Raw genomic sequence first — 57,671 nt, 5'->3', positions numbered from 1 at the left:
CGTCCGATGTTGTCAATCGTAAAACACAAACCCCGGTGAGGGCATTTTTTAAAAATAGAATTATGAGCGATTCATTATAATGACCAAATGTCCTAACCATAGGACAATTGGTATAGCGGACGAGGGTCGTTTCTGGTATGGCCGGGTAGCCTGTAAGAGAGCTGAAGCGTGTTGAAAAGGAAAATCGGTTGCATGCGATTATTGAGGGATAAACGCTTATTGCGGTCCCACGCAGGTGGGTGTCTGGTGGGACCATTTCTGCTGTGTGCTTAGCGGGGTGGTGGTGCCTGCAGTTCGTCTTCAGTCAGAACGCCATCACCATTGCTGTCCATCTTGCTAAACATTTCCGACAGCATTGGGTCGTTGCTGGCTTCGTCTTGGGTAATCACCCCGTCGCCATCTGTGTCGAGGCTGTCGAAAGACGGTGGACCGCCACGTCCGCCACCAGGAGGACCACGGTGAGCCGCATTAAACTCGTCTTCGGAAATTGCTCCGTCACCGTCGCTGTCGAGGCGGTCGAACATATCGGCAAGCATCGGGTCATCACTGGCTTCTGCACTGGTGATAACGCCGTCGCCGTCGCTGTCTAGATTGCTGAAAGAGGGTGGCTTGCCACCGGGCTTCGCTGCGCAAGCCATTCCGCTAGCGGAGGCTAGGGCGACTAACGCCAAGACTGATTTTCTCATCATCGCTTTTCTCGCTGTAGATATTGTCTGACTAGGTCAGACGATCAGCGGGAGTGCGGGGTTCCTGTATGGGGCGTTAAGGAGGGTTAATAAATCCTGGGGAAATGACCAAGAATTCCCAGAATAATTGTAGCGGGCGAGTTAAATGTTCGCCTGACCAAAATATTCCGGCGAATTCTTCAATAAACAAGCCATCGGTGAGGCAAAGCTTTCCGACATTGTGTGTTAGGAGTATCGATTAAAGAGTGGATATTTGCTATCCCGTTTTACGCAACCGACAGCGTCGCGATTGACTCATGCCCTTAAGCCAGCATTGCCCACGTTTGGTGGCAAATTCTTTCAGTGATTCAATGGTTCCTACTCCGTCTGAATAAGAGCGACCAAAGTGTTGAATGTGATCTAACCAGCGATCTGGATCGATATTGAGCTGCTGAACTAGACGGGGGATCTTGTTCGAGATAAAACCCATTTTATCATCGCGAATCGCTCGGCCTGTGGCATCCACCAAGTCCATATAGTCGGCAAAGGTAAAGGGTAAGGCTGTTTCAAGTGGTGTATGGGCACTGCCATCAAAGGGTTTTAGGGTGGCTTGAGAAAGATCCGCCAAGCCGATCTCTTTGCGAACAGCCTGCTGGCGTTTCACTGCTTGCTTCACACCCGAATGCTGGCGAGTAGCATTTTTGTGCTCGCGAACATACTCGTAAATCCGCTGCTGAATCGAGGTGTAATCACTCGACTCTAATGAGTCAGCCATACCGGCACGTACTGGATTGAGATCCACGTAGGCCATGCAACTCAGTAACGCGGATTCATCAAGCAATGCCTGGCTTTTATAGCGACCCTCCCAAAAGCGGCCACGACAGTGGTCTTCCTCATTGGCCATGCGGGCAATGGTTTCGTTAACGCCACGCATAAACCACTCGATAGACGATAAGCGTTCACGCCAGCCATCAATGATTTCACAAACAGTGTCGAGTTCACCTCGGCTAAAAGACTCAGGCGACCGTAACCAGCGATCCACCAGCGGATGGCCCTTATAGAGCTGAATCCAACGCTCGACCACCTCGTGATCACTCCAGTCGGCTGCCCGATTCTGATCCACATGCAAAACCACATGATAGTGGTTGCTCATCACCGCATAAGCGCACAAGTCGATGGCGTAGACATACGACAGGAATCGTAAGCGCGAGACAATCCACTGCTTACGGTGATCGTAGTTTTCACCGGTCAGTGCATCATCCCCACAGAGATACGCACGACGCACACATCGCACATAACAGTGATAAAACGGCGTGGCATCAAGATCAATTTGTTGAGATCGGGCTTTGGTCATGCTTTGGGAATTTATCGGATTTGAGGAGAGAAGTCAAATATTTGGGTGTCCTATATTCCGCGGATAAGCATCAGTCTATCCTTTTTTGTGTGATACGGAGAATAGGATCTCATTATCAGGCGCTTGAATAGATTTTCAAATAACAGTGGTAGAACGGCGTTGCATCAAGGTCAATTTGTTCGGAACGGGCTTTGGTCATGGTGGGGGAGTGTCAAATATGTGGGTGTCTTATATATACGCTAAAATAGTCCAAGGAAGAAAATTCTGACAGCGGGCCCGTTCAAGTCCGGCAGTATACGCATTTGCGTGCGTTGGACGGATGTGCACATTGTGCTGACCGCATGTGAACGGATGTACTAGAATCCACTGAACGGCTCGCTGGCACATTTGCGCAAAAAAGGCGCTTTGTGCGCCTTTAATTCTATCTGACACCACTTATTCCACTTATTTTCAGTCGATGTAATTCTCTTTACCTAAAAGTTCGAAAAGTGCTAAACCTACACATACAGCAGCACCAACCCAGTAAAATTGAGCAATGCGCTCAAACTTTAACTCTCCAGTGATCGCATTTACTAACAGTATGATCGCGCATAAAAAAACACCTTTGGAGAAACCTACGGAGAGTTTAAATATAGCGCCCTTGTCTTTAATATCCCATCTTTTGTCTACATAATGCGATACCAAAAAAAACATAAGCAAAGAAATGAATACATTACTCATTTAAACAAATCCTCAAGGGTTAGGTATCGCAAACCCTGCACCACTACTCAAAAAATATTCATTTGATTGCCAAGCAGCGGTAGCCTGCCAAGAACCACCAGACGCCGAAATCAGACGGCTGGTTACTGGCCCAGTAAGCCCTCCTAATAAAGCTCCTTCGAGTGCCGAACCAACACTTGGGTTATTACCTAATGCTAAATCCGTAAGTGTAGCGGTGGCTCCACCAACGGCCATATTGTAACAAATTGCTATTCCTCCAGCACAAAGTAGAGTCGCAGGTGCGCTACCGGCAATGTTGGCTGTATTTGAGAAATTTTGCCAAGAACGTAAGTCTGCAACTCCACGAGAATAATTAGCAATTGCCCGGTTTCTAGCCTGCCCCCGAGCAATGGCTCGATAATATCCAGAAACATCAATTGAATAATCTGGGGTAAAGGTCGAGGCTTGGGCCACCACCTTTATTGCTTCCATATAGATTGGCTCTTGGCTCATAGCCCTAGCTTCGATCTCAGGAAGGGTTTCATCCACATTCATATTGTTGATGGCATCATCACGCAACTTGACATCCGTCTCAATGGAAACTTTGGGATTGGTTAATGCTCCTCCCGTACGGACCGGGCGACTGGCAGCCCAATTAGCGACCGCTGCGAAAGCTGCATACCTTGCCCCATTTGCGAATTGTCCACCGGTTGCTTTTGTTAAAGTCCCACCCACAATAGCCCGGCCTATTACATTCCCCACCAGCTCACTGCCAACAGCGTCACCAATGCTACCACCAAGCGCACCGCCAGCGAGCCCACCAATACCTGCACTAACAAACCCGTGACCAAACTTTCCGCCTTGAAGGGTAGAGGTTATGCCTCCCACCGTTCCCATTGAAACCACAGCAGTTGCGTAATCCCCAAAGGTCGATGCCCCTGGAAGCAATGAGCCTCCCATATATGTTAGAGCGGCTGCTGATATCCCCGATATAAAGGCATCACCAAAACTCCCGCCTTGAGCTAACGTCTGAGCGAAAGATGCGACACCTACTGCAATTGCAACAACCACGATATCTGTGGTAATCGCCGCAGCTATAGCACCTACAACTATAGGTAGAATATGCCCCGACGGATCTGTCATGTTTAACGGATTATTCAGTACATAACTGTAACGGTTATAACCTTGGGTATAGTCAGGGAACTGAATGATTGTGTCAGCCTGCAAAAACCGCCCAAGCCTCGGATCATAAATCCGCCCGTTCATATGAATAATGCCGACGCTATCCAGCATCTCATGGCCGGTAAATCCACGCGTCGTCGGGCGGCTAAACAGATTTAAGAAGGGTGTCAGCTGACTGCCGTCGACCAAATCCGTCAGGTTGGCGGCGTTGATTCTGGCGCCCCAGGGATCAAACGCGTAGCGTTCTGGTTGACTACTGCCGACCAGGTAATCACCCACGACTGAACCCAAGTGGTCTTTGAGTAGAGTCCGTTTTTCCTGCAGTTGGAAGCTGCCATTATAGATCCACAGAGCATTGCCTGGCAGCGTGCGTTTGTAGCGAGTTTGGTTGCTCTCAACGACTTTTTCCACACCGCCCAGATAGAGGGTGGTGGTGACCTTGCCGCTGGTGGTATTGGTATCGACACGCTTCCAGCGCTGGCGATCCGGACCATAGAAAAACTGGATTTTGATGTTGCCTTTGGTGATTTGGATCGGCTTATCAAAACTGCTGTAGGTAATTTTCCGACCCGAGCTGTCGATGATCAAATTACCATTGTTGTCGTAGGTATAGGTGGTGCCACCCGCATTACTGACCGCATGGGGCCGCACATTCAAATTGGTGCTGTATTTGTAGGTGCCAACGCCGGCTTTGGCGGTAATGTTCCCAAAACCATCGTATTGGACATCTTGTTGCGCCGACGTCAGGCTGCAATTACCTGTGGTGTTCTGATGGGTTTTGATCAATCGATTGAGATTGTCGTAGCAGAAACTTTGGTGCTGCTGCTTGAGATGATCAGACCGTGTGGTCAGGTTGCCGACGGTATCCCATTGATAACTGAGATTTAGCAGGTCATTGGTGGTGGTCGCCTGGCTGCTGGCCGTAATGGCTTTGAGCCGCCCGGTGACAGTCTCATAGTTGTATTTCTGCAGCGTGCCGTCCTGCAAATAAGACTCGGTCACCTGGCCCCGGCTGTTTTGAGCGGCAACCGTATACAGTGTTGCTTTGCTGCGACTGTCTTGTACCTTTTGCAGGTAGCCATTGCCATTGTATTGGTTGATGGTGCCACTGAGCAGGTCCAAACCGTCGAACTGGCGAGCGACTCGGCCAATACTGTCAAAGACGGTACTGAAGGTCGTATCTAGGTCGCCCTGGGCGTCAAACACTTCGACCGTGTCGGTGCGGCTACCACTGCCGTAGGCGCCATAGTAGTAGTTGCGGGTCAGGCCGCCACCGACTTCACGGGCGAGTTTACCGATGCCGTTGGTTGCAGTGTCGTAGGTCCAAGTGGTGTTGCCTTCTAAGACATTATTTTGCAGATAGTCTTTGCGAGTCACCATACGACCCAGCGTGTCATAGGTCATAACGGTACGCTGGTAGCGCGCCGGTGTAGACTTCAGAGTTGCGAGGTTACTGCCGTACTGCACCTGATGCGTGACTTTATACTGTTCGTTAAGCTCACCAAAACCATTGTAGGTGTAGAACCAAGTGCCTTTATCCGGGTCTCGCATTTTGATCTTGCGGCCCAGCCCATCGTATTCCAGATAGGTATTAATGGTTGCACCTTCGTGACTTATAACTTGGGTTTGGCGCAATTGATCTGTGGCCGTGTAGAAATAGCGGATTTTATTTTGAGAATGATCGATAACCTGGCTGAGCTGACCGCTGGCGTCGTGAATTTCTGACTTTACCTGGCCTTTGGGGTTGGTGTAGACGGTTTTTAACCCCTGATAAGCAATGGTGGAGGTTCCGATACCATCGACCTGTTGACTGGTTAAACGACCGAGCGCGTCGTAGCCATTGGTAGTCCACGCTAGAGCTTCGCCATCACGATAGGGAATGGATTGACGATAGACTCGTCCGGATTTGTCGTATTGGGTCTTCTGGTGGATGGCTCTGCCATCGAATCCCGTGGTCGAGGTTTGGATGACTCGGCCCAGTTGATCGTAATATTCTGTGGTTTGTCCGCCGCCGGATTGAGAGGTGGCGACCCGATATTTCGCCCAAGAAATAAGACCTTGTTTGGAATATAGGGTTTTAGTCCAGGCGCCGGTGGCGTCTTCTTGATAGGTTTGACGTCCTAAGGAGTCGTATTCAAATCGAGTCCAAAAGCCGTTAAGACCTTCCACAAGGGTGGGCAATCCAAAGGCATTACGTTCTGTGATTCGCTCAGCGACGTGATTTAAGCTATTGGTGGTAGAGGTCAGGTAGCGGCCACTGGCGTAAGTCCAATTGGTTTTGCGGTTTGCCATGCCTGCTGTATTGCTGATCGCGGAGATCTTGTTGCCATAGCTGTCGTAGGTGTAGGTCGTGGTCACTGCTTGAGTGCCCGCGCCGGAAGCATTCACGGTTTCGGTTTTTAGTAAGTTGTTCGCAGCACCGCCAGAATAGTAGGTGAAGCTTGAGGTTTTAACGATGCTGCCGGTACCTTGTCGTCCGTGTTCTACACGGGTATTAGAAAGTCGACCATAGCGCTTGTCATCCTCATCGCTGCCATAGGCGTTTGTCACTAAGGTTGAGGTGAGGGCATTGCTAAAGTTGGCTGCTGTATAGTTAAAGGTGTTGATGGACGTCAGATTGCCCCAGCTATCCGGTTGGGCTGTGGTAACTTTTTGGGCGCTCGTAAAACGACCGGTTAGGTCGAAGGTTTTTTCAAAGCTGTTAGCCGTCCACAATTGGTAGTAGCTGGTGCCATCGTTACCTACGGAGGCTTTATAAAAACGATCTTGGTTGAAGCTCTCTTTAAGGGTTGTCGAGCCTTTTTTCACTGTTGTGATTAGCGGTCGACCGATAAATGGGAAATCCTGACGGTAGCGGGTTGTGGTGACGATTCCACTTTGTTCGTCGGTCGAGGATACTGTGCGGAATCCTAAAAGACCGCGACCGCTCGCTTGAATTTTGGCCTCGCTATAGCTGTAGCTAATATGGCTTTTTGCTCGCGCATTGCTAGCCGTAGGCGCATCACCGGAAACACGAGTGACGACTTGAATAGGTGCGGCGAGTTCCAGCACCGGCGACGTTTTACTGATGTATTGCGGGCTGACTCCGTAGCTGTCGAAATTGGACTTTAAGTCAACATTCCAGTCGGAGTTTAATGCGGTATAAAAGCTGCTGGCGTTCCCGCCAACACGTTCGAGTAATGGTTTATAGTGATTACCGGTATCCGCAAGTCGCTTGTATTGTATATCCGTCGCGCTACCTAGACCGTTGGTAATACGCAAAATGCCGTTGCTGTCGTTGTTTGCCGTACCGTAGTAGCCATCTAGATTTTCACCGTCGGCAACTAAAAGATCGAGCGATGAGTCGCCATTAATGTCTGTCAAAATATAGCTTGTATCGACGCTTCCTGCAGTCTTTCGGATGGTTAACGCCGAGCTATACTGATCGTTTGTCGGGTTCCATGTGCGGACTTTGATAGCTTTATTCGCGTCATCGTGCCAATAGAGGTCAAGATAACCGTCGCGATTCCAGTCTGCGAATTGCGGCTTATAATTTTTATGGATGGTGGCGAGGAAGCCTTTTGAAACATATGTCTTTTTAAGCGAGCCATCAGCATTATTTAAGCTGTAAGACCAACGCTTATAGTCTCCACTGGTGGCGGAATATGCCCAATCGGTGTATCCATCATTATTGATATCTACAGGCGTAATTGAAAAATAGCTGGAGTTTTTATTGACTATTCCAAGATCAATTACAGATAGTTTGTTAGAATTTTGAATTAACTTGACAAATTGTCGTGTGTTTAGCTTCGGATAGTTATCAAGTCGATGAGAAACGGTTAAGTTCAGCGCGAAATCGACAAGTCCATCTCCATCAATATCCGCTGGAGGAACGCTTGATGCTATTGCAATTGATTCAATATCGTGATGATCAGGATATGAGCTATTGTTGAATCCCGTTAAACTATAGCTTTCTACAGCTGAGAAACGATAGAACCGATCAGCTGATGCTAGGTTGCTTGAGCTTCCTTTTTGTAGCTTTCTAACTTTAAGGCTGGATTTGTCAGAATATAGAATATCAACCATGCCATCAGAATTAATGTCTGCAAAAACGGCATCCTTTACTTCTATCCCGGTATCAATTGCGTTCTTTTGTGAGCTTAAAGCCCAGCCATTCGATGTGGGTCTAGAAAGCAGTACTTTCCAGCTAGTGTAATCCCAAACGGCCAGGTCTTGCTTTCCATCACCATTGAAATCAATAACTTCAATAGGCATGGGCTTTTCGTTATCTGACTTTGGGAGGTCTTTTTCAAAAATATTAGTGGGCTTCGCAAAACCTTGTCCCTGGCTTTTCGCATAGATCACGTAAATTTGATTAGTGTGAACATGGCCATCATTGTCGTAGTCACCGACTATCCAAACGATATCTTGTAGACCATCTCCATTAGCATCAATAGGTTTCCAAATCGCTACTCGGTCACGCTGATCTTTCAATACCTCACTAAAGTCACGGCCATTGTCAATATGCGAGTTAGCAGTAACCTGCCATTCAAACCGTGTTGGACTTAAACATTTAGAATCTGCATCGCACTCGTATAAGGCTTCGAGATAACTTCTATTGGCGGTGGTTGGGTTTCGACTGTTGGCGATATCATCAACAATATCTTTATAGCGTAGGTGATAGCTGCGCAGAATTTTTGATGCTTCTTTAACTCGAATGCTGGACAAACGTTGAGTTAATTTATTGAGGGTCGCGTTTAGGTAGCCAGAGGAGACATCTGGTCGAGCTTCATAGCCAAATTCTACTCTAGAAGAGCCGTAGCTAATTGTCTGAATGCGTTGACCATTGCCACCATTGATGTAGGTGAATGTAATCGCATTTCCGGCGCTGTCAGAAAATTTGGAGAGCAACCAATTGTAGGGAACATTTCCAACCAACAATTCAGACTGAGACGAGTTGCCGTATTCAGATCTAGAGCCATCTTTTCGAGTGACGACAAGGTATCCTGCTGAGGTACTGATATTCCCCACAACGGACACTTCTGTGCCGTTGTCGATTTCAGCTCGGTATTTGGATCCGCTAGCGCCGTAATTTCCTGAGGTTAGTATGAGCCGTTGGCCATCCAAACAGAGGCGATCGTTGCTGTTGTAGCTCAGTGCTTCACTCGTTCCATCTTGTGATTCGGTCTTACGACAACGAGTAATGCCTGATAATCCGCCGAGGGACCATCCTTGGCCTGCAATACCACTGCCTGCTTGGCTGTTATAGTTCAGGCTTAATTGCGGCGAGACGCCACCTGGTCCGGTTGGTGTGTACAGTGGTACAGAATAGGTCGCGGCACCTTGCTCGTTGACTCTAAAATTGCCAGCAGTCGTTCCTACTAATGAGGTGTTCAAGCTGGCGTCGGTGGAGCTATAGGAAAATTGACCCGCTCCCAGATTGCGGTAGGTGTATTCTCTGTTGCCCGTGCGCAGAACAATATCCGTTACGCCGTCTCCGGTAACGTCTGCAATGCTGGTAATGGTAGCATTGTTAGAAATTTGCAAATCAGCGTAAAGAGATAAGGAGTTGTTGCGATTGGAGATGATCTTGATATCACTTCCGTTGCGCCAGACCAGATCTGAGAATCCATCATTGTTAAAGTCAGCAGAGTAGAGAGATACGTTGGTATCAGCGGAATAGCTTTGAAGTCTGCTGGCAGCAACGCCGATATTTTCGTTTCTTACCAGAGAGCTAATGTCATTGAGCAAGGCGCTATTGGCAGCTAACTCACTGAAGTTATTTTCGTTGATGGCAATGGATGATTCGAAAATTCTACCATCTTCGGTAAGGATATATGCCGGTAAGTCAGGCATATACGTAATAGGCGTAATGACGCTCGATGAAATCAGAACGATGGAATCTTTAGGAACCAGATAGGTTAATGCGAGCTCTGACGTGTTTAGCGTTGAATGAACAACGTTAGCGTTTACCGAAAAACTTGAGTACTTCGCAGCGTCTATTGACTGAGCAAAGTTATTGCTGCTCCAGAAAAAGAATAGGCATGTACTCAGGAATGCTAAAACGGAACGACATTTCTTGAGTATAGCCGCTTTAGGCTGAGTTGGTGTTGAATTACACATGCCAGGTCCTTCAGGTTCTATTCAATAACCAAGCGAATCATCCATCCGCTGAAGCGCGGGAAAGTTACCATGATGGTGATATTTCACCTATATGAAAAAAGTTCCATTTTTATTCGCGTTTGTAATATGTGACCGAGTTCACAGTTTCTGGCTGTGTTTCAGACGAAGGTTGATCATCGCTTTAGTTTCTATTACTTCCGAAGATAACTATCGAGCAAGCAATATTGGATGGCTAGATTTTCGCGTATGTCGAGAATCAGTTTCCGGGCTAATAAATTTGTATGATTGTTGTTATTTTTCGTATGAGTAATAATGCCGCGCTAATTTTGGATCTACAGTGAAGGCTTCCTTCGCTGCTCAACGGACGAATTGAATGATGTTTTCTAATAACGCCTTAAAGAAAGTGGCGATTTCGTCGGGCGCTGCTTTCGCATTACTTTTTTCTTGTGTTGTCTTTTCAGAAGATACGCCCAAGCTTTCTGTAGTGAGCCTCAATAGCTGGTCGGGTACTACTGTTATCTCGATCGCCTCAGATTATTCCTCTGCTCAAAATTGTTCCTCCAGCTCAAGTCGGAAATTCATCATTAGAAATGCTGATCAACCTGAAAAGCAGACAATGTTAAGTACATTGCTTGCTGCTGGAGTATCTGGAAAGCCACTCAGTTTTAGACTTATTGGTTGTGGCGGCGGCAACTACGACTACCCTTTGGTGGAAAGAGTCCAGATCTTTTTTTAAGCGAAGCTCGGAAAGATAACCCATGAGATCCAAGGGTGGAAAATATGAAGATCGTCATTAAATTAGCTGCTTTTATAGCCATATTTTCATTTGCACAGCAGGGAATTACAGCGAATATTGCTTTTGGAAAGTTGGAACAGATTAAAGTTTACGATCAGTCTAACAGTAAAGTTACGAAATTGATTTTTTCTGCCGATGCAACCCATCAAAATGTCAGTGGCTGTGATTTAACGGCGACAATCACTCACTCGAAACATTCTGATAAAGCCATTGATCAAATGATGAGTATCGCGCTCGCCGCTTATATGGGCGACAGAAAGGTAAGGGCATTTTCTAGTGAAAATGTTTGTGAACTAGATTTTTTGGCGATTCAACAGTAACTATGCTGATAAAATATATTATGCGCTTATTCAAACATGCCAATTTATTGATTTTGTTACCTATCTTTATGGTATCTCCATCCGCCCGGGCAATAGGTACAGCGAACAATTATGAGATCGATTTAGTTCGAGTGGACCGCAGTGGCTTAGGGTATGTTCAATTTAAGAATGACCTATTGGACTTCATGTGTAACGAAAATTATCGTAGAGCTTTGTCTTTTGATACGAATACGGAAGGTGGAAAGGCCGTCCTTAGTTTGGTTTTGGCCGCTAAGTCCGCGAACAAAAAGGTATTCGCGAAAGGTACAGGAAATTGTGCCGATTATTCCGGCGTCATGGAGTCCTGGAATTGGGGCTATATAAGAGATTGAAGTGAAAGCATTCAAACGAATTATTCATGGAGGGAATTGTGTTTAGAATTATTCTATCGTTAATAGCGTTGTTACCTAGTGTGGTCCATGCAGGGATATCAAGAAATAACGAAGTCGACTGGGTTGCTGCGAGTTCAGTATCTTCCTCGAACAGTCATTTTGTTCAATGGGTTAATCCATTGCAGGTATCTTCTGACTGTGTTACTCCAAACGGTAAAGCGAGAACGCGTTTGTCCATCGACGATAAAGAGTTATTCAGCCTTCTACTTGCGGCAAAATCCGCAAAGCTAAAAGTCGGCTTTTATTACAAGACACAAGCAACCAGCGGAGCTGTTCCTGGTCATGGCACTGATTGCCAAATAGTAAATGCTTGGATAGAAAGCAACTAGTTGATAACTGTTGCAATGTATAGGGACTTCACTGCCGTACATCACTGTTAATTTCTTGTCAGGTATTTTATGAAGAAGTATTTTTCTTTTAGTTTGTTATTTTTCTGTTTTTTTAGTCACGCAGCTTTTTCTACCGTTTGCAATGTCAAGGCAAAGATTACGCGTCTTATTCCCTCAACAGGTGATGCAGGTCTTCAACTTAGCGCGACTATTTCAGGGTGTAGCTGTGATCATGAGATGGTTTGGATCGATACTAATACAGATAGCGGAAAGATCTTATTCTCATCAGCATTAGCAGCAAAAACCACTGACGTGACTGTTTTAGCAACGGTTGAAGATGGGAAAGGACAAGGTACCTCTGGAAACAATTCAATTACCTATCGGTAGTGGGCAAGCTGCCAGTTGATGGCTCTTGAGTTGAATTAGGAGCTTGAAAATATCTATCTACAATCGCTGGTGCCCTACCTAACGAGGAAGGGACAGAAATCGTAATTTTTGAAGGGAATAAGATGACAAGAAAAATATTTCTTTTGACCTTGTGCTTGGTCTTTACTTCAGAAGCGTTTGCTTCGTACGGTACTATTGTCGGCACGATAAAGAAAGTGCATGCGGGTAATGACAATTGGTTTGGTATTCGATTTTATTTAAATGAAACATCGAATACCGCTGATGGAATCTGCAACTCTGCTTTCGTATATATGGAACCGAAAGAAGGCACTGGATATGAAGGGAAAGTTTCTGTTTTCTTAGCCGCATATATGGCTGAAAAGAATGTCTCTTTTACCGTAAGGGAAGGTAGAAACGGTTATTGTGAATTGGTTGAAGGTCAGATGGAGTAGCTATACTGAGGCTGTTGTTCGAATTTGCAGCCTCTTCAATCATAATACCATGGCGCTCCGCGAGCGCCTGGCGATCACTGTCGTAACCCCCACCAATAACCGTCGCCAAGGGAATCTCTCGAGTTTTACATTCCTGCAGGATCATTCTGTCCCGCTGGCGAATTCCTTCCAGAGATATGTTCAGTAGTCCTAAAAGAGCGTGTCCGCTCGCTTGAACTTTGGCTCCGTTATAGCGTTGTCGTTTAACGCTATCTAACAATCAGCAGTCTCTAGAGTAAAAACATGGGCAGCGTATCCCAGCTCTCGATGGTCAGCATCGAAGTGGTAGAACTCTCGAAGCTTTGTATAGTCAGAGCTGATTAAATATAAATGACAAGATACTCTATCTTTTGGTGGATTGAGCCCCCCTAAGGTCCAGTTGGCTGCTGTCGGCTAGGTTTGGGTTCACTTTCTCAGTCCTATGTTAGTAATTACCGTTAAAATAAAGTTTAGGGGGAAATCTGTGAAAACCTTCACATATCCTTCCGCTTAAACCAAAGCAAACCATATTAAATATCGAAATAACAACTAGGTCTCATTACTTAACGATCGCTTCATCTAAGTTATTCAGCTGTCTTGTCATAAAACACAAAGTTATGTCATTTAATAGGGAAATTCGCATTATGCAGAATGCATACATTGTAGGATCGATTGGGTTGTGTTTGTTGCTTAGCGCTTGTGGTGACGAGTCTTTTTCAACACAAGTTTCTGCAACTCTACAGAATCAAGAATCCACGGTAGAAAGCACAGAGAATTCGACGGGTACTGCATCAACAGCCAGTACGACGAGTTCGCAAGATGACGTGAGTGCTTCGAATTCTTCTCCCTCACTGTCTTTGGTAGGCTCCTCTACGGTTGTGGTAGCAATCAATTCGCTCTTTACAGATCCTGGAGTATCTGCTGTGGATCTAGAGGATGGCGATTTAACCAATTTTGTTGACGTCCTATCAAATGTCGATACAACGGCGCCTGGAGATTATTCAGTTCGCTACGTCGTTACAGATTCTGATGGCAATACTGTTTCAGTTGAAAGAACGGTTACTGTTTCCGGAAATGTTTACGTTAACTATCCTGTTTCTTGGGAGAGCGAGTTTGATCAGCCTGATCAGGATTCAGAAGGCTGGTCGCAGCTACAACCCTCTGAAGATTCTATTATTCTCTATGTCTCTAGTTCAGAAGGTAACGATACCACTGGTGCTATCTATTCGGCGTCTGATAGCGTTGTTGGAAGCGATCCATTTCATCCTTCGGGCACAATACTTCCTTTTGCAACCATTGAAGCTGCTGTGGAGCATATGCGTAGAGGCTACGCGGATTATGTACTTCTAAAGCGCGGTGATGTGTGGTATCCGACAGCCGATGAAATTGTTATCGACCAGCCAGGGGCTGACGATAACCGTGCGGTGTTAGGCGCTTATGGGGATATATCGAATGACCGCCCTTTGATTGTAAATAAAGGCATTGAAATAGGTGCATCGGGTAATCTCGCGATTGTTGGGCTTCATTTTAACGCAGAGCAGAGAAACCCAAATTCACCCGATTTTGTACCGTTTGATGCTGATGGAAATGCTATTCATACGGCTGGACTGAAGGCTGAGATGCATTCTGGAAAGGGGAATATTTTAATTGAAGATTGTTGGTTCGAATGGTTTTCTGGAACTGTCATTCTGTCTTATAGAGTCGACGCGGAGGGTAATCGTGTTTATCTCAATAACGTCATTGTCCGTCGTAATATTTTTAATAATAACTATGCAACAGACTCTCACTCGATAGGAATATATTCATCTTATACTTCTATTTTGCTAGAAGAGAATATTTTTGATCATAACGGGTGGAATATTCAAGGTGATGGTGCAACTAAGGAGTATGGAAAAGCTACCATGTTTAACCACAACACTTACTTCACAAATTCTGCGAATACGATATTTAGAAATAATATCTTTTTAAGACCATCTAGCATCGGCAATAAATTCACATCAAACTCTAGTGAGACAAATACGATTAGGTCATGGAATATCTTGTTGGACAATAATTTTTATGCAGAGGGCGAAATCGGTGTGAGTTTAGGCGGCAATGCACCTTATGATTTCGATGATGGACCTCGCTGGCAAAATGTTATCGTCGTTAACAATGTTATGACGGCTATTGGAAGATCCCAACCCACCAGTCGTAACCTTGGTTGGGGTATTGCAATCGACGATTGGAATGGAGGCCTCGTGAAAAATAATTATCTATTTTCTTGGGGAAAGACTGGCAGTTATTTAAATACCTATGCAATCGAGAGTATCGGCGACACAACCAATGTAATATTTGATAGCAACACCGTGTATGACATTAAATCGGATAAAGGTGTTGTGATGTTTAATGATGAAGGGTCATCGACAACGGGTGAAGCTAGCCATAACAATGTTGTTTTCTCAAACAATGAAATTAGCCAAACGTCCGATAACTCGGGTAGTCTACTTGGTTATTTCATAAATCCTTTGATTCTTGAGTCATCACATAACCAATTCTATTTTGGGGCAGCAGATAGCTACTGGTTTAGCGTTTCGAGTGATTTGGATTATTCAAATGTGGACATTTCCGACCCTACAGAAGTGACATTTGATCAATATGTTTCCATCACAAATGATACAACCAGCTTGGCAGAACCCCCTCCTTATTACGGTAACTATAGCCGTACAATAAGTTCGTTTTTGGTGGATGTCATGAAGACGGCTGAATATGACGAAGAGAGCGAAATTTCAGAATTGGTCGAATTGCTTAAACAACAGCGTAAGGGTCATTGGGACCAACGACTAACGTCGGCTTCATTGAACGAATATTTTCGTGTTGGTTTTCAGTAGAATACTGCGGCCGCCTCTTCAACCACAATGCCATGGCGCTCCGCAAGCGCCTGGCGATCATTGTCGTAACCCCCACCAATAACCGTCGCCACGGGAATCCCTCGTGTTTTACATTCCTGCAAGATCATTCTGTCCCGCTGGCGAATTCCTTCCAGAGAGATATTCAGAAGTCCTAAGGGATCATCTCGATAGACATCAACGCCGGCATCGTAAAAAATTAGTGCAGGCTTACTTTGATCAATCACCTGTCGGAAACTTTTCAGAACAATATCGAGGTAGGCGTCGTCTTCCAAACCTGTGGGTAGGTCAACATCCAAATCACTTTTTTGTTTGCGAATCGGAAAGTTTTTTTCGCAATGAACCGAGCAAGTAAAGATTCTCGGTTCGTCTTTTAATATGGCGGCGGTGCCGTCACCTTGGTGTACATCGCAATCGAAAATGAGTATGGAGGGGCGCTCAAGAGCGCTCCTTCTCGATGGGTGCAGTAATCCCAGTGCTGCAACGGCCAGGTCATTGATGATGCAAAAACCAGAGGCTCTATCGTAGTGGGCATGGTGTGTTCCGCCAGCCAGGTGGCAGGCGATGCCATCGTTTAAGGCTAGGGTGCCGGTTAAAAAAGTGCCGTTGGGTGAAATCAGCGATCGTTTTAATAAGCCCTCTGACCAGGGTAGGCCCATTTCTCTCAGTTCTTTCGGGGTTTGTTGATTGCTGCAGAATCGATTCAGGTAATCGGTGCCGTGGGCAAGTTGAAGCAGGTCCATCCGTGCCCGACCGGGGCGCAGCACGTTGTGATCTTGCGCGATGCCTAAGCGTTGCAAATGCTCATGGAGCAGACGAAATTTTTCCATGGGAAAACGGTGCTTGCCCGGAAACGGAAAACTGTAAGAGGGATGGGTAACCAGTTTGAGTGTCATTGGCGAAACTTTACATCTGGCTGTCGTATATGTGCGTGAGACAGCCGAGATGTTTCGGAGTTTTAAAAGATTGAACGGGCGTTAGATCTTTACGGCGGCGATGGTCATGGTGGCTTCGTGGGTTTCACCAGGTTGCAGTTCGATCGCATTTTTCGCCGCGTTGCCACGTTCTACGCAAATATAGCCGTTGACATGTTCGGCACCAATGTCAGCAATGGTGGCAGCGGCTTCTTTGCCTGGGTTCCAGACAATGGCGCTGTGGCAATTTTCACCGGATACGCGCAGGTGCGGTTTCGAAAGGATTTCTTGAGTTTTGCCCACATCGATAAAGAGACTGTCGACGGGGCCAGGAAAACCAATGTTACCGGATTGAACTTCAGGCGTTAGGCCATTGAGATTGTCCAGGTAGTGGTATCCATCCAGCCCAGTGACTTGGGCTGTTGCAGAGTCTTCGATCGAGAAGTAACTGTGCAGGGCCCAGGTCAGTGGCATGGGATGTTTATCGAGGTTAGTGACGCTGAGTCGTGCCTGCAGGGCGTCACCGAAAATAAAGGTAAGAGTGGCTGCGAATTGAAAGGGAAAATGCTCGGAAGGCTGCTGTCGATAGGCTTCGAGTGACAGGGTAATGGCGACATCGCCACCATCCAGTGCTTTCGCGTCAGAAAGGACCCAGTCAGTCGTGCGGGCGAAGCCGTGTTGGGGCTTAACGCCTGGCTCCTGAGGGTGGGGGCCAAACCAGGGAAGGCAGACGGGAATGCCGCCTCTGATGGCTTTGCCCGGTTTAAAAATCGCTTGAGGGCTTACCCATAGATGATCACCTTGGTCGGGAGTGGCAAAGGTCAGCAGTTGAGCGCCGTATAAGGCAAGCCGGGCGTGACATTTGTCGGTTTGGACGATCAGCAGCGGATGCGGGGTCTCGCCAGGAATCCCTGGGAATTCGGCAGAGGTATCGCTGAGTGAGAGAAACGGCAATTGGTTTAAGAGGTCAGATAGCAGCAAGGACATAAAAGGCTCAGTTCGCTAGAGTTCAAGGCAATCAAGCGGTGTGATGTTCTTTTGCTGGCCCAAGCAAGGCCAGCTCATCGTTAGCGTGCTAGTGTACCGATAAACCCTACGGCAGCCCAACACCTGTCTGATGTTAAGTGCTTTTCTAAAAAGGCACCTTTTGAATGCTGGCGGTGCCCTTAAGAGCGGTGTTCGATGATTTTACGATGGGCGAGCAGTTGGCACAGTTCCTTCAACGGCAGAGGCTCATTGAGAAGGTAACCTTGAAAGTAGTCGCAGCCCCATTGCGCCAGTAATTCCAGTGTCTTGTCGTTTTCTACACCTTCGGCGGTGGTTTTCATGTTGAGCGACTGCCCGAGAGCCAATACGGCGCGGGTAATGGCGCGGTCATCGGCGTCGCGCAGCAAATCCTGTACAAAGGATTTATCAATTTTGATTTCATCAATCGGGAAGCGTTTCAGGTACGTCAGCGAGCTGGCGCCCGTACCGAAGTCGTCCAGAATGATTTTAACCCCAAGTTCCTTTATGCCTCGCAAGGTCGCTTGTATGGCTTTTGAATCTTCCAGTAGGGTGGATTCGGTGATTTCAACGTTGACAAGTGCACCATTGAGCCCCGCAGTTTTCAGGCTGGATTTGAGTTTATCCAGCAGATAAGCGTCGCGGAGCAGGCGCGGCGACAGATTGATGGACATGGAGCAGGTACTGTTAACCAGGCGTGAGCCACGCATGATTTGCATATCCCGAAAGGACTGCCGCATCACCCAGCGGGTTACGGCGACAATAATGTTGGTCTCTTCAAGAATGGGAATAAACAATTCCGGTTTGAGAAGCCCTCGTCTCGGGTGGTTCCAGCGCAGCAGCGCCTCCAACCCAGTGATCTCTCCCGTTTTCACATTCCCTTGTAATTGATAGTAGATCTCGAATTCATTGCGGTTGAGGGCGTTATGAAGACTGTTGCCGAGGTCCAGCCGCTCTTGTGTGCGGGTGCCCAGTTGTGTCGAGTAGAACTGATAATTGTTGCGCCCTTTGTTTTTGGCGCGATAGAGGGCGATATCAGCGTTCTTGAGGAGCGCCTGGGCGTTGATATCCTCTCGCTTTGTGGCGAACGCGATGCCGATGCTGGTACTAATAAACACCTCTTGCCAGCGGAGGTTAACCGGTTGCTGTAGGGTGCCCAGCACAGCTTCTGCAATTTCGGCAACCCGGGAGCTGTCTTCAAGATCCTGCAGGAGAATCAAGAATTCATCGCCGCCGACTCTCGCTACCGTGTCTTCGTCACGGACGCATTTTCGCAAACGTGCGGCGACTTCAATCAGCAACTCATCGCCAGCATCGTGTCCCAAGGAATCGTTGATGTTTTTGAAACCGTCCAAGTCCAGGGCCAGCAGGGCCAGTGGACCGTGGCGTTTAACGCGTTTGAGGGCGTATTCCAGACGTTGTGTCATCAGGCGTCGATTGGCCAGACCGGTTAAGGCATCTTGTTCAGCGACTTGCCGTAATCGGGCTTCCGATTGGCGCCAGTGGGTTTGATCGGTAAGCGTTGCGACAAAGCCCAAGCCGAGCGCATCGCGGTGAAGCAGAGGTTGAATGTTCAGTTCGGCCCAGCGGGGTGCTCCGGTGCTGTCAATCAATTCGCAGGGGTGAAGGAATGCCTCAGAACTTTCGAGCTTCTGGTGTAGCTCACGCAAAATGTCTGCACAATTTTCACCAAACAGAATCGGGATCCAGTGCATGCCCTGAAGTTCTTCTTCCTGGCGATCACAGATCTGTAGCCATTGGGCATTTACGCTGACGGCTTCCCAGTCCTGATTGACTTCCATAATACCGATGGGGGCAATCCGCATCAGCGCCTGTAAGCGGCTGGTTTGTTCTTCCAGGGTTGATTGAAGTTGGCGCAATTCCGTTAGATCACGAATTAAGAGGCGGTAGGTCGGTAGTCCGTTCACCTGCATCGCCTGAACAATGATTTCCAGTTCGAGTGCGCGCTTGTGCTGGAAATTCATGCCTCTTAAAAAAGACGCGCGATCGGCACCTTCTACAAAGCTCTCCGTAAAAAGTTGAGATCTATGTTCGCCAGGAAAGTTCTCGGGTAAAAGCGTGCTGAGCGGCTTGCCGATCAGTTGCGATTCCTGGATACCAAAAAGTTCTTCGCTGGCGCGACTCATCGCCAGAATCTCAAGTTCCGGGGTAAGATGAACAGTACAAATGGATTCTTCGTGCTCTTGATGCAGCAAATTGGACTCAGCGGATCCGGGTAGCGATGTTGATCGAAACACTTCTGGCAAGTTTAGCAGTTCACTTGCCAAATTCTGCCTATTTTCATCCGGTGTATTATTCGGCCGAGGCGTATCGACTGGTGCGCTGTCGGGGTTTGAATGGGATGCCTGTTGGTTGGAGCTTAATGGGTTTTTTGCTGGTCCGATTGTTTTAGCCATTGCGGAATTGGCGAATCGTCGCATCACAACGTGTTTACATCCTTGTTTTTGAACTCGAACTAACGTTGGCGCCTAATAACTTATTGGTTTACTGCAATCGGCTGCCACAATTTCATATTTATTACATATTTTTCCAAAAATGCAAATTATCGTTTTAAAAACCGGCAGGTGTGCTTGTCGTTAACGTTATTTGTTATAAATCTCTTGGGCGTTTACTGAGCCGATCCGTTGTTCTATTTCCCGCTTTACGTTCAGTAATGCATCACAGATTTCCGACTCTCGTTCCCCAAGCCGTGGGGTAGGCAGTACAACGCCGGTGGCAAAGTTGCCAAGGTAGGTTTTCAAACCGACGGAATAGCCGCAGATCCCGTCGATATAACCGCCATATTGAGAGGCGACGTCTTTTTTGCGGATTTGGTGAATTTCATCGATCACCTCCTGGCGAGAGCGTGTGCACTCGTTGGCACGAAAGAGCTCGGGTGTCAGCGTATCGAGCAACTCCCGGTCAGGCATCAGGGCGAGCAGGGCTTTTCCTGAATCCGTCATAAGTAGCGGGGTATCTGCACCTACGGGAAACACAATTCTAAGCGGGTGCTCAGCAATAACCCGGTCGATCACCTGGGTGGTCTGGCCCGCCATTTTAGCGAGGTAAGTCGATTCCCCAAAGGTGGTACTCAGCTGTTCAAGAAACGGGCGGACTTCAGAAATGATATCCGTCTGGGAATGGTGCAAGAGGCGACCAATGGCAGGCCCAATGCGATAGCCTTTTTCATTGGCGGAAACCTCTACCAGCATCTCCTCGGCTAAGGCGCTTACGATACGGTGTACTGTCGATCTAGGAAGATCCGTCAATTCTGAAATTTCACTCAGGCTCATACCGTGGGGGTGATCCCCCAGCACTCTCAAAATCTGCGCAGAGCGGGCAATGACCTGAATCCCATGGCGGGGTTCACAACCATTTTTCACCGGTGAGGAAGCTTCATTAGACATAATCAACGTGTTACCTAGGGTTCTGGTGATGCCAGAGTGGAAATAAAGTCGCCGAAGAAAAAGCTCTTCTTTTATACGGGGTAGCCGCCCGCCCAACGCCAAAATTAGCGGATTGGCATGGGTGTGCTAAGACTGAAGGGGTGCATTTCGGGCTCATACGCTAGTGTAATTGTTACCTACGGTAACCTTTTTTGTTAATTAGTATTAAAGTGTATCGCAATGTGGGACGGCGTTTTGTAATATAAGACGTATAGAGTTTCATTGTCCAGATAAGTAACGTTTAGCCACGTCAATGTCTCTGGACCTCAAAGGAGTCGATGTTGTGATGTCCATCCAGTCAAAGATCGCTACTGGATTTGTCAGCTTGGCCGCCGGTTTACTGGCGAGCTGCGGCAATGTAGAGCCCCAGGCGCCGCCGCAGGCAAAAGTTGTCGGTGTGTACACCCTGGAAAGTAAGCCAATCAATCTCACGGTGGATCTTCCCGGTCGTACTGTCGCTTATCGGTTAGCGGAAGTGCGCCCCCAAGTCAGCGGTATTATTGAAAAGCGTCTGTTTGTTGAAGGGGCGGAAGTCGAGGCTGGCCAACAGCTTTATCAGATCGAAGATGAGCGCTATCGCGCGACCTATCAACGGGCACTGGCAAATCTGGACAACGCGAAAGCACAGCTGTCTCGCTATGAAGAGCTGTTAGATAGCGGTTCGGTCAGTAAGCAACAATACGACGATGTTGATGCAGCCTACAAATTGGCCGAGGCTGAAGCCGAATTGGCGCGTATTGATTTGGAACATACGGAGGTCGTTGCCCCAGTCACTGGTCGCATCGGTCGTTCCGCCGTTTCTGAAGGTGCGCTGGTTAGCGAGGCCCAGACCGCCCAGCTGTCGACCATCCAGCAAATTGATCCTATATACGTCGACATTACTCAGCCTGTCGTTGAGATGCTGCGCTTACAGGAAGCCATGGACTCAGGTGCGTTGGAAAGCGACAGCGAAAACGGTGCCAAGGTGTCTTTGTTGTTGGACAATGGACGCGTTTTCGATCAAACGGGCAGCCTGAGATTTTCGGAAGTCAGCGTTGATCAAGGCACAGGTTCCGTGACTCTGCGGGCGGTTATCCCCAATCCAGAAGGGCGTTTGCTGCCTGGCATGTTTGTGCATGCTCGTTTGAATCAGGGCCGCAAAAACGATGCTATTTTGTTGCCTCAGCAAGCGGTCCAGAGAGACGCATCTGGTAAGCCTGCGACTTGGGTCATTGGCGATGATAAAAAAGCGGAACTACGCTCAATTCAGGTGCACCGTGCCATTGGCAACATGTGGTTGGTTGAAAACGGTGTAAAAGCCGGAGAGCAGGTTGTTACCGAAGGCATTATGGGTCTGCAGGCCGGTGTCGAAGTTGAGCCAGTGCCCGCCAGCAATGTCAATCCTGTTCTTGATTTCAATGAGGTCGCTTCTAACTAGCGTTAGCGAATCCCCTTAACGAATCTGGTTTTCAGTGCCTGTTACCCTTTCCTAAAAACGGCTTTCGACAGACGTTCGGAGTTGGTAACAGGCTTTTTTTGGTCTGGAATTTATGTCAGCATTCTTTATTAACCGCCCCGTTTTTGCCTGGGTAATCGCGATTGTTATCATGTTGGCGGGCGGCTTGGCGCTCAACAATATGCCTATCAGTCACTATCCCAATGTGGCACCACCGGCTATCTCAATCAGCGTCAGCTATCCCGGAGCCTCGCCTCAAACCGTACAGGATTCCGTTGTCCAGGTCATCGAGCAACAGATGAACGGATTGGATGGCCAGCGCTACATGTCCTCGGTGAGTGAAGCCGATGGCAGTATGACGATCATCGTGACCTTTGATCAGGGCATAGATCCGAACATTGCTCAGGTTCAGGTACAGAACAAGCTACAGCTGGCCACGCCGTTGCTGCCGGAAGAAGTCCAGCGGCAGGGCATTCGGGTGGCTAAATATCAGCGCAACTTCATGCTGGCGATCGCTTTGATCGATGAAAGCGGCAAGTTGGATAACTTTGCGCTCGGCAACTACATTGCCTCCAATCTGCAAGATCCTCTGTCGCGTGTACAAGGGGTGGGCGACTTTACGCTGTTCGGCTCTCAGTATGCGATGCGTATTTGGCTGGATCCTTCGCGACTGCACAGTTATCAGTTAACGCCAACCGATGTCTCAGCGGCGATTACCGCACAAAACGTGCAGGTCTCTGCCGGTCAGCTGGGCGGCTTACCAACGGCAAAGGGCGTTCAGCTTAACGCCACAATTACCAGTAAAACTCGTCTGCAATCTCCAGAGGAATTCGAGCGCATCCTGTTGAAAGTGGATGAGGACGGATCCCAGGTTCGCCTATCCGATGTGGCCAGAGTTGAACTTGGTAGCGAGAACTTTGCGATCTCGGCGTATTACAATGATAAGCCCACCGCAGCGATCGGTTTACGTCTGGCAACTGGCGCCAACATTCTGGAAACCTCCAAGCGGGTTAAGGACCTGATTGCCGAGCAAGAGCCTTATTTTCCTCAGGGTGTTAAGGTCGTTTATCCCTTAGAAACGGCTCCGGTCGTAACGGCATCTATTGAATCCGTTGTACACACACTGATCGAAGCCTTTGTGTTGGTTTTCTGTGTGATGTTCCTGTTCCTGCAAAATTGGCGGGCAACACTGATTCCCACGTTGGCAGTTCCTGTGGTAATCCTCGGAACCTTCGGCGTTCTCTATTCGTTAGGCTTTAACATCAACGTATTAACCATGTACGCCATGGTGCTGGCAATAGGCTTGCTGGTGGATGATGCCATCGTCGTTGTGGAAAACGTCGAACGGGTCATGAATGAAGAGAAGCTGTCGGCGAAAGAAGCGACCCGAAAATCTATGCAGCAGATCCAGGGAGCGCTGGTCGGCATCGGGCTGGTGTTGTCTGCGGTGTTTGTCCCTATGGCGTTTTTCGGGGGCTCTGCTGGTGTGATCTATCGTCAGTTCTCCGTGACCATTGTGTCAGCCATGGCGATCTCTGTGCTGACCGCATTGATCTTCACGCCTGCTCTTTGCGCCATGTTACTTAAGCCTCACGACGGTGATCATGGCACCGAGAAGAAAGGCTTTTTCGGTTGGTTTAACCGAACTTTTGAACGCGGCGCCAACGGTTACGAAAACAGTGTAGGTGCGATGGGTCGAAGCCCCAAGCGCTATCTCTTTTTGTTTGTGTTGGTGTGTGGCGGTCTGGGTTATCTGTTTAACGAATTGCCGGGCGCTTACTTGGCCGATGAGGATCAGGGACGGGTTTATTCTGCTGTTCAGTTGCCTCCCTCTGCCAGTGCAGAGCGTACTCAGCAGTCTATGAATCAGATCCGTGAACACATCTTTAAAGAAGAAGGTGGATTGATTGACGCGGTGTTGGCGATCAATGGGTTTAACTTTTTCGGTCGTGGTCAAAACCAGGGGCTTATCATCATTAAGATGAAACCTTGGAGTGAGCGTGAAGGAAATGGTAAGCCGACCGATGTCTTTAGTTTTGTGAATCGTCTGAATGGCTCAATGGGCGAATTCAGGGATGCTCGGTTAATTAATATGATTCCACCGTCCATTATGGAGATGGGTAACTCGACGGGGGTTAATGTTTATCTTCAGGATATGGCGGGTCTTGGGCATGAAGCCCTGGAGAGCGCAAAAGGTCAGTTCCTCGGTGGGTTAATGAAAGACCCACGGATCCAAGTGGCCTTTCCGATGGGAGTTCCTGATACGCCTCAATACAACATCGAAATCGATGATGAGCGTGCCAGTGCCTATCAGGTCAGTCTTGAGGATGTGAACAACACCATGTCTGCAGCTTGGGGTTCGATGTACGTCAACGACTTCGTCGATCAGGGGCGGGTCAAGCGTGTTTATATTCAAGGCGAACAGAGCTCGCGTCTTGCGCCAACGGATTTTAACAAGTGGTACGTCCGTAATGCCGAGGGCGAGATGGTTCCTTTTGCCGCCTTCAGTAAAGGGCATTGGTCCAATGGTCCTGCTCAGCTGCAGCGTTATAACGGTGTTCTGGCGAATGAAATCATGATCAATCCGGCGGAAGGCTACAGTACTCGTGACGCGATGGCTGCCGTGGAAGAAGTGGCAGCAACGTTACCGAGTGGAATCGGCTTCTCCTATACGGGTATCAGCTATGAGGAGCAGAAAACCGGGTCGCTGGTGATGCTGCTTTACGGTATTTCCCTGCTGGTGGTATTTCTGTGTCTTGCGGCACTGTACGAGAGTTGGACGGTTCCTTTTGCGGTTATTCTGGTCGTTCCTATCGGTGTTCTCGGGGCGGTTGTGGCAACTTTGTTGCGGGACCTGTCAAATGACATCTTTTTCCAAGTAGGGCTGTTGACCACCGTCGGGCTGGTGGCGAAAAACGCCATTTTGATTATCGAGTTTGCCAAAGCAAGATATGAGGCGGGCATTCCGTTGATAGAAGCGGCGAAGGAAGCGGCGCGCTTGCGGCTGCGGCCGATCATCATGACCTCGCTCGCCTTTACCTTCGGGGTGCTGCCAATGGCAATCGCCACCGGGGCGGGGCAAGGCAGTCAGCATGCGATTGGTACAGCGGTTGTTGGTGGGATGTTTACCTCCACCTTCCTGGCCATTTTCTTTATTCCACTCTTCTTTATCGTGGTCGGTATGATTGCTCATAAGCTTTCGGGCAAGAAAGCCGCCGATTCTAAAGCGTTGACCAGCGAGTCCTAGCGCAGAATTTGTTTACTTTAGGGAGGCATTGCCTCCCTTTTTTTGTGCTGACGTTTTGTCTCTGCTTCAGTTCGCTGCCGGTTTGGTGGCACTGGCAAGGCAGCTCGGGCAGTAATCCACGGCATGATAATAGCCCATGGCGTCTTTGTAGGCGGCGATCGGGTTGCCGTAGGAGCCAATGTAGCGTGAGTTATCCGCTGCTGGGGCATCGGCACAGTGAATCAAGTGAATGATGTTGCCTTTTTCTTCGGCTTCGTGATTAACGCAATATTCTGCCATGGGATCGTCTCCATTCTCGGTTTTTTGGAGTCCGTTCTTCAACAGACGGACCTGTCAAACTAAGAGCGAAATACATTCCAGGCAGCGGAGATGGGCCTTTTTTCAGTTATTACAAAGACTTAAATCTCAGCGGTCAGTATTGATCTGTGTCAATTTATTGCGCAATTGTCGGCTCTGCGATCGGGTTGTTTGATTTGGGACAGTAAGGTAATTCGGGGGCGGGAGGAGAGGATGCAGCAACGCAATGACTGCATCCCTTTGATCGATCAGCGGCTGGCGGCCAGATCGCTCAACAACTTTTCCAGGTTACGCTGATCGGTAGCAAAGTTGCGAATGCCCTCTGCCAATTTTTCCGTCGCCATCGCGTCTTCATTTAATGCAAAGCGAAAGTCCGATTCTGCAAAGGACAATCTTGGCTGATTTTCACCCAGATTATCTGGAGTCAGTTGGCGAGTGAGGTCGCCGGAATCCGCAGCAAGTTCGTCCAGAAGGGCGGGGCTGATGGTAAGTCGATCACAGCCGGCCAAACCCTCAATTTCACCGATATTGCGAAAGCTTGCGCCCATCACAATGGTCTTGTAATCGTGTTGTTTGAAGTAGTTGTAAATTCGGGTTACGGAGAGAACCCCAGGATCATTGGCGGCCGTAAACACCGTATCTGCCGGTGCTTTTGCCTTGTACCAGTCGAGAATTCTGCCGACAAAAGGGGAGATTAGTGTAACGCCAGCATCGGCGCAGGCAACGGCTTGAGCAAACCCGAATAGCAGGGTTAGGTTGCAGTTGATGCCTTCCTGTTCCAGTTCGCGAGCAGCTTCGATACCTTCCCAGGTAGCGGCAATTTTGATCAAGATGCGATCCGCACTGATACCCGCATCAGCGTAGAGCCCCATCAACTCGCGGGCTTTTTCTACGGTGGCATCCTTGTCAAAAGACAAATGGGCATCGACTTCCGTAGATATACGGCCGGGGATCAGCTCGAGAATTTCTTTGCCGACGGCAACGGCAAGGTGATCACAAGCGACAGCGATATCTCCTTTGGCATTTTCAATGGCCGACAGCATTAACTCGCGATATTCGGGTTGCTGGGCGGCTTTGTAGAGCAGGGAAGGGTTGGTGGTCGCATCCAGGGGCTGGTATTTGGCAATCGAACCTATGTCACCGGTATCGGCAACGACGTCGGTCATGGTTTTCAATTGCTCAAGTTTATTGGTCATAGTTAGGGTCCGTAGGCAGTGGCATAACGCCGTTCAGTCACGTTCGGGCGACGCGCATTATAAACGGCTTGGGGGACGGCATGGCAAACATTGCGTGCAGACTGAAATGTGTCCTGCTTTTTCGAAGATTAGGGCAAAATCGGACTCTGAGGTAACATATTGGTAATGAAATGATGCAGGTGACTATCCATACACTATCTACATGAGTCGAGATAGGTCTCTATGAGACACCATGGGTTTAGAAACTCGATTGACTTGGATATCCACTTGTTTGGGGAAGGAAGCAAAAACGATGAAAAAGAGGTATACACTGGGGGTGGCGCTGGCCACGACGTTGCTGGGCGCATCCTGCAGCTGGATTACGCCGGCGCCTGGCGCAGAATCGATTGAGGTCAGGATGTCTACCGAGGTTGGCGACTGCAAATACCTGGGACGGGCGACGGCACAAACCCGTGCGACAATCGGTGTAAATCGCAACGAGGAAACCGTGCAGTCTGAATTACTGCTGTTGGCCCGCAACGAAGCCGTGACCATGGACGGAAATACTGTGGTCGCAAACGATAAGCCACTGGCTGGCCGCCAGAGTTTCAGTGTTTACGATTGCCCCTAATACAACGAGTGTGACAAAAAACGTTGCCGGTGAACGTCAGAGAGTGGAGAAAGATGGTATGAGTGAAGACCTGTTGAAAGCGCACATCGCTGAGGTACGCAAGCAGATGCAAACGGCCCTAAACGGTAAGGAGCGAGATCTGCTCGGGGATCTTATGACGGCGATTGCTGAAGGAAAGCACGAACAACCCCAGTCAGAACTCGACGAAAAGGCGGTTGCCTTCGAAAGTGATCATCCAAAATTAGCTCGCGCGCTACGAGAGGTAATGGACGTGCTTAATAAAATGGGTATCTAGACAACAACTCAGGTCTGACTAGCCCTCTTGCTGACTCTCGCCCTCTAACCGCAATAGATCAATGTGCGCGAGCGTCAGTTGCGGCAATAGCCCGTTACTGCCGAAGTAAGGAAGCAGGTGTACTCGACGATGAGGCATCTGCTCCATCACCTCCGCGACTTGCGCCGGAATGTCTTTTTCGACGTGTTTACCCCGATTGAAGAAAAGGGGATAGACATCAATCTCTTTAATATCATCCCGTAGACTCTGGCAGGCTTGCAGTAGTGTTGGCGGTGCCTGTTCCAGCAGTGCTGGCCGGGTTTCCAGGTAGCGATCCGTGGCGCTAGACGCGACGGCGTCGACAAAATCGAAAAATTCGGTATTGGCTGAATCCCGACGACTGCCATGAGCCATGATGATCAGGCCGCGAGGTGGAATAGGAGATGTCATAGCAATGGCTCTGGTATCACTCGGTTGTCGAAGAAGTCGAGGTTTCTGTCAGTCGTTCTAAGGGCTGTCGCAGGCGTTGGAACGCTCGTGGTGCCACATACTGTAGAACGTCTTTACCTTCGCTATTTACGGTGATGTCCAAACCTCGGTTTGGAAACAGATAGTGAGTTTCTGTTTCCGATACCTCGATGATCTCGGCGGGCGCCCCGAAACGAGCGTTGATGATTTCAGCGTCCAGTCGGGCGGCGGGGATAAACGACACGCTACTGATCGGAAGTGAAAAGATTTCCGGTAAATCGTCAGCGGCTGGAACGTATTTACGGTTGCCGCTGCTGGTGTGAGAAAGGTTGGCGGAGCGCTCTTTAAAGTCTGCAATCTGATTTTCACTGGCGCCCAACCCCAAGATCAACTTCCCTTGGAGTGGACCGCTGCGAAAATAGCCATAGTAGATTTCGATTTCCCCTAAAGTGTCTGTCGTCGACATGATGGCCAGGTCATGATCTTCACCCAGCTGAGCGATGGCCTCGCCAGCCTGCGTGGTATCGAGTCGCAGGCCAAATACTTGAGCTGTGCCATCGTCAAAGGTCTCAATATCCCAGGGAAGTTCCAGGCGCTGTCCGCTCGAGGTTTCGGTAGACGGTTTTAGAAGAACATAAAGGAGTACGACGGGCGCGGCGACCAGAGCCAACATCAGCAAGCGACGTAACAGAATGGGCATGGCTTATTCCTTGGGGGCTGGCGAGTTCTTTGTGGGGTGCGAGGACGCCTTGTGCTTGCCTCGTCTGGCGCTTTTGCGGGCTGCTTTTTCCGCCTGCGCCTGAGCGACTTTTTGTTGTTCTACGGCGATCATTTCCGGCGTTTCGAGAGAAATCTTCCCGAGGGCGCCGGAGCGGAATTCCCGCACGAGGATTTCGCAGATACGGTGCAGGTTTGGTCGTCCACCGGCCCCGAGGGCACCGCGACGGGCGGCGGCCAATTCGAGAAACTCCACGGCTTCTGCTGGCAAGCTGTCAAGTTGAAAGCGGGCGCGAAGCAGATCTGGGTATGCCTGTAATAAATATTCCGCCAGATGAAAGCCAACGGACTCGTAATCCATGGCGGTGTCTTTAATGGCCGCGGTGGTGCCAAGGCGCAGACTGCTGTCGGGACTCTCCACTTTTGGCCAGAGAATGCCGGGAGTATCCAGCAAGATAATGCCGTTACCGAGATTGATCTGCTGTTGCTTTTTGGTCACCGCAGGCTCGTTACCGGTTTTTGCAATGACGCGTCCTGACAGGGTGTTGATCAGTGTCGATTTACCCACGTTGGGAATGCCCACCACCAGCGCAATAATCGACTTAGGGCCCTCGGCCTTGCCGGGGATCAATTTTTTGCAGAGATCTTCAATCCGGGACTTGCAAGCCGGTTCGCTGGCGCTGATGGCCAGGGATTTTACGTGGGCCTCCTCTTGCAAGTGCTGCTGCCAATGTGCGGTGAGTGTCGAATCGGCCAGATCAGCTTTGTTCAGTATCTTCAGGCAGGGTTTGTCGCCCCGCAAGGTACGAATGTCCGGGTTTTCGCTGGAATAGGGAATACGTGCATCCAGCAATTCAATCAGCAAATCCACACTGTCTAAACGCTGGGCAATTTCCTTGCGGGCTTTGTGCATGTGCCCTGGGTACCAATGCAAGGCCATAGAGTCATTCTCTGTGATGGGGGCGGATATTGTAGGGATTGTTGGTGCGAATTGCACCGCAGCCCGCGACCCCTGAGTCTCGGAGAAAGCCCCTGCGATGTTTGCCATTGGGGTTGTGTCTCGCCATACTTGCCGCTGCCTGAACGAAGGCTATCTATCTCTGCTTGATTTGGACATGTTTATGGAAATAACTCGGGATTGTGTTGTCACTTTGCATTATCGACTGACGAAAGCCGATGGAGAATTTATCGAAGAATCCCACGGTGGTGATCCAATCTTGTATTTGCAGGGGCGTCGTGGGGTGCTGCCAGCTATTGGTGAAGCGCTTCTTGGTAAACAGCCTGGCGATGAATTTTCAATCACGTTACAACCAGGCCAAGCCTACGGTACGCGACAGCCCAACGCGCAGCAGCGGGTGCCCCGCAAACACATTCTCACAGGGGGCAAACTCAAAGTAGGTCAGCGGGTGAAACTGAACACCGAAAAAGGCCCTCGCGACGTGTGTGTGGCGAAAGTCGGTCTAAAGACGGTAGATATTGACACCAACCATCCTCTCGCCGGAGAGGCGCTGACGTTTGATCTGCAAGTGGTTGCCGTGCGCGAGGCTACTGCGGAAGAGCTTGCCCATGGACACGCTCACGGCGTTGGCGGTCACCAGCACTAGTGGCGGTTATTGACATGATTTTGAGTCGCGGGCTTTTGCGCGGATTCCGATAGTAATGATCAAACATTATTTCCTGGTTGCTCTGGGGTGGACATCGGTCGTTCTGGGCGTGATAGGGATCTTTTTACCCATTCTTCCAACAACGCCGTTTATTCTGCTGGCGGCCTGGTGTTTTTCGCGTAGCAGCGAGCGGTTTCATCAGTGGCTCCGCAATCATAAACGCCTTGGTGGTATTGTCCGTTCCTGGGAAGACGGCGGCGGCATTTCGCGCCGGGTGCGCAATCGCGTTGTCATTTTGCTGTGGATCAGCATGTGCTCTTCGTCGTTTATTATCGGGCGCTGGTGGGTGGCCGGGATACTGTTTGCTATCGGTTTGGGCGTTACGGTCTATCTGTTCCGTTTGCCCACTGTCGAAACACTGTATGTTGAACCAGACAGTGACCAACCGAAGGACCGACATACCCAACCGCCAGGAGAGGATGTGTGAAAAAGGAGGATCTCAAGCCGCGGCGATTTATTCCACTGAGCCGCGCCGATATTGTTCAGCTATGTGGGCATAAACTGGAAACAGCTGGACATTCCGAAGATCGCTTTCAGTCGTTGGCGGCGATGATAACAGACCTTCTGCACGTAGAGTTTCACCAGACGCAGGAAGCGTTCAAGCGCGCCTATGCGGCCTTTGATCCGAATGCAGACACGGTGATTCCCAAACTGTGGGGGGCAGCTGAAAAGCCGCAGACTCCGGAACTTAAAACACTGCTACTGAACGTACTGGAGAAGGGCAACTACGAGCCATTGTCAGAGCAGGATTTATCCCGCGCTCTCGAGAGCAGTTCCATGTTCAAAATCAGTCTGCACATTGAATTTGATGATTTCGATGAGGTGTTGTTGTTCTGCCGAGGTGAAAATGTCGCAACGGAGTCGGTGAAAACGTGGTTTGGTTTGCGTCGGCAAACTGTGAAATTTCTTAATTACGATCGTGTACTTCTCTATATCCGTTTTCGTGAAGAGATCGATAATCCACACCCCAGCTGTCGGCCGGGCAGTATTCTGTTAAAGCTGTTTGAGGATGTCCCCAGGGCTGATCTTGAAATGCTGTTTCCGAATACTCGGATTCGCATGCGTACCCTCGACAAACTGCTCATAGGCGTTCCAGCAGCGGTTGGCGGTGCCGTCGTCATTTCAACCAAGTTGGGAGGGTCGCTGCTCTTACTGGCATCGCTGGCGGGTTATTATATGGGTACCCGTGATGCACCGGTGGCGTTGGATAAGTCGGCATTGATTGCGTTGATGGCTGGTTTGGGAGCTTTGGGGGCGCATTTCTGGAAACAGTTCAGTGCGTTTAAAAATCGAAAACTGCAGTTTTCTCAAACGCTCACCCAAAATTTGTATTTCAAAAACCTCGACAATAACGCCGGGGTTTTTTATCGCCTGCTCAACGACGCGGAAGAAGAGGAGGGCAAAGAGGCTGTATTAGCACTGTGTTTTCTCATGCTTGCAGAACAAGGGCTTGATGCGAAGCGTCTGGATGATGACGTTGAAGCCTTCCTCCAGCCCTTGGTTGGAAAACCCGTGGATTTTGAGGTGAGCGATGCGCTTGCCAAACTTGAGCGCTTGGATTTGCTGGTCTCTGAGCCCGATGGGCGATATCGTCTACGCCCCCTGAACGAGCTGCAATCGAATCTTGTGGCGCGTTGGGAAAGGCTTTTTGGTACAACTCAATCAGTGTAAAAAATACTGGCAGAAAAACGGATTAATTTGAGACAGAGCAGGAGTTCTGTCCGGCTAAGATTCTATTTAAAACATCGATATTACCGACGGAGTAGGTTTAAGGTGCAAACAATGAAAGCAATGCGAATGGTATTTCACTCATTTTTGGTTTTGGGCTGTCTCGGGGGCGCGACAATGGCCGTGGCAGAGCAAGAGCATGAGATTACTGTCAGTGCCCGTGGTGAAGTGTCTGCGATTCCCGATGTGGCCATCATCTCAGGTCGTATTGTGGAGGAGGCAGATGATCCGGATACCGCCGTATCAAACGCGCGCCGGCATCAGGGAGCTTTGGCGTCCTTAATTCAACGTTGGAATCTCGAAGACAGATTTATTCGCATATCCGATGTCTCGGTCGCGCCCGTGTGGGACTATGATCGCCAAGGGGGGCGTACCTTACGAGGCCACGTGGCAGAAGTGTCTGTCATGATTAAGGTGACTGAATTGTCACTGGTTGGCAGCCTGACCGGAGACCTGCTCGACAGCGGAGTGAATGAAATGAATCCTGTTCAGTTCGAATTCAGTCAGCGTCGTCAATTGGAGCTGGATGCGATTCGGGATGCAATGATTTACGCGGGAATGCAGGTCGAGGTTGCTCTGTCGGCTCTCGGTCAGCAGCGGGGGGCACTGTTGAATTCACAGGTCAGCGTTCAAGGTGGTATGCCCCAGTTTGCTGAGGTGAAATCCGCCTCTAGAAGCAGTTATAAAAGTGAAAGCGCCGACCCGGTTGTTGTCAGTCCTGGTGAGCAAAAAATCACCGCGGACGTGACCACCACATTTCGCATCGAGAAATAACATTGCCGTTATTTCTGCGTTTACTCACGGCAGCACATCTGCGAGAGGTGGTGCTGGCGTGACAACAGAGGCGGGCGAGCCTCTGTTGTCAGACTATTTTTAGTATTGAGATTCTGGTAAGTGAACGGTAAACCCATCCATGTCATCGGTTACGATAATCTGGCAGCTCAGGCGACTGTTGTCTTTTGGCTCGTAAGCCGCTTCCAGTAGATCCTTTTCGGTTGCCTCAGCGGGAGGAATCTTGCTGATCCAAGCCGCGTCCACATAACAATGGCAGGTCGCACAGGCACAGGCGCCACCACATTCCGCCAAAATGGCATCGATCATATTGTCGACAGCACCTTGCATAATGGAGTCACCTGAGGCGACTTCAACTTCGTGATGGGTGCCATTGGCTTCGATATAATTGATGAGTGGCATTGGTGTCCTCTTACGGTTACTTCGTTGGTAGACGAGAAAATTGTTATCTAAATAATTTCATAGTGTTGCAGGATATACGCTATAAACTCCCAGAGACACATTCGGGGTGCCTATCCCGGCAGGTTCCGCAATCCGGACTGCCGGTACGCTTGTTCTGCTCCACGGTATTGCCATTCGCTCATGCAGGCCCGCTACACAAGTGTTTGGCGTCCAGATGATCGAAAAAAGTGGTTACAAAGCGGTGCCACTAAACTTGTGTAAACATGCCCTAGGCCAAGCAATTGCCAAAAGGCGTACAATAGCTGACAGTTGTAGACTGCATTCAGGAGACACTGACGTTGACCAAGTCAGACCACGAACTTATCAAACTTGCCAAACCTGGCATCTACCGCCATTTCAGGGGGAGTATATATCAGCTGATTCAGGTGGCAAGGCATAGTGAAACCGAGCAGTGGCATGTATTCTACCGGTGTCTTTACGGTGATTACAGCTATTGGATTCGGCCGTTAGATGAATTTTTTGCCACGGTTGCTCTGGGAAATGAGAGTGTTCGCCGATTCAGTTTTTTGACGTCCAAAGAGCAGTGGGAGCGGGATCATGGCCCTCTGGCAGATCTGTCTGCCGAATAGTTGATCAGCAGGTAAGTGTGTTTTGAATCTCGACGTGCGAGATGAATTCTGGATGCGACAAGCTTTGCAACTGGCGGCGCGTGCCGCTGAGCAAGGCGAGGTGCCTGTCGGCGCGCTGGTCGTTTTGGACGATGAGTGCATAGGCAGTGCCTGGAACCAACCAATCCTTTCCCACGACCCTAGCGCTCATGCCGAGATTGTTGCCCTGCGACGGGCCGGCGAGCAACAGGCGAATTATCGTCTGCCAGGGGCGACTCTATACGTCACTATTGAGCCTTGCACCATGTGTGCAGGTGCCATAATTCATAGCCGTATCCGTCGATTGGTGTATGGCGCACCGGAACCCAAAGCCGGCGTCATCCACAGTCAGGCACACATTTTGGAGCAGCCGTATTTTAATCATCGGGTCGAAGTTACCGCCGGGGTGCTCGAAGAGGACGCAACGGCCCTGATGCAAGAATTTTTTCGCGAACGCAGACGCTCACGGCGCAAGCGACCTACTCAAACTTTGTGAGCATCCCTCGTCCTTTTGGTAATCACGCTATGACCTCTGAACACGATCTCCACGGTGATGTTGAGTTGAAACTCCGCAACCTGACCCCGGAGGATTACGATGATGTAGACCGCATTATGAATGATGTCTACAAAACCCTTGGTGGGGGCTGGCCCCGTACCAAGTACAGCGCCATGCTGAAAGTGTTTGGCGAGGGGCAAATCTGTATCGAAGACAATGGCAAAGTCATTGCCGCCGCTTTCTCTGTCGTGGTCGACTACGACAAATTCGGCGATGAGCATACCTACGATGAGATTACCGGTAACGCCTATCTGACGACACATGACCCCAAAGGGGATGTGCTCTACGGAGTCGACGTCTTCGTTGATCAGGACTATCGCAATTTGCGTTTGGGCCGACGCTTGTACGAGGCGCGCAAAGAGCTGTGTCGAAGCCTGAATTTACGCGCGATCATCGCCGGAGGCCGAATTCCCGGCTACAAGGATTATCGCAGTAAACTGTCACCTCAAGAGTACATCGAAGCGGTCAAACGCAAAGAGATTTACGATCCAATACTGACCTTTCAGCTGTCCAATGATTTTGACGTGCGCCGGGTATTAAAAGCCTACTTGCCGGAAGACAAGGAATCATCCGGCTATGCGACTTTGTTGGAGTGGTTCAATATTTACTTCGAGCCTAAGAAAAAGGCGTTGTTTGGTGCACGTAAAAGTACTGCTCGAATCGGTTGTGTGCAGTGGCAGATGCGGGAGATGGAAAGCGTCGAGGCTCTTTTGCAACAGGTGGAGTATTTTATTGATGCGCTGTCTGACTACCGTTGTGACGTCGCTTTGTTTCCTGAATTTTTTAATGCGCCACTGATGGGGTTGGCCAAGCATAATAATACCAATGACGCCATTCGTTTTCTGGCCAGTCACACGGATGAAATTATCTCGCGGATTTCCTATCTGGCGGTGAGCTACAACATCAATGTGATCGCAGGATCGGTTCCTGTTCTAGAGGATAACGAGCTGTTTAATATTGCCTATCTGTGCCATCGGTCCGGGGCGATTGAATCCCAGGCAAAACTGCATCCTACGCCGCACGAAAAGCGCGATTGGGTCATGCAGGGGGGCAACAGTCTAAAAGTGTTTGAGACGGATTTTGGTCGTATCGGCATTCTCATTTGTTACGATGTAGAGTTTCCAGAGCTGGCGAGAATTCTCAGTGACAAAGAAATGCAGATTTTGCTGGTTCCCTTCTGGACCGATACCAAAAATGGCTATTTGCGCGTGCGTCGGTGTGCACAAGCCCGTGCTATTGAAAATGAATGCTACGTTGCTATTGCCGGCAGCATCGGAAATTTACCAAAAGTCGATGACGTAGATATTCAATACGGCCAGACCGCGGTATTTTCACCGTCGGATTTTTCATTTCCCCACGATGCCATTATGGCGGAAACGACACCCAATACGGAGATGACGTTAATCGTTGATGTGGATCTGGATCAGCTGCAGATACTGCGTAATGACGGATCGGTACGTAACTTTCTCGACCGCCGTCGCGACCTCTACCGAGTCGAGTGGTTGGCCGACGACTAACCAAATATTGGCCGCCGGGTTCTGACGTTCCGGCGGCTCGCTGTCAACGAGGAGGTGTGTATGGATGCATTTATGGCCGCGGCAATTGCAGAGGCTCGCAAAGGGTTGGCTGCCGGTGGAATACCCATTGGGTCGGTATTGGTGATCGATGACAATATTGTTGCGCGTGGGCACAACCAGCGGGTGCAGAAATTGAGTGCCGTACTTCATGCTGAAATGGATTGCTTGGAAAATGCTGGGCGTCTCAAAGCGTCTGATTATCAGCGGGCGGTTCTCTACAGCACCCTGTCACCATGTGATATGTGCAGTGGTACGGTGCTGTTGTATGGGATTCCCAAAGTTGTCATTGGCGAAAACGAGACCTTTCGTGGGCCGGAAGATTATCTGCGTTCCCGGGGGGTGACCTTGGAGTTGGTTGATAGCGATGAGTGTAAGCAGCTGATGAGAGATTTTATCGCCGCCAAGCCGGAACTCTGGAACGAAGATATTGGCGTTTAGAGAGCTCTGATGGTTGCAGGCAATCTTTATTCAGCCGCCCATGGTCATTCGGAGGCAGAGGTTTTTACCGAGTTGCTTCGAGGCAAAGGTTTTTATTTGCAGAGAATTGTCTCGTTGGGGCAGGCGTCACCGGAGCATGCGTGGTACCAACAGCAGGATGACGAATGGGTGATTCTGCTTCGTGGTGCTGCGGAATTAGAATTTTTGGATGGTCGTCGAATGCCAATGACGCCAGGCGATTATGTTTTTATCGCCGCTCATGAGCGCCACCGTGTGGTGTCAACAGCGCAAGAGACCGAAACCGTTTGGCTGGCATTGCATTGTGAGCCAGGCAGTTTGCCGACGCTGGGTTGAGTTCGGATTACAGCAGTGACGTGCCTTTTTCCGACTTCGCCTGCTCGTTGAGTGGCGGCGGGGTAAGGTCTTCCAAATCGTCCCCGCGAGAGGTGGCAAGCCGACTCTGTTGCACCTGTTGATGCCAGGCTATGGTTTTGTGGAAGTTGCGGATGTTGTTGACGTATGCCACGGGTTCCCAGCCGCGGGCGTAACCATGGGGCAGTGTACTGTAGTACTTGCGCTTGGCCAGCAGCGGCAGAACTTTTTCAAGGTCGTCCCAGATGTCTGGATTCAATCCTTCGCGTCGCGCCAACGTCCGGGCATCCCGCAGGTGTCCGAAACCGATGTTATAAGCTGCCAGTGCCATCCACTGACGGTCTTCTAAATTCACACTGGTCGGAATCCGGTCGTAAATTTTGCGAAAATATTTAGCGCCGCCATAAATACTCTGGACTGGATCGCTGCGGTTCGTAATACCCATTTCCCTGGCGGTAATCTGTGTCAACATCATTAGCCCGCGCACACCCGTGCTGGATACTGCTTTCGCGTCCCAGTGGGATTCCTGATAGCTCATGGCCGCCAGCAGCATCCAGTCGATATCGTGCAGCGCTGCGGCCTGCTTGAGATGTTCTTCCCAGAGGGGCAGGCGGTTTTCCAGGCGGCGGGTAAAGGTGACGGCGCTGCCCATATCCATTTTGGCAATCTGGCCGTAGTAGATATCCGTAATCTGATCCAGCAACCCCATGTCCGTCGCGTTTTTCAAAAAGGCGTTGGCTAACTTATACAGACTGTCATCGTCAGATTGGGGAAACGCCCAGGCGAGGTCTTCAGATTCTGTGACGTCAAAAGCCACTTTGGCTCTTGGGTAGATGACGCGATTCAGATCAAAGGCATTGGAATCAACAATCGTATAGTCGATATCGCCATTGTTGACCATTTCAATGAGTTCAATCATGTCCAGATTGGACTGCTCATTCCAGCGCAGGCGAGGATAGTCTTTCTGTAGGTTGCGCAGGGTTTCCACGTGCGAACTGTTAGAGATGACCAGGATGTTTTTGCCATAGAGGTCTTCGATCGTGCGTGGGCGGAAATTGCCTGACCGGTAAAGCAGTTGCTGTCGAACCTGCAAATACGGATAGGTGAACCTGACCTTCTGGCGTCTTTCTTCGGTGACCGTGATGCCTGCCGCAGAGAACTGACCTTCTTCGGTGCCCGCTGCGTCCAGCAGCTCAGACAGGTTACTTTCTTCGCGGATTTCCAGGTCGACACCAAGCGAATCTGCAAAGGCTTTGGCGAGATGATATTCATAGCCATCAAAGCCATTGGGACCTTCGAAGTAGGTGGTTGGTCCGTTGCGCGAGACAATGGTTAGGCGACCCGCTTGCAGAGTTTTTTCCAGTGCAGTTGGTGTATGACTGCCGGTCAGAAACAGCGACAGGCTGATCAAAAGCAGGATCATGCCAACATGCTGTATCAATGTTAAAAGGTTAAGCCTGCGCAAAGCCAGTCAGCGCTCCATATGTTGGCGAATGAATGAGTCCTTATGGGCACAAGTCGCTCTGGGCGACCGTGCATCCAACATCTTCCTGTTTGACGGACTCACGCTCATTAGGTCTGCTCTTGATAAGCATATCGTTGCGTTGTAGCAGCGAAAGGGCACTGTCCGACTGGGGATAACTTTAGAATTTTATCCTACCTAGCAAGATTCAGAATAGCTTGTTTTTGCCATAATGGTGTGATAGCAGTCACAGGCACCGGGATCTTGGCTCCATTTGGCCCGAAGGCAGCGGTCTTTAGAGGCAGACGAGCGGCTGTCTTGGCGGGGGATATCCAGTACAATGGCGCGCTTTCCGGGAGCCGAGCTTGCCAAGGTGCGACTGACGCTTCCAGGTCATATTAAGCCGCCCATGATTGGTGGCTTCACTCGGTACAAAAGGGGAAACTATGCTCACGCTACGCGGTGTGCCTGCACTGTCTGACTTTCGCGCCAAAAAACTGCTGGTCAATTTGCAGGCAATCGATGCGTCCGTCAGTGGAGTGTATGCGGAATACATGCATTTTGCTGCGTTGTCTAACGAGTTAACCGCCGCTGAAGTTAAACGGCTAGAAGAGTTATTACACTATGGCCCGAGCCTGCCGGTGCAGGATCCTCACGGGTTGCTGCTGTTGGTGGTTCCTCGCCCCGGCACCAAATCACCCTGGTCATCTAAGGCAACGGACATTGCCCATAACGCTGGATTAGAAAAGGTTGAGCGTCTGGAGCGTGGCATTGCATATTATGTTGAAGGCGTGAAAGAAGCGGGCGCTCTGTCCGACTTGCTCCACGATCGTATGACAGAAGCTGTCATGGCCTCGCTCGAGGCTGCAGAATCGCTGTTTGAGCAGGAGTCGCCGCGCCCCTTGGCTCATGTGGATATTCTTAATGCAGGCCGCGATGGTCTGGTGAGTGCCAACCAATCCCTGGGCTTGGCGTTGGCCGACGACGAAATTGATTATCTGGTTAAAAGCTTTCTCGATTTAGGTCGAGATCCGACCGATGTTGAGCTCATGATGTTTGCACAAGCGAACTCTGAGCATTGCCGTCATAAAATCTTTAATGCCAGTTGGACTCTGGATGGGGAAGAGATGCCCAATTCCCTGTTTGGCATGATTCGCAATACCTTTAACCTGGGTGGCGAAGGTGTGCTCTCTGCGTACAGTGACAACGCCGCAGTCGTTGAGGGTGCCGTTGCAGGTCGCTTCTACCCAGATCCCGAGACCAAAGAATATGCGGCTCATCAGGAGCCAATCCATATATTGATGAAGGTGGAAACCCACAACCACCCGACGGCGATTGCGCCCTTCCCAGGGGCGGGCACTGGCGCCGGCGGCGAAATTCGCGATGAGGGGGCCGTAGGAAAAGGTTCCAAACCGAAAGTGGGACTCACCGGCTTTACCGTTTCCAACCTGCAGATTCCAGGCTATGAGCAGCCTTGGGAGGCCAACTACGGCAAGCCGGAGCGTATCGTTTCGGCGCTGGATATCATGATCGAAGGGCCCATTGGTGGCGCCGCGTTCAATAATGAATTTGGGCGCCCCAATATTTGTGGTTATTTCCGAACCTTTGAGATGGATTTTGACCGTGAGCGGCGCGGCTATCACAAGCCCATTATGATTGCCGGTGGTTACGGGAATATCAAAACCGAACACATCGCTCAAGAGGCCTTCGCGCCGGGCGCCAAGCTGATAGCGCTTGGTGGCCCAGCCATGTTGATTGGTCTTGGGGGCGGAGCTGCATCATCGATGAGTTCTGGTGCGTCCACGGAAGACCTGGACTTTGCGTCGGTCCAACGGCAGAACCCGGAGATTGAGCGTCGCTGCCAAGAGGTGATCGATCAGTGCTGGCAGTTGGGCGAGTCCAATCCCATCGCCTTTATCCACGATGTGGGTGCCGGCGGCTTTTCCAATGCTTTTCCTGAACTGGCGAAGGATGGCGAGTGTGGTGCGAATTTCGAACTGCGCAATATTCATTCTGACGAGCCGGGTATGAGTCCGCTCGAGATTTGGTGCAATGAGGCCCAGGAACGTTACGTGATGGCGGTCATGCCAGAGCAACTGCCGCGTTTTGAAGCCATCTGCGAGCGCGAGCGCTGCCCCTATGCGGTTGTCGGAGAGGCTATCGCCGAAGACCGTATTCGGCTCAACGACAAAGAATTTAAATCCTCACCCGTCGATCTACCGATGAGCGTGTTGTTTGGCAAGCCGCCCAAAATGCATCGGGAGGCAGAGAGCCGCGAGGTTAAAACCAAAGCCTTCAAAACCGATGCCATCAATATTTATGACGCGGCAGAGCGAGTGATGCAGCATCCCAGTGTCGCCAGCAAGAGTTTTCTCATTACGATTGGTGACCGCTCGGTAACGGGGCAGGTAACACGGGATCAAATGGTCGGTCCCTGGCAGGTTCCTGTGGCCGATTGTGCCGTGACCGCGCAGGCCTACGACACCTATGCCGGTGAGGCCATGAGCATGGGTGAGCGTACCCCGTTGGCGTTGCTCGATGGACCCACCTCTGCGCGCATGGCGGTCGGCGAAAGCATCACCAATATTGCCGCTGCGAGCATTAAGGCTTTGTCCGAGGTTCGCCTCTCGGCCAACTGGATGTGTGCTGCCGGTCATCCCGGTGAAGATGTGAATCTCTACCGCACCGTTGAAGCTCTCGGAATGGAATTGTGTCCGGAGCTCGGGATTACCATTCCTGTCGGTAAAGATTCCATGTCGATGAAAACAGCTTGGCAGGAAAACGGCAAAGACAAAGCCGTGACGGCACCTCTGTCGTTGATTATCTCGGCGTTTGCCCCCGTGGCTGATGTTCGCCGGACGCTGACACCGGAACTTCGCACTGATCAAGGAACTACGGACTTACTTTTAATTGACCTAGGTGGCGGCGCAAACCGCTTGGGGGGCAGTATCCTGGCGCAAGTCTATGAGCAAATGGGTTCTGACGCGGCCGACCTTGACGATGCCAGTCTGCTGAAGCGCTTTTTCGAACAAATTCAGTCACTCAATGCCGATGGCAAGTTGTTGGCCTATCATGACCGCAGCGATGGCGGTCTGTTTGCCACCATTGCTGAAATGGCTTTTGCGGGACACTGTGGTGTCGATATCAATATTGATGGTATAGGGACTGATCCGCTGGCGATTCTGTTTTCCGAAGAGCTGGGCGCGGTGGTTCAAGTGCGTCGAGACGATACCCCTGAAGCTGTTACACAACTGCGGGACGCGGGTCTTAGCGTTGTAGAGCTGGGCTGGTTGAATGGCAGAGATTATCTGCGAGTGGAGTTTGGTGGCGAAGTCATTTATGAAGAGACCCGCGCTGAATTGCAACGACTCTGGAGCCGCACCAGCTACGAAGTTGCCCGACTGAGGGACAACGCCGATTGTGCTGAGTCAGAATATCGCCAAATCGACCAGGTCAACCCAGGCCTGAGTGTCGAATTGAGTTTTGATCCCGCAGAGGACGTTGCCGCGCCCTACATTAAAAAAGGTATTCGGCCCAAGGTCGCCATTTTGCGGGAGCAGGGCGTTAATGGCCATGTGGAGATGGCGGCCGCGTTCGATCGTGCAGGCTTTTCAGCCATTGACGTACACATGAGTGATATTCTCGCTGGTAAGTTGACGCTCGACGAATTCAAGGGGCTGGTGGCTTGCGGTGGCTTTTCTTATGGCGATGTACTTGGCGCTGGCGAGGGTTGGGCTAAAACCATTCTGTTCCACGCCCAGACTAGATACGTATTCGCGAAATATTTCTCGCGCAGCGACACGTTTTCTCTCGGTGTTTGCAATGGTTGTCAGATGTTTTCCAGGCTGAAATCCTTAATTCCCGGAGCTGACCATTGGCCGAGATTTGTGCGCAACGAGTCTGAGCAATTTGAAGCTCGATTCAGTTTGGTTGGGATTGAAAAGTCACCTTCAGTCCTGTTGCAGGATATGGCTGGCAGTGTGCTGCCGGTGGCGGTAGCCCATGGCGAAGGTCGGGTAGAGTTCTCCAGTGAAGAAGCACTACGTGATTGCCACGACAGTGGGCTGGTCAGTTTGCGTTATCTGGATAATTTTAAACGCTATACGACCGACTATCCCGCCAACCCGAACGGTTCTGCGAAAGGCATCACCAGTGTGACCAGTAAAGATGGTCGCGTAACCATAATGATGCCTCACCCTGAACGGGTGGCACGAACGGTTTGTAACTCCTGGCACCCGGACGATTGGAAAGAGGATAGCGCTTGGATGCGTATGTTCCGCAATGCCAGAGTGTTTGTGGATTAAGAATCCCAACTGTAAACGATAAGAAAGGAATCTAAGACGATGAAAAAATATTCCAAACGAATACTGAGTGGATTGGCTGCCGCTACGGTGATGGCCTATCTGCACGGTGTGAATGCGCAGGATTTTTCAAACGTTGATTTTAAAACAACGCCGGTCACGGAAGCGGTAAGTATGCTTCAAGGCGCTGGTGGCAATATTGGCGTTGTTCAGGGCCGTGACGGGTTGCTGGTCATTGATGATGACTTCTCTCAGCTGGAGAGTAAACTTGATGCTGCGCTAGATGCGTTCGAGGAAGGCAAACCACGATTTCTGTTGAATACCCACTGGCATTTTGACCACACGGGTAACAACAGTCTGATTGGCAAAAACGGGGCCATCATTGTTGCCCACGATCACGTGCGAGAGAGATTAGTCACCGGGGGTGAAGTTGCCGCTTTTGATGTCAAGGTACCACCGGCGCCACCTGAAGCTTTGCCGGTTGTCACCTACGATGATGGCATGACCATCCATTGGGACGAATTGACACTAACGTTGAAGCATTTGGGGCCTGCCCATACCGACGGCGATACGGTTGTGTATTTTCATCGCGACGAGCAGTTGGTTGCCGTCCATACCGGAGATTTGTTCTTTAACGGCTCTCTGCCGTTTATTGACGCAGGTAGCGGCGGGAATGCTCGCGGAATGGTGACCGCGGTGGCGGCAATTATTGAAAAAATCGATGAGGATACTCGTATCATTCCCGGCCACGGTAACCTTGCCACCCGCAGTGAACTGCAGCAATATCACGGGTTTCTTGACGAGGCAGTAACGGCGATTGAATCCTTAAAGGCAGAGGGGAAATCCCGTGCCGATACCGTTGCCGCCAAGCCGCTGGATCGTGTGAAAGCGCCGTTCGAACCGGGCATGTTTACACCCGATGTTTGGGTGGGGCTGGTCTACGATAGCCTGTAAATGACCTTCGTTTCACTGTAGGCGCGTATATCACCGCAAACCGCAATAAACACAAGACAATCATCGGGTAGTGCAGCAATCAGGCAATGCCCGAAATTTTTGAAACCGTAACACGAACATTCGGAGCGATGTATGAATCCCAATATTGTTACAGTAACTGCCGAAAACGCCCAGCAGGTACTGATTGAAGAGTCCAGCCAGCGGCTGGTCGTCATCGACTTCTGGGCGGATTGGTGTGAGCCTTGTAAAACATTAATGCCGTTATTGGAAAAATTGGCGACAGAGTACGACGGCCAATTTCTGCTTGCCAAACTGAATGCCGACGAGTTGCAGCCCATTGCCGCACAATTTGGTGTGCGCAGTTTGCCAACTGTAATGCTGATGAAAGATGGGCAGCCCATTGATGGTTTTGCTGGTGCGCAGTCGGAACAAGCGATTCGGGAGATGCTACAGAAACATCTACCAGCGCCTTGGGAGGCACTGATTGAAAAGGCCAACCAATTTATGGCGGAAGAAAATTTTAAAGAAGCTTTGCCACTATTGTTGCAAGCCTATCGCGATTCCGGTGAACAGGCGGAGATCGGCGTGGGGCTGGCCCAAGTCTATCTGCATCTGAATCGTTGCGACGAGGCCGAGGCACTGTTGGAAAAGGTGCCTCTGATTAGTCAGGATGCTAATTATCAGCAGGCGAAAGCACTGCTGGATTTGAAGCGAGAAGCTGCGTCGTCACCGGAATTGTTGGCACTTGAAAAGAAAGTGGCTGACAACCCTGAGGACTCTCACGCCGCTTATCAGCTCGCCGTACAGTACAGCCAAAACAGTAAAGTGCGTGAAGCTTTAGAATTACTCTATGGTCTTTTGCGTCGCGATCTTAACTTCGACGATGGCAATGCAAAAAAAGCGTATATGGAAATTGTTGCCAGCCTTGGCAAAGGCGATCCATTAGCCACTGAATTCCAGAGAAAACTGTTCACGCTTCTGTATTGATTGTTTGAAAACGCAAAAACGGTAGAAATTGAACGCTTTTAGGTTGCCTGCTTTATATCGTTTGCTAAACAGAATCGTGTATTAGACGGGCCCATAATTTCAGGCATAAAAAAACCCTCGCTAGCGAGGGTTTTTTTGGTTCTTTAGTCGGGCGTTCGATTAATCGAGCGTTCCTTCCAGAATCCAACCAGACCACCAGGCGTCTGCGGCTGCAGTACCTGGGGCAACTGCTCCAACATAGGTAGTGGCGTCAAAGGTGAAGCCAGAACCATTGGCAACAGGCGTAATGGTCGGAGCCGTTACGGTTGCGCCAGCGTCAGTCAGTGCGTAGGCGCTGTCTATAGTAACCGTCGCCGCAACCGCATTGGTTTCACTGTCAGCGGTTTCGTGCGTGTAGAAGCCACCGGCACAATCACCGAGCACGTTAACCAGAGTTACGTCAGACATCGCCATGGTGCCAGCGCCGTCTGTGTCGGCGTCGTCGATGCGGACACAGCCAGTATCCCAGCCGGTCAGAGCGGTATTGTAGATGCTGGTGGTCAACGCACCACGTAGGCGCATACCTGGTTCGGCGGCTGTAACGGTGCTGCCGATCAACAGTACGTTGGCGATAGCTGCGTTTGTTTGAGGCGTATAATCTTCATCGGAAGAGTTGGCTTCAATACCGCGAGGATCGTTACTGCCAGTAGGTGCCGATTTGGTTTGATTCTTACGAATAATCGCGTACTGAATATTACCCTGATAACCTTCATCGTAATCGATGTCGTCATCGTCGTTACCCGTCAGAACCAAGTACTTCGCGTTAACTGTGCCACCAAACCACTCAACACCGTCGTCCAGATTGCTGTGAACCTGAATGTATTCGAGCGTCGTGCCGTAACCAACACCCTGTAATGTCAGGCCATTGATTTCATTGTTTGGACCGGCAACCAGACCGCCTTCAGCGATACGGACATAGCGCAGAGAACCACTGTCGTCAGCGGGTAGGTTACCGCCGTAATTGCCGACAACTGTGCCGCCTTCACCAACAACGTTACAGACAGTGCCTGCGCCGTAGCAAACTCCGGTGCCGCCTTGGCCATACTGAGGTGCAAAGCCCTGAATGATAACGCCACCCCATTCGCCTTCGCCGTCGTAGTTGTCGTCAGCAAGACTTGAGAAGGTGATCGGGCTGGCTGGTGTGCCTTGAGCTTCCAGTTTAGAGCCACGGGTTACGATCAAAGAGCCGTCGTCGAAGGCGCGAACTTCAACGCCGGGATCGATGGTCAGAGTCACTCCATTAGCGATGATCGTTGCCACATCAGCATCGCTGGTTACTTCGGCATTGCCCGTTCCGACAATGACTTCACCATCCAGACGCCATTCAACACCGGCGGTCAGGCGATAGTCTTCGTCGATAGTGCCAGCCAATGTACAAGTGGTTAAGCCTGTGTCACAAGTGACGAAACTCACATCCGTGTTGGGGGTGGCGCTCGCCAGAGAGCCTGGAATGATCCAGCCTTCCCACCAACCGCTGGTTGCGGCCGGATCAACAGCACCTACATACGCGGTTTGATCGAATACGAAACCAGAACCTGTGTTTGCCGCGACGATCGCCGGTGCAGACGCCAGAACGGCTTCAGATTCATTGATGGCGTAAGTGCCGCTGTAGCTCAAAGACGCTTCGATGACATTAACTTCTGTGTCCGCGGTTTCGTGGGTGTAGATACCGCCAGCACAATCATTCAGGATGTTGGTCAGGGTCACATTGGACATGACATCGGCAGTACTGTCGCCGTTGGTGTCAGCGTCGTCAATGCGAATACAGCCGGAGTCGAAGTTATCGATGGAAGAGTTGTAAATGCTTACCGTCAATCCGCCGCGCAGACGGTAACCTGGTTGAGCACCCTCGGCTGACGCATCGTTGTTGTTCATGGCGCCACCAACCAGTGTGACGTTAGCCAGAACAGCATTGGTTTCTGCGGTGTAGTCTTCGTCAGAAGAGTTGGCTTCGATACCGCGCGGATCGTTACTGCCTTCCGGTGCGTCTTTGTCCTGGTTCTTTTCGATGATGGCGTATTGAATGTTACCTTGATAGCCTTCATCAAAATCGATGTCGTCGTCGTCATTGCCGGTTAAAACCAAGTGCTTGACGTCGACGGTTCCACCGAACCACTCAACACCATCGTCCAGGTTGTTGTGAACCTGAATGTAATCAATGGTGGTGCCGTAACCGACGCCCTGCAGGGTCAGGCCGTTAATCTCGTTGTTCGGACCGGCGACCAGACCGCCTTCAGCGATACGAACATAGCGCAGAATACCGCTGTTATCGTCGGGCTCGTTTCCGCCGTAGACAGCCACTTCTGTACCGCCTTCGCCCTCGACGTTACACCAGGTATTGGCTCCATAACAGGCGCCAGTACCGCCTTGGCCGTATTGGGGTGCAAAGCCCTGAACGATGATGCCGCCCCATTCACCGAGACCATCGTAGTCGTCATCGGCAACACTGCTGAAGGTAATTGGCGATGCTGCCGTGCCGTCGGCAATAATTTGCGAACCGCGGGTTACAATCAACGCGCCATCATCGAACGCACGCACATTGGTACCTGCTTCGATGGTTAGAACAACGCCGGCGTCTTTAACAGCCTGCACATCGGCGGCAGAGCTGACTTGCTCGTTACCGGTGCCAACCAGAACGGTACCGTCCAGGCGCCATTCGAGACCACTGGTAAACGTGAAGTCTTCGTTGATGGTGCCAGTGATGGTGCCGATGGTGCCCGCTTCGTTATAGCTGACAAAATCCGCTTCTACCAGATTGCCAGTACCACCTGTGGAACCGCCGTCATCCCCACCGTCGGTGCCTGTGTCATCGGTCGTCTGTTCGATGTTGATGTTAACATCGTCGCCTTCGTCTCCGCTGTTACAGCCAGCTGTCAGTACAGCTGTTGCCGCCAGCATGGCGATAAAAAGTTTGTTGTGGTTCATAGTGCCTTCCTGAGTTAACTCCACGATGGAAAGGTGGTTAGTAAAAATTATGAGGGGCGCGACACACTCCGGTGTCGCTGGTTGTTGTGACGTCCTGAAAAAAAGTTTTAGAAGTCGTAGCTGGCGCCGATAGAGAAAGAAATCCCTTCGTCATAGCTTTCGATGATGCGTCCGTTCTGTTCCCATTCCACAGGCTCATCAAACAGGTTCTGGATTTGAGCTTTGATGGTTAAGTCTTCGAACGGAGTGATTTCGTAATTAAAATCCACCACGATGCGGCCTTTCTCGTATTCCGGACCATTGTTGGCACCGCGGGTAACACGATAAATGCGGTCGTCGTAATAGTTCATCAGCAGTGTGAATTTCTGACCGGTGGGGTAGTGATCGAGTCCAAATTGCAGGTTGGCCAGTTTGGGCGATTGTCCCTGGAGGTCGCGACCGATGTCGTCTTCACCCTCGAGTCGAATTGAATCCGCATCCAGATCGACTTCAGATTCAATAAAGGACACGTTGCCGCCGATGAAACCAAGGAAGTTATCGGTGTCGAGGACGTTTTTGTTTACATCGATTTCTATACCACTGATATCGGCGCTTTCGGCATTACGGAAAGTGATACCGTCTGCAGCAGAACCAGAACCATCGGGAACCGCTCGTTCGATGGGGGAGTCGATGTCTTTGATAAAGTAGGCAATCGAGACACTTTCTGTATCAGAAAAGTAGTATTCAGCGCGCAGGTCGAAGTTATCGATGGTCGAAACTTGTAAATCCGGGTTGCCGAAAATAGGATCGTCGGTTTCAGGATCGTAAGAGAGAGATTCAGACCGCTCGATAATACCTGGGTAAGAAACCGTCTGGCTGAAGCCACCACGGAATTGGATTTCTTCGTTAAACCGCCAGGTAACGGCGAGTGCTGGAAGCAGCTCGTCGGAATCCAGGTCGTTGGAACTTCCGCCTTCGTTCGGGTAGCTTAAGGACTGCTCAAATTTTTCCTGACGGGCACCGAGCATAACGGTCCAGTCTTCGCCAACATCCAGGGTGCTGGAGAAATAGGCCGCAGTGATTTCTTCATCGGCTTCGTAGGAGTCAGTATCGGTGGTGGTTGCTCTGAGTCTCACACGATCCAGGGCGAAGTTTTGGTACGACAGAATGTCTTCCAAATTTTCACTGTCGCTGAAGCTGATTTCGTCACTGTTATCACCGGGTTGAATGCTGAAGCGATAGAGATCTACTTCTCGAGACTTATCGGAATACAGAAGGCCGAATTTGGTTTCCATAAACAGGTTGTCAGAAATTTCTAACGGCATGGTGTAATCGACGCCGATATCAATACTGTCTTCGTTTAAATCAGACCAGCGGCGCTCCAGCGCTGACGTGGACAAGTTGCCGTTTAGGTAGGTGTAAGTTCTGCGATCGGGTTCTGTACGCTCAGTTTCTGAGTAGCCCGCGCGCCAATCGATTTGGTGATCGCCGCCAAAAAATGGCAGCAGGTGTGTTCCGGAAAACTGTTGGGAAATAAACTGGCGTTCTACCCATTGCAGAATGACTTCTTCGACTTGGCTGCCTTCGTTATCGGTACCGTATTCCCAGCGAGTGGTGTTGTCACTGGAGCGAAGGAAAATGGTTTTACTGAGGATTTCGTCAGCGTCACGGAATTGATAACCCGTTACAAAATAGCCGCTCAAATTTACTTCTTCTTTGCTGCGAGCATACTCACCGACGGTATCTTGTGGGTCGTTTAGTGTCGCATCGATGCGGTCTTCGGTTTCGCTCTTGAAGCTCAAAGCACCGTAGTAACCAATGTCGCCACCGTCCAGTTCGACGCGATCACCATAGCTGTAGGATCCGCTAAAGTCAGGCAGGGCGGTTTTATCATCCAGGTTGTAATCGTCCTGAAATTGCACACCGTAAGAGGCGGCGGTTAGCGGGGACGTACAGCGATCCGGATCGACAGCAGGATCACAAATGGTCAGACTGCGGCCACCGTCCGTTGCGGAAACCACCCCTTTGGGCAGATCGCGCAAGCCAGCGTCATAGCCATACCATTGGCCAGAGCTCTCTTCATAGGTGATGATGTCTTCACCGGTAACGTCTGTGGTGTAACCGGTCGAGAGTGACAGCGAATTAACTTTTTCATCGGGCAGACCACGGGTCTGCATTTTGACGCTACCACCTGTGGTGGTACCCAGTAATTCCGGCGAGTAAGATTTCTGAATCTCGACACCTTCCAAAATATTGGAGGGGAAGAGGTCGAGCTGCACATCGCGACGCATTGGATCGGTCGATGGCATGACCAGTCCGTTCAAACTGCTGGAAATGTAGCGTCCATCCAATCCGCGAACATTGGCATATTTACCTTCGGCAATACTAACGCCGACGATGCGGGTTAGAGCAGCAGCGGCGGTGCTGTCTCCGAAGCGTTCCAGCTGACCGATGTCCAGAGCATCGGTCACTGTAGTAGAAAAACGTTCGATTCCGGCACTGGAATCCATGGGGTTAAATGTGCCCAGAACCACCATTTCTTCAAGTGTTGCAGGGGGCTCTACGCCGCCATCTGCCGTGTTTTCAGAGGCGAGAGGCTGCAGCGTGACAGAGGTGGCAATACCCGTATTGCCGATCACGCGTACGTTGTTCAACTCCTGACTTTGGTAGCCGGGGTGGCTGATGGTTAAGCGGTATTCCCCGCGCGGTAATTCAAGCCGGAAGGCACCGTTGGCGCCAGAGGTGGCTGTCGCATCTGAGTCTTCCACCGAAATACTGGCGTCGCTCAGTTCGTTGCCGGCTGCGTCGGTCACCATTCCTGAAATAACGCCATTGACCGACGTATCGCCAGCGGCGTACTTATTCACCTCGACTTCCGGCTTTTCTTCGGCCGAGGAGAAACTCACTCGGATTTCCGCGTCTTCATTGCCCGCTGTTCGATAGGTGACGCTGGTGAGTAATTCGCCACCGCGAGTCAATTCTAACGTGTGCGCTCCAGCGGTGATTTCACCGGCGATGCCGCCCGCATTATCCGTCGCGCCCAGACGCTGCCCGTCTAGACTGACTTCGACACCCACGACAGGTTGTGAATCGTAGAATACTCTGAGATAGGTATCAGCAGCCCAAGAGGACTGGGAAATCATCGCTATCGCCACAGCGAGAGACTTGGGGGTGAACTTCATAGAATGTCCCTGAAACACCGACAAAAGTGAAAGGACACCCAAAAGACATACGCTGCAATGATAACAACAACTTGCAGTATGCTGTTGATTGCACGTTGAATTCCACCAAAATTGGTCTCAGTAAGCGGTGACTTAGCTGACGAATTCCTATGTCAGGGGTGTCCAAATTGTTTGACGCGACATTTTCCTTGGAAAATGTGACAGGCTTTTTACGACAGTGTTACAGAAAAATGACGGAAGCATTTCTGCTCTGATTTGCTGCTTTCTGGAAACGTGTGTGGAGGGTATTGGATTTATGAATTCTGTTCATAGGACTTAGTCCAACCGTTGGTGGAGCGCTGAATATTGGGTGTTACGCCATATATATCGGGGCTGGCGGCGTGTTTTTTACGTTTTTCCGGGTTCCTTGTTGATAGCAACGGGGTGGCGTCGCAAAGATCCCAACTCATCCCAATGGCGTAAGTCTAGCTTCACGAGGTAACGTTTTTGGTGTGACAGCAACTGTCTGCCGAGCTTTTCGGCAGGGTTTCGCAATGGGGGAGAAATATGAGCAACAAGCGACCGTTTGAAATATCCAGGCGGTAATTACTCAATGCCGGATCAGTATCTGCCGCGGCGAGTCTTTTACCGTCCGGCGCTTACGCCGCGACGGAGGAAGCGGAAAAGCAGATCCACGAATCGGAGGTGTCTTTCATTGTAAACGGCTCGCGTAAGCAGTTGCAGGTCGATAACCGTACAACGCTGTTGGACGCCTTGCGTGAAAACTTGAAACTGACAGGAATAAAAAAAGGCTGTGATCATGGCCAATGCGGCGCTTGTACTGTTCTGGTCAATGGTGAGCGAATAAACGCCTGTCTGTCACTTGCCGTTATGCATGACGGCGACCAAGTGACGACCATCGAGGGGTTGGGATCGGCAGAATCTCTACACCCAATGCAAGCATCTTTCATTGAACACGATGGCTATCAGTGCGGTTATTGTACGCCCGGCCAAATTTGCTCCGCCGTCGCGGTGATTAAAGAGATCGAAGATGACATTCCCAGCCATGTGACTGATGATCTGTCCGCGCAAATGTCATTGTCTACCGATGAAATCCGAGAGCGTATGAGTGGCAACATCTGTCGTTGTGGTGCTTATTCAAACATTGTGGAAGCAATTGTCGATGCGGCGGAGAAGTCTGTATGAAAGCCTTTACCTACCAGCGTGTAAGTTCTCTGGCAGAAGCTGCCAGAGAGATTCAGAAACCGAATAGCCAATTTATTGCCGGTGGCACCAACCTTCTTGATTTGATGAAGCTACAGGTAGAAACGCCACAGCATTTGGTTGACGTCAATCAGCTTGAATTGAATGATATCTCCGAAGAGGGTAACGGTGGACTAAAGATTGGGGCTCTCGTCAGCAACACCAGGCTTGCGGCGGACTCTCGAATACGCCGTGACTATCCGGTATTGTCACGAGCGCTTCTCGCCGGTGCATCTGGCCAGCTGCGTAATAAAGCAACCACAGCCGGAAATTTATTACAGCGAACGCGCTGTCCCTATTTTTACGATACCGCTCAGCCTTGCAATAAACGCCTTCCGGGAAGTGGTTGCTCGGCGCAGAAGGGTTACAGCCGACAATTGGCTGTCGTTGGTGGCAGTGACCATTGTATAGCGACCCATCCCAGCGATATGGCGGTTGCAATGCGAGTCCTAGATGCTGTCGCAGAAACCATGAATGACAAGGGACAAGTTCGCAGAATCCCAATCGCTGATTTTCACCGACTTCCCGAAGACAGGCCTGAAATTGACACGAGTTTGTCGAAAGGAGAATTGATTACCTCCGTCATATTACCGCCGCCAATTGGCGGCCGTCATTTTTATCATAAGGTTCGAGACCGAGCCTCTTACGCTTTTGCTCTGGTGTCCGCCGCCGTTGTCATAGATGAGAATGGCCAAGGGCGTATCGCCCTGGGGGGCGTTGCGCCGAAACCCTGGCGCCGGGAAGAGGCGGAGCGCAAGTGGGCGGAAGGTCCACAGGCGGTAATCGATGCGCTTTTTGAGAAGGCGCAACCGACTGAGCAAAATCAATTTAAAATTGAGCTGGCGAAGCGAACCTTTGACAGTGTCCTGGCAAAAGTTGATGAGGAGAGCAAGCATGAAATATGATTCGCCCGCGCAATCCAATCCCATCGACCAGGAACGGTTTATCGGCAAGTCTACCAAGCGGATTGACGGCCCTTTAAAAACGACGGGCAGTGCTAAATACGCTTATGAGCGTCACGATATTTTTTCTAATCCAGCGGTTGGTTTTATCGTTGGTGCAACCATTCCAAAGGGGCGTATTCGGTCCATGGATTTGGCTGCGGCGAAGGCTATGCCTGGTGTGATCGATATTATATCGGCTCGCGACGTTAAGACACTTGAGATCGCCAAGCGGAATACAGCGAAGTTGCTGGGCGGCCCAGAGGTTCAACATTTTCATCAGGCCATTGCAATCGTGGTCGCTGCGACTTTCGAACAAGCCCGGGCGGCAGCATCTCTCGTGCGGGTTAACTACGAACGTGCAGAGGGGAATTTCGATCTGGTGGTGCAAAAAGAGGTGGGCGCTGTCGAAGTAACGGAAAATACACCAGATATAGAAGACGGTGATTTTACACGCGCATTTGATCGTGCGCCGGTGAAAATTGATCACACCTACCATACGCCAGACCAGAGCCACGCCATGATGGAGCCTCACGCGACTATGGCCGCCTGGGATGGGGGTAAGCTAACAGTCTGGACTTCAAACCAAATGATTGAGTGGGCGAAAACGGATATCGCGACGACGCTTGGTCTGTCCGCTGATCAAGTTCGCGTTGTGTCGCCTTATATTGGCGGTGGTTTTGGTGTCAAACTGTTTATTCGTGCCGACGTTATTTTAGCGGCACTCGCTGCTCAGGTTGTACAGCGTCCTGTCAAAGTGACCTTGACGCGTCCGCAGCTCATGAATAACACGACCCATCGGCCGGCGACCATTCAGAGAATCCGTCTGGCGGCTGATCGCGAAGGAAAGTTGCTCGCGATCGGTCACGACAATTGCTCGGGAGATTTGCCGGGTGGTGGGTTGGAGCAGGCAACACAACAAACCGCACTGATGTACGCCAGTCAGTCGCGTTTGATTCGCAATCGTCTTGCGGTTCTCGACTTGCCGGAGGGCAATGCCATGCGTGCACCTGGTGAGGCGCCTGGTTTAATGGCATTTGAAATGGCAATGGATGAGCTTGCTGAGGAACTGGCCATGGATCCTGTGCAGCTTCGTATTGTCAATGACACCCAGGTCGATCCACTCAATCCGGAACGCCCATATTCGCGTCGTAATTTTGTTCTCTGTTTTCGCGAAGGGGCCGAGCGTTTCGGTTGGTCTAACCGGTCACCAAAGCCTGCGCAGCGACGAGATGGACATTGGTTACTCGGCATGGGCATGGCGGCCGCGTTCCGTAACAATATGCTGATGGCATCGGCTGCGAGAGTTCGTCTGCAAACCTCCGGACAGCTTATTGTCGAAACGGATATGACCGATATAGGAACCGGCAGTTATACGATCATCGCTCAAACAGCGGCGGAAATGCTCGGACTTCCCCTTGAGCAGATAGATGTTCGCTTGGGTGATTCTGATTTTCCTGTATCGGCGGGATCCGGAGGGCAGTGGGGAGGCAACAGTTCTACGGCAGGCGTCTATGCGGCTTGTGTTACATTGCGCCAGCAGATTGGCGAGCGCTTGGGAATGGATGGCAACGCCGCCATGTTTCAGGATGGGCAGGTCATCACTGGCGACGAAAAGCATGCCATCACATCAGCTCTGGCGGATGGGGAACTGATAGCCGAAGAGGGCATCGATTACGCGAACGTGGAGGACTCTCACCAGCAGTCAACGTTTGGCAGTCACTTTGTCGAAGTAGCGGTTAACCAATTCACTGGGGAGACCCGTATACGTCGTATGCTGGCGGTTTGTGATGCAGGCCGAATTCTCAATCCCATGTCGGCACGCAGCCAAGTGATTGGCGCCATGACCATGGGCGTAGGCGGCGCATTGATGGAGGAGCTTGCTGTCGATCCAAGGCTTGGATACTTCGTCAATCACGACCTGGCTGGTTACGAAGTACCCGTGCATGGGGATATTCCCCACCAAGAAGTCGTGTTTTTGGATGATGTTGATCCCTATTCGTCGCCCATGAAGGCAAAGGGCGTTGGCGAATTGGGACTGTGTGGCGTGGGGGCTGCTGTTGCCAACGCGATCTACAATGCGACTGGGATGCGGGTCCGACATTACCCCATATCCCTCGATAAATATTTAGACCGGTTGCCGGCATACCAGACTGTTTAATGACGCATTGCCATTAAAGCGATTGCCCTTTGCTACAGGTGGCTTTTGCACTTGGGCAAAGGGGTTTTATTTCCTATAGACAATAAAATTTGCCGTGAAAATCCCTGCCACGGCGTTTTCAAATCTGCGATAATCTGCGCCCCGAAATTCTCGCTGTGACTGCAATGCGCAGAGCGGCGTTTGATTCTTCTCCGGTTGGCACCTTTCCTGTTGCCAGAGCCGATAACACGCGGAATATGTTGATGAACAAGCCAGAGATCAGACCGAGCAATCCCAATTTTTCTTCCGGCCCCTGCAGTAAGCGACCTGGATACAACGTGGGAGGGTTGGACACTCGGATTTTAGGCCGATCTCATCGTTCTTCGCTCGGAAAGGAGCTTTTGCAGCAAGCGTGCACTCGTACCGCGGAACTTTTGGGTTTACCAGAAGGGTATCGGGTGGGGGTTGTGCCCGCATCCGATACCGGCGCGGTGGAAATGGCGCTGTGGTCGCTGCTTGGTCCCAAACCAGTTGATGTCGTGCATTGGGAATCCTTTGGCAGCGGCTGGTACTCGGATATTACCAAGCAACTCAAGTTGGACAATGTTCGCTCGTTGACCGCAGATTACGGTAGCTTGCCTGATCTGACCGAGGTGAACGCAAATCACGACGTGGTTTTCACCTGGAATGGCACCACCTCCGGTGTCCGCGTGCCGAATGCCGATTGGATTGCCGATGACCGAACTGGGTTGACCATTTGCGATGCTACGTCGGCCGTTTTTGCGATGGCGTTACCTTGGGAAAAGTTAGATGTTGTGACATTTTCCTGGCAGAAAGTTCTGGGTGGGGAAGGTGCCCATGGGATGCTGATTTTGAGCCCGAGAGCTGTCGAACGTCTGGAGACTTATACGCCGCCTTGGCCTCTGCCCAAAATTTTCCGTATGACGAAAAACGGCAAACTTATTGAGGGTATTTTTCAGGGAGCGACCATCAACACGCCATCAATGTTGTGCGTGGTTGACTATTTGGATGCGCTGAGCTGGATCGAAACGCTAGGCGGTGTATCTGCGGCTATCGAGCGCTCTCAGGCCAATCTTAAGGTCCTTGAAGCCTTTGTGGCTGAGAATGATTGGATTGAATTTCTGGCCTCGGACCCAGAGCTCCGTTCTAACACCAGTATCTGTTTTACGTTGAGTGCATCGCCGGAGCAGGTCAAGCAGATGGTAAAACTGCTGGAAGCAGAGGCCGTTGCCTTTGATATTGGCGCTTATCGTGACGCACCTGCAGGATTGCGGCTTTGGGGGGGCGCGACGGTCGAAACCAAAGATCTAGAAGCGTTATTACCATGGTTGAGCTGGGCGTATCACGAAGTTACTCATTCTTAATATCTGCAGCTCTGTGTCGCCGACCGATGGTTTGGTGGCACCCTATTCGGAGAGATCGGTATGTATAAGATAAAAACTTTCAACGCGATATCCTCCCGAGGTTTGGAAAGATTTAATGGGTCGCGCTATCAGATCAGTAGCGACACCAGTGGCGCCGACGGTTATTTGTTGCGCAGCCACAAACTGCATGGGGAGAAATTTCCCGTTGAGCTCAAGGCTATCGCTCGAGCAGGAGCCGGTGTCAATAACATTCCAGTTGATACGTGTACACAAGCTGGAATCGTGGTTTTTAATACTCCTGGTGCCAATGCGAATGCAGTGAAAGAGCTGGTGCTTGCCGGCTTACTATTGGGGTCTCGTGACATCATTGGTGGTATTCGTTACGCACAAAGCCTCACCGATATGGCCGATGCTGGTGCTATGTCTGCGTTGTTGGAGAAAGAAAAGAAACGCTTTGCCGGGCGGGAACTCAAGGGGCGATCCCTTGGCGTGGTAGGACTCGGGGCGATCGGGTCTATGGTTGCGGAAACGGCGCTGGCACTTGGTATGGAGGTGTTGGGATTTGATCCTGCACTTTCAGTAGAAGCAGCTTGGCGCCTTCCCAGTCAGGTGCGTCGGATGGAAAGCTTACCAGCGCTGCTTGCTGACGCGGATTTTGTAACTCTGCATGTTCCGGCGATTGCTGCAACTCACCATATGATCAATCGAGAAGCCCTCGAGGCCGCCAAG

The 57,671-nt window shown here is 50.4% G+C and carries 43 protein-coding genes and 1 pseudogene (1 of these 44 only partly in view); 27 read left to right on the top strand and 17 right to left on the bottom strand.

Annotated elements, in window-relative coordinates:
* Positions 1-269 precede the first annotated feature (269 nt).
* The 4 genes from ACXAFR_RS02755 to ACXAFR_RS02740 all read right to left on the bottom strand — a co-directional run bounded on the left by ACXAFR_RS02755 (position 270) and on the right by ACXAFR_RS02740 (position 10,002).
* The gene (locus ACXAFR_RS02755; protein ID WP_475171692.1) at positions 270-689 is read right to left on the bottom strand and encodes an EF-hand domain-containing protein; all 420 of its coding nucleotides are present in this window, start codon (positions 687-689) and stop codon (positions 270-272) included.
* A 253-nt stretch (positions 690-942) separates the two neighbouring features.
* A complete protein-coding gene (locus ACXAFR_RS02750; protein WP_475171690.1) occupies positions 943-2,019 on the bottom strand; it encodes a transposase in 1,077 nt (358 codons plus the stop codon).
* 450 nt (positions 2,020-2,469) lie between these two features.
* Positions 2,470-2,739, bottom strand: coding sequence for a hypothetical protein (locus ACXAFR_RS02745; protein WP_475171689.1), 270 nt, complete (start codon positions 2,737-2,739; stop codon positions 2,470-2,472).
* 12 nt (positions 2,740-2,751) lie between these two features.
* Positions 2,752-10,002, bottom strand: a complete 7,251-nt coding sequence (locus tag ACXAFR_RS02740) for an FG-GAP-like repeat-containing protein (protein WP_475171687.1) — start codon at positions 10,000-10,002, stop codon at positions 2,752-2,754.
* A gap of 373 nt (positions 10,003-10,375) precedes the next feature.
* On the opposite strand from ACXAFR_RS02740, the gene ACXAFR_RS02735 reads away from it, so the two are divergent.
* The 6 genes from ACXAFR_RS02735 to ACXAFR_RS02710 all read left to right on the top strand — a co-directional run bounded on the left by ACXAFR_RS02735 (position 10,376) and on the right by ACXAFR_RS02710 (position 15,602).
* Positions 10,376-10,738, top strand: coding sequence for a hypothetical protein (locus ACXAFR_RS02735; RefSeq protein WP_475171685.1), 363 nt, complete (start codon positions 10,376-10,378; stop codon positions 10,736-10,738).
* 44 nt (positions 10,739-10,782) lie between these two features.
* Complete coding sequence (locus ACXAFR_RS02730) at positions 10,783-11,118, top strand: hypothetical protein (protein WP_475171683.1); 336 nt, start codon at positions 10,783-10,785, stop codon at positions 11,116-11,118.
* A 409-nt stretch (positions 11,119-11,527) separates the two neighbouring features.
* On the top strand, positions 11,528-11,878 hold the full coding sequence (locus tag ACXAFR_RS02725; protein WP_475171680.1) for a hypothetical protein: 351 nt from the start codon (positions 11,528-11,530) through the stop codon (positions 11,876-11,878).
* Between the two features lie 69 nt (positions 11,879-11,947).
* A complete protein-coding gene (locus ACXAFR_RS02720; protein WP_475171677.1) occupies positions 11,948-12,265 on the top strand; it encodes a hypothetical protein in 318 nt (105 codons plus the stop codon).
* 122 nt (positions 12,266-12,387) lie between these two features.
* Positions 12,388-12,717 (top strand): hypothetical protein, encoded by a 330-nt coding sequence (locus ACXAFR_RS02715; protein ID WP_475171674.1) that lies wholly within the window; start codon positions 12,388-12,390, stop codon positions 12,715-12,717.
* Between the two features lie 662 nt (positions 12,718-13,379).
* Complete coding sequence (locus tag ACXAFR_RS02710) at positions 13,380-15,602, top strand: DUF5011 domain-containing protein (protein WP_475171671.1); 2,223 nt, start codon at positions 13,380-13,382, stop codon at positions 15,600-15,602.
* Here ACXAFR_RS02710 and ACXAFR_RS02705 read toward each other — a convergent pair.
* The 4 genes from ACXAFR_RS02705 to ACXAFR_RS02690 form a co-directional block, all read right to left on the bottom strand.
* Positions 15,596-16,516, bottom strand: coding sequence for a histone deacetylase family protein (locus tag ACXAFR_RS02705; protein WP_475171668.1), 921 nt, complete (start codon positions 16,514-16,516; stop codon positions 15,596-15,598). The two genes, ACXAFR_RS02710 and ACXAFR_RS02705, sit on opposite strands and share 7 nt — an antisense overlap.
* An 81-nt stretch (positions 16,517-16,597) precedes the next feature.
* Positions 16,598-17,521 carry a D-hexose-6-phosphate mutarotase gene (locus tag ACXAFR_RS02700; protein WP_475171667.1) on the bottom strand — a complete coding sequence of 308 codons (924 nt, stop codon included), beginning with the start codon at positions 17,519-17,521 and terminating at the stop codon, positions 16,598-16,600.
* A 179-nt stretch (positions 17,522-17,700) separates the two neighbouring features.
* The gene (locus ACXAFR_RS02695; RefSeq protein WP_475171665.1) at positions 17,701-19,956 is read right to left on the bottom strand and encodes a putative bifunctional diguanylate cyclase/phosphodiesterase; all 2,256 of its coding nucleotides are present in this window, start codon (positions 19,954-19,956) and stop codon (positions 17,701-17,703) included.
* 186 nt (positions 19,957-20,142) lie between these two features.
* Positions 20,143-20,946 carry an IclR family transcriptional regulator gene (locus ACXAFR_RS02690; protein WP_475171663.1) on the bottom strand — a complete coding sequence of 268 codons (804 nt, stop codon included), beginning with the start codon at positions 20,944-20,946 and terminating at the stop codon, positions 20,143-20,145.
* A 325-nt stretch (positions 20,947-21,271) separates the two neighbouring features.
* Here ACXAFR_RS02690 and ACXAFR_RS02685 point away from each other — a divergent pair, with 325 nt between their 5' ends.
* Entirely contained in the window at positions 21,272-22,402 is a 1,131-nt protein-coding gene (locus ACXAFR_RS02685) for an efflux RND transporter periplasmic adaptor subunit (RefSeq protein WP_475171884.1), read from the top strand.
* A gap of 112 nt (positions 22,403-22,514) precedes the next feature.
* Positions 22,515-25,667, top strand: coding sequence for an efflux RND transporter permease subunit (locus tag ACXAFR_RS02680; RefSeq protein WP_475171662.1), 3,153 nt, complete (start codon positions 22,515-22,517; stop codon positions 25,665-25,667).
* Between the two features lie 66 nt (positions 25,668-25,733).
* On the opposite strand, the gene ACXAFR_RS02675 is transcribed toward ACXAFR_RS02680, so the two are convergent.
* Both ACXAFR_RS02675 and tal read right to left on the bottom strand, forming a co-directional pair.
* On the bottom strand, positions 25,734-25,946 hold the full coding sequence (locus ACXAFR_RS02675; RefSeq protein WP_475171659.1) for a hypothetical protein: 213 nt from the start codon (positions 25,944-25,946) through the stop codon (positions 25,734-25,736).
* A 266-nt stretch (positions 25,947-26,212) separates the two neighbouring features.
* The gene (tal, locus tag ACXAFR_RS02670; protein WP_475171658.1) at positions 26,213-27,160 is read right to left on the bottom strand and encodes a transaldolase; all 948 of its coding nucleotides are present in this window, start codon (positions 27,158-27,160) and stop codon (positions 26,213-26,215) included.
* Positions 27,161-27,452: 292 nt separating this feature from the next.
* Here tal and ACXAFR_RS02665 point away from each other — a divergent pair, with 292 nt between their 5' ends.
* Positions 27,453-27,770: a DUF4156 domain-containing protein gene (locus tag ACXAFR_RS02665; protein ID WP_475171656.1), complete on the top strand. Its 318-nt coding sequence runs from the start codon at positions 27,453-27,455 to the stop codon at positions 27,768-27,770.
* Between the two features lie 58 nt (positions 27,771-27,828).
* Positions 27,829-28,065, top strand: coding sequence for a DUF4404 family protein (locus ACXAFR_RS02660; protein ID WP_475171654.1), 237 nt, complete (start codon positions 27,829-27,831; stop codon positions 28,063-28,065).
* 18 nt (positions 28,066-28,083) lie between these two features.
* On the opposite strand, the gene ACXAFR_RS02655 is transcribed toward ACXAFR_RS02660, so the two are convergent.
* The 3 genes from ACXAFR_RS02655 to ylqF are packed head-to-tail and all read right to left on the bottom strand — an operon-like array spanning position 28,084 to position 30,169.
* Positions 28,084-28,494 (bottom strand): sirohydrochlorin chelatase, encoded by a 411-nt coding sequence (locus ACXAFR_RS02655; RefSeq protein ID WP_475171653.1) that lies wholly within the window; start codon positions 28,492-28,494, stop codon positions 28,084-28,086.
* Positions 28,495-28,510: 16 nt separating this feature from the next.
* Positions 28,511-29,212 carry a hypothetical protein gene (locus tag ACXAFR_RS02650; RefSeq protein WP_475171651.1) on the bottom strand — a complete coding sequence of 234 codons (702 nt, stop codon included), beginning with the start codon at positions 29,210-29,212 and terminating at the stop codon, positions 28,511-28,513.
* 3 nt (positions 29,213-29,215) lie between these two features.
* A complete protein-coding gene (gene ylqF / locus ACXAFR_RS02645; protein ID WP_475171650.1) occupies positions 29,216-30,169 on the bottom strand; it encodes a ribosome biogenesis GTPase YlqF in 954 nt (317 codons plus the stop codon).
* Positions 30,170-30,266: 97 nt separating this feature from the next.
* Here ylqF and ACXAFR_RS02640 point away from each other — a divergent pair, with 97 nt between their 5' ends.
* The 4 genes from ACXAFR_RS02640 (at position 30,267) to ACXAFR_RS02625 (ending at position 33,395) form a co-directional block, all read left to right on the top strand.
* Positions 30,267-30,833: an FKBP-type peptidyl-prolyl cis-trans isomerase gene (locus ACXAFR_RS02640; protein WP_475171648.1), complete on the top strand. Its 567-nt coding sequence runs from the start codon at positions 30,267-30,269 to the stop codon at positions 30,831-30,833.
* Between the two features lie 55 nt (positions 30,834-30,888).
* A complete protein-coding gene (locus ACXAFR_RS02635; RefSeq protein WP_475171645.1) occupies positions 30,889-31,320 on the top strand; it encodes a YbaN family protein in 432 nt (143 codons plus the stop codon).
* The gene (locus tag ACXAFR_RS02630; RefSeq protein ID WP_475171639.1) at positions 31,317-32,564 is read left to right on the top strand and encodes a TMEM143 family protein; all 1,248 of its coding nucleotides are present in this window, start codon (positions 31,317-31,319) and stop codon (positions 32,562-32,564) included. The genes ACXAFR_RS02635 and ACXAFR_RS02630 overlap by 4 nt, the downstream gene beginning before the upstream one ends.
* 111 nt (positions 32,565-32,675) lie before the next feature.
* Positions 32,676-33,395, top strand: coding sequence for an SIMPL domain-containing protein (locus tag ACXAFR_RS02625; protein WP_475171637.1), 720 nt, complete (start codon positions 32,676-32,678; stop codon positions 33,393-33,395).
* 99 nt (positions 33,396-33,494) lie between these two features.
* Here the strand turns inward: ACXAFR_RS02625 and ACXAFR_RS02620 are convergent, their stop codons facing one another.
* Positions 33,495-33,815, bottom strand: coding sequence for a 2Fe-2S iron-sulfur cluster-binding protein (locus tag ACXAFR_RS02620; protein WP_475171635.1), 321 nt, complete (start codon positions 33,813-33,815; stop codon positions 33,495-33,497).
* Between the two features lie 338 nt (positions 33,816-34,153).
* On the opposite strand from ACXAFR_RS02620, the gene ACXAFR_RS02615 reads away from it, so the two are divergent.
* From ACXAFR_RS02615 to ACXAFR_RS02595, 5 genes are read left to right on the top strand one after another with little or no spacing between them, the layout of a single operon-like run.
* Positions 34,154-34,444 (top strand): DUF1653 domain-containing protein, encoded by a 291-nt coding sequence (locus ACXAFR_RS02615; RefSeq protein ID WP_475171633.1) that lies wholly within the window; start codon positions 34,154-34,156, stop codon positions 34,442-34,444.
* Between the two features lie 22 nt (positions 34,445-34,466).
* On the top strand, positions 34,467-34,958 hold the full coding sequence (gene tadA / locus ACXAFR_RS02610) for a tRNA adenosine(34) deaminase TadA (RefSeq protein WP_475171631.1): 492 nt from the start codon (positions 34,467-34,469) through the stop codon (positions 34,956-34,958).
* Between the two features lie 29 nt (positions 34,959-34,987).
* Positions 34,988-36,535 carry a GNAT family N-acetyltransferase gene (locus ACXAFR_RS02605; RefSeq protein WP_475171629.1) on the top strand — a complete coding sequence of 516 codons (1,548 nt, stop codon included), beginning with the start codon at positions 34,988-34,990 and terminating at the stop codon, positions 36,533-36,535.
* A 60-nt stretch (positions 36,536-36,595) separates the two neighbouring features.
* Positions 36,596-37,033 carry a nucleoside deaminase gene (locus tag ACXAFR_RS02600; RefSeq protein ID WP_475171628.1) on the top strand — a complete coding sequence of 146 codons (438 nt, stop codon included), beginning with the start codon at positions 36,596-36,598 and terminating at the stop codon, positions 37,031-37,033.
* A gap of 9 nt (positions 37,034-37,042) precedes the next feature.
* A complete protein-coding gene (locus tag ACXAFR_RS02595) occupies positions 37,043-37,387 on the top strand; it encodes a cupin domain-containing protein (protein WP_475171625.1) in 345 nt (114 codons plus the stop codon).
* Positions 37,388-37,394: 7 nt separating this feature from the next.
* Here the strand turns inward: ACXAFR_RS02595 and mltF are convergent, their stop codons facing one another.
* On the bottom strand, positions 37,395-38,846 hold the full coding sequence (mltF, locus tag ACXAFR_RS02590) for a membrane-bound lytic murein transglycosylase MltF (RefSeq protein WP_475171624.1): 1,452 nt from the start codon (positions 38,844-38,846) through the stop codon (positions 37,395-37,397).
* A 467-nt stretch (positions 38,847-39,313) separates the two neighbouring features.
* On the opposite strand from mltF, the gene purL reads away from it, so the two are divergent.
* The 3 genes from purL to trxA all read left to right on the top strand — a co-directional run bounded on the left by purL (position 39,314) and on the right by trxA (position 45,109).
* The gene (purL, locus tag ACXAFR_RS02585; RefSeq protein WP_475171623.1) at positions 39,314-43,171 is read left to right on the top strand and encodes a phosphoribosylformylglycinamidine synthase; all 3,858 of its coding nucleotides are present in this window, start codon (positions 39,314-39,316) and stop codon (positions 43,169-43,171) included.
* A gap of 39 nt (positions 43,172-43,210) precedes the next feature.
* Entirely contained in the window at positions 43,211-44,122 is a 912-nt protein-coding gene (locus ACXAFR_RS02580; RefSeq protein ID WP_475171622.1) for an MBL fold metallo-hydrolase, read from the top strand.
* 132 nt (positions 44,123-44,254) lie between these two features.
* A complete protein-coding gene (trxA, locus tag ACXAFR_RS02575; RefSeq protein WP_475171619.1) occupies positions 44,255-45,109 on the top strand; it encodes a thioredoxin in 855 nt (284 codons plus the stop codon).
* A gap of 159 nt (positions 45,110-45,268) precedes the next feature.
* Here the strand turns inward: trxA and ACXAFR_RS02570 are convergent, their stop codons facing one another.
* The gene (locus ACXAFR_RS02570; RefSeq protein WP_475171618.1) at positions 45,269-48,073 is read right to left on the bottom strand and encodes a hypothetical protein; all 2,805 of its coding nucleotides are present in this window, start codon (positions 48,071-48,073) and stop codon (positions 45,269-45,271) included.
* Positions 48,074-48,180: 107 nt separating this feature from the next.
* On the bottom strand, positions 48,181-51,234 hold the full coding sequence (locus ACXAFR_RS02565; protein WP_475171616.1) for a TonB-dependent receptor: 3,054 nt from the start codon (positions 51,232-51,234) through the stop codon (positions 48,181-48,183).
* A gap of 606 nt (positions 51,235-51,840) precedes the next feature.
* Here ACXAFR_RS02565 and paoA point away from each other — a divergent pair.
* The 5 genes and pseudogenes from paoA to ACXAFR_RS02540 form a co-directional block, all read left to right on the top strand.
* Positions 51,841-52,419 (top strand): annotated as a pseudogene (gene paoA, locus ACXAFR_RS02560) (aldehyde dehydrogenase iron-sulfur subunit PaoA); the annotation flags it as partial.
* Positions 52,416-53,381: an FAD binding domain-containing protein gene (locus ACXAFR_RS02555; RefSeq protein ID WP_475171615.1), complete on the top strand. Its 966-nt coding sequence runs from the start codon at positions 52,416-52,418 to the stop codon at positions 53,379-53,381. The pseudogene paoA and the gene ACXAFR_RS02555, both read left to right, overlap by 4 nt.
* On the top strand, positions 53,371-55,578 hold the full coding sequence (paoC, locus tag ACXAFR_RS02550; protein ID WP_475171613.1) for an aldehyde oxidoreductase molybdenum-binding subunit PaoC: 2,208 nt from the start codon (positions 53,371-53,373) through the stop codon (positions 55,576-55,578). The genes ACXAFR_RS02555 and paoC overlap by 11 nt, the downstream gene beginning before the upstream one ends.
* Before the next feature lie 242 nt (positions 55,579-55,820).
* A complete protein-coding gene (locus ACXAFR_RS02545; RefSeq protein ID WP_475171882.1) occupies positions 55,821-56,942 on the top strand; it encodes a phosphoserine transaminase in 1,122 nt (373 codons plus the stop codon).
* 60 nt (positions 56,943-57,002) lie between these two features.
* A protein-coding gene (locus tag ACXAFR_RS02540) for a 3-phosphoglycerate dehydrogenase family protein (RefSeq protein WP_475171612.1) crosses the window boundary here: on the top strand, positions 57,003-57,671 show its 5' portion. It continues 507 nt past the right edge of the window; only the first 669 of its 1,176 coding nucleotides appear in the window; the start codon lies at positions 57,003-57,005; its stop codon lies off the right edge, out of view.

The organism is Pseudomaricurvus sp. ABR4_320, assembly GCF_056159445.1.
This window is presented reverse-complemented; position numbering and strand designations above follow the sequence as displayed.

Bases quoted from the DNA above. Each gene is read 5' to 3' on its own strand.
- ACXAFR_RS02755 (WP_475171692.1), bottom strand. From the start codon at position 689: ATGATGAGAAAATCAGTCTTGGCGTTAGTCGCCCTAGCCTCCGCTAGC.
- ACXAFR_RS02750 (WP_475171690.1), bottom strand. From the start codon at position 2,019: ATGACCAAAGCCCGATCTCAACAAATTGATCTTGATGCCACGCCGTTT.
- ACXAFR_RS02745 (WP_475171689.1), bottom strand. From the start codon at position 2,739: ATGAGTAATGTATTCATTTCTTTGCTTATGTTTTTTTTGGTATCGCAT.
- ACXAFR_RS02740 (WP_475171687.1), bottom strand. From the start codon at position 10,002: ATGTGTAATTCAACACCAACTCAGCCTAAAGCGGCTATACTCAAGAAA.
- ACXAFR_RS02735 (WP_475171685.1), top strand. From the start codon at position 10,376: ATGATGTTTTCTAATAACGCCTTAAAGAAAGTGGCGATTTCGTCGGGC.
- ACXAFR_RS02730 (WP_475171683.1), top strand. From the start codon at position 10,783: ATGAAGATCGTCATTAAATTAGCTGCTTTTATAGCCATATTTTCATTT.
- ACXAFR_RS02720 (WP_475171677.1), top strand. From the start codon at position 11,948: ATGAAGAAGTATTTTTCTTTTAGTTTGTTATTTTTCTGTTTTTTTAGT.
- ACXAFR_RS02715 (WP_475171674.1), top strand. From the start codon at position 12,388: ATGACAAGAAAAATATTTCTTTTGACCTTGTGCTTGGTCTTTACTTCA.
- ACXAFR_RS02710 (WP_475171671.1), top strand. From the start codon at position 13,380: ATGCAGAATGCATACATTGTAGGATCGATTGGGTTGTGTTTGTTGCTT.
- ACXAFR_RS02705 (WP_475171668.1), bottom strand. From the start codon at position 16,516: ATGACACTCAAACTGGTTACCCATCCCTCTTACAGTTTTCCGTTTCCG.
- ACXAFR_RS02700 (WP_475171667.1), bottom strand. From the start codon at position 17,521: ATGTCCTTGCTGCTATCTGACCTCTTAAACCAATTGCCGTTTCTCTCA.
- ACXAFR_RS02695 (WP_475171665.1), bottom strand. From the start codon at position 19,956: ATGGCTAAAACAATCGGACCAGCAAAAAACCCATTAAGCTCCAACCAA.
- ACXAFR_RS02690 (WP_475171663.1), bottom strand. From the start codon at position 20,946: ATGTCTAATGAAGCTTCCTCACCGGTGAAAAATGGTTGTGAACCCCGC.
- ACXAFR_RS02685 (WP_475171884.1), top strand. From the start codon at position 21,272: ATGTCCATCCAGTCAAAGATCGCTACTGGATTTGTCAGCTTGGCCGCC.
- ACXAFR_RS02680 (WP_475171662.1), top strand. From the start codon at position 22,515: ATGTCAGCATTCTTTATTAACCGCCCCGTTTTTGCCTGGGTAATCGCG.
- ACXAFR_RS02675 (WP_475171659.1), bottom strand. From the start codon at position 25,946: ATGGCAGAATATTGCGTTAATCACGAAGCCGAAGAAAAAGGCAACATC.
- tal (WP_475171658.1), bottom strand. From the start codon at position 27,160: ATGACCAATAAACTTGAGCAATTGAAAACCATGACCGACGTCGTTGCC.
- ACXAFR_RS02665 (WP_475171656.1), top strand. From the start codon at position 27,453: ATGAAAAAGAGGTATACACTGGGGGTGGCGCTGGCCACGACGTTGCTG.
- ACXAFR_RS02660 (WP_475171654.1), top strand. From the start codon at position 27,829: ATGAGTGAAGACCTGTTGAAAGCGCACATCGCTGAGGTACGCAAGCAG.
- ACXAFR_RS02655 (WP_475171653.1), bottom strand. From the start codon at position 28,494: ATGACATCTCCTATTCCACCTCGCGGCCTGATCATCATGGCTCATGGC.
- ACXAFR_RS02650 (WP_475171651.1), bottom strand. From the start codon at position 29,212: ATGCCCATTCTGTTACGTCGCTTGCTGATGTTGGCTCTGGTCGCCGCG.
- ylqF (WP_475171650.1), bottom strand. From the start codon at position 30,169: ATGGCCTTGCATTGGTACCCAGGGCACATGCACAAAGCCCGCAAGGAA.
- ACXAFR_RS02640 (WP_475171648.1), top strand. From the start codon at position 30,267: ATGTTTGCCATTGGGGTTGTGTCTCGCCATACTTGCCGCTGCCTGAAC.
- ACXAFR_RS02635 (WP_475171645.1), top strand. From the start codon at position 30,889: ATGATCAAACATTATTTCCTGGTTGCTCTGGGGTGGACATCGGTCGTT.
- ACXAFR_RS02625 (WP_475171637.1), top strand. From the start codon at position 32,676: ATGAAAGCAATGCGAATGGTATTTCACTCATTTTTGGTTTTGGGCTGT.
- ACXAFR_RS02620 (WP_475171635.1), bottom strand. From the start codon at position 33,815: ATGCCACTCATCAATTATATCGAAGCCAATGGCACCCATCACGAAGTT.
- ACXAFR_RS02605 (WP_475171629.1), top strand. From the start codon at position 34,988: ATGACCTCTGAACACGATCTCCACGGTGATGTTGAGTTGAAACTCCGC.
- ACXAFR_RS02600 (WP_475171628.1), top strand. From the start codon at position 36,596: ATGGATGCATTTATGGCCGCGGCAATTGCAGAGGCTCGCAAAGGGTTG.
- ACXAFR_RS02595 (WP_475171625.1), top strand. From the start codon at position 37,043: ATGGTTGCAGGCAATCTTTATTCAGCCGCCCATGGTCATTCGGAGGCA.
- purL (WP_475171623.1), top strand. From the start codon at position 39,314: ATGCTCACGCTACGCGGTGTGCCTGCACTGTCTGACTTTCGCGCCAAA.
- ACXAFR_RS02580 (WP_475171622.1), top strand. From the start codon at position 43,211: ATGAAAAAATATTCCAAACGAATACTGAGTGGATTGGCTGCCGCTACG.
- trxA (WP_475171619.1), top strand. From the start codon at position 44,255: ATGAATCCCAATATTGTTACAGTAACTGCCGAAAACGCCCAGCAGGTA.
- ACXAFR_RS02570 (WP_475171618.1), bottom strand. From the start codon at position 48,073: ATGAACCACAACAAACTTTTTATCGCCATGCTGGCGGCAACAGCTGTA.
- ACXAFR_RS02565 (WP_475171616.1), bottom strand. From the start codon at position 51,234: ATGAAGTTCACCCCCAAGTCTCTCGCTGTGGCGATAGCGATGATTTCC.
- ACXAFR_RS02555 (WP_475171615.1), top strand. From the start codon at position 52,416: ATGAAAGCCTTTACCTACCAGCGTGTAAGTTCTCTGGCAGAAGCTGCC.
- paoC (WP_475171613.1), top strand. From the start codon at position 53,371: ATGAAATATGATTCGCCCGCGCAATCCAATCCCATCGACCAGGAACGG.
- ACXAFR_RS02545 (WP_475171882.1), top strand. From the start codon at position 55,821: ATGAACAAGCCAGAGATCAGACCGAGCAATCCCAATTTTTCTTCCGGC.